General features: G+C 71.7%; 42 protein-coding genes (1 of these 42 only partly in view). 14 read left to right on the forward strand and 28 right to left on the reverse strand.

Translation table 11 applies throughout. From position 1 onward, the window contains the following. The 6 genes from ACIREI_RS40955 to ACIREI_RS40980 all read right to left on the reverse strand — a co-directional run. A protein-coding gene (locus tag ACIREI_RS40955; protein ID WP_403344629.1) for a threonine/serine dehydratase crosses the window boundary here: on the reverse strand, window positions 1-569 show its 5' portion. It extends 391 nt beyond the left edge of the window; the window shows 569 of its 960 coding nt (coding positions 1-569); its start codon is at window positions 567-569; its stop codon lies beyond the left edge, outside the window. Window positions 570-709: 140 nt separating this feature from the next. After that, window positions 710-1,741: a polyprenyl synthetase family protein gene (locus ACIREI_RS40960; protein WP_403344631.1), complete on the reverse strand. Its 1,032-nt coding sequence runs from the start codon at window positions 1,739-1,741 to the stop codon at window positions 710-712. Next, entirely contained in the window at window positions 1,738-2,802 is a 1,065-nt protein-coding gene (locus tag ACIREI_RS40965; RefSeq protein WP_403344632.1) for a tetratricopeptide repeat protein, read from the reverse strand. Before ACIREI_RS40965 ends, ACIREI_RS40960 begins: the two co-directional genes overlap by 4 nt. A gap of 218 nt (window positions 2,803-3,020) precedes the next feature. Further along, a complete protein-coding gene (locus ACIREI_RS40970; protein WP_403344635.1) occupies window positions 3,021-3,698 on the reverse strand; it encodes an AIM24 family protein in 678 nt (225 codons plus the stop codon). A gap of 66 nt (window positions 3,699-3,764) precedes the next feature. Further along, on the reverse strand, window positions 3,765-5,180 hold the full coding sequence (locus ACIREI_RS40975; protein ID WP_403344637.1) for a CAP domain-containing protein: 1,416 nt from the start codon (window positions 5,178-5,180) through the stop codon (window positions 3,765-3,767). A 111-nt stretch (window positions 5,181-5,291) separates the two neighbouring features. Then, a complete protein-coding gene (locus ACIREI_RS40980) occupies window positions 5,292-6,542 on the reverse strand; it encodes a serine hydrolase domain-containing protein (RefSeq protein WP_403344640.1) in 1,251 nt (416 codons plus the stop codon). A gap of 163 nt (window positions 6,543-6,705) precedes the next feature. Between ACIREI_RS40980 and ACIREI_RS40985 the strand changes: the two genes are divergently transcribed. Further along, complete coding sequence (locus tag ACIREI_RS40985; RefSeq protein WP_403344641.1) at window positions 6,706-7,944, forward strand: SGNH/GDSL hydrolase family protein; 1,239 nt, start codon at window positions 6,706-6,708, stop codon at window positions 7,942-7,944. A gap of 16 nt (window positions 7,945-7,960) precedes the next feature. Here the strand turns inward: ACIREI_RS40985 and ACIREI_RS40990 are convergent, their stop codons facing one another. From ACIREI_RS40990 to ACIREI_RS41005, 4 genes are read right to left on the reverse strand one after another with little or no spacing between them, the layout of a single operon-like run. Continuing rightward, on the reverse strand, window positions 7,961-10,903 hold the full coding sequence (locus ACIREI_RS40990; RefSeq protein ID WP_403344643.1) for an AAA family ATPase: 2,943 nt from the start codon (window positions 10,901-10,903) through the stop codon (window positions 7,961-7,963). 56 nt (window positions 10,904-10,959) lie between these two features. Then, on the reverse strand, window positions 10,960-11,313 hold the full coding sequence (locus ACIREI_RS40995; RefSeq protein ID WP_403344645.1) for a UBP-type zinc finger domain-containing protein: 354 nt from the start codon (window positions 11,311-11,313) through the stop codon (window positions 10,960-10,962). Then, the gene (locus ACIREI_RS41000; RefSeq protein WP_403344648.1) at window positions 11,310-12,755 is read right to left on the reverse strand and encodes an ATP-binding protein; all 1,446 of its coding nucleotides are present in this window, start codon (window positions 12,753-12,755) and stop codon (window positions 11,310-11,312) included. Before ACIREI_RS41000 ends, ACIREI_RS40995 begins: the two co-directional genes overlap by 4 nt. Continuing rightward, window positions 12,752-14,428, reverse strand: coding sequence for an FAD-dependent oxidoreductase (locus ACIREI_RS41005; protein ID WP_403344649.1), 1,677 nt, complete (start codon window positions 14,426-14,428; stop codon window positions 12,752-12,754). Before ACIREI_RS41005 ends, ACIREI_RS41000 begins: the two co-directional genes overlap by 4 nt. Window positions 14,429-14,559: 131 nt before the next feature. Between ACIREI_RS41005 and ACIREI_RS41010 the strand changes: the two genes are divergently transcribed. Further along, window positions 14,560-14,916, forward strand: a complete 357-nt coding sequence (locus tag ACIREI_RS41010) for a hypothetical protein (RefSeq protein WP_403344652.1) — start codon at window positions 14,560-14,562, stop codon at window positions 14,914-14,916. A gap of 10 nt (window positions 14,917-14,926) precedes the next feature. On the opposite strand, the gene ACIREI_RS41015 is transcribed toward ACIREI_RS41010, so the two are convergent. Next, window positions 14,927-15,283, reverse strand: coding sequence for a VOC family protein (locus ACIREI_RS41015; protein WP_403344655.1), 357 nt, complete (start codon window positions 15,281-15,283; stop codon window positions 14,927-14,929). A gap of 62 nt (window positions 15,284-15,345) precedes the next feature. Here ACIREI_RS41015 and ACIREI_RS41020 point away from each other — a divergent pair, with 62 nt between their 5' ends. Continuing rightward, a complete protein-coding gene (locus ACIREI_RS41020; RefSeq protein ID WP_403344658.1) occupies window positions 15,346-16,218 on the forward strand; it encodes a universal stress protein in 873 nt (290 codons plus the stop codon). Between the two features lies 1 nt (window position 16,219). Here the strand turns inward: ACIREI_RS41020 and ACIREI_RS41025 are convergent, their stop codons facing one another. From ACIREI_RS41025 to ACIREI_RS41040, 4 genes are all read right to left on the reverse strand, one after another. Continuing rightward, window positions 16,220-17,458 (reverse strand): DUF4032 domain-containing protein, encoded by a 1,239-nt coding sequence (locus ACIREI_RS41025; RefSeq protein WP_403344661.1) that lies wholly within the window; start codon window positions 17,456-17,458, stop codon window positions 16,220-16,222. Between the two features lie 41 nt (window positions 17,459-17,499). Then, window positions 17,500-18,261, reverse strand: a complete 762-nt coding sequence (locus ACIREI_RS41030; RefSeq protein ID WP_403344664.1) for an MBL fold metallo-hydrolase — start codon at window positions 18,259-18,261, stop codon at window positions 17,500-17,502. Window positions 18,262-18,310: 49 nt separating this feature from the next. Beyond that, window positions 18,311-19,507, reverse strand: a complete 1,197-nt coding sequence (locus tag ACIREI_RS41035; protein ID WP_403344666.1) for an acyltransferase family protein — start codon at window positions 19,505-19,507, stop codon at window positions 18,311-18,313. 111 nt (window positions 19,508-19,618) lie between these two features. Then, on the reverse strand, window positions 19,619-20,248 hold the full coding sequence (locus ACIREI_RS41040; protein WP_403344669.1) for an alpha-ketoglutarate-dependent dioxygenase AlkB: 630 nt from the start codon (window positions 20,246-20,248) through the stop codon (window positions 19,619-19,621). Between the two features lie 115 nt (window positions 20,249-20,363). On the opposite strand from ACIREI_RS41040, the gene ACIREI_RS41045 reads away from it, so the two are divergent. Together ACIREI_RS41045 and ACIREI_RS41050 are read left to right on the forward strand one after the other, a co-directional pair. Continuing rightward, on the forward strand, window positions 20,364-20,990 hold the full coding sequence (locus tag ACIREI_RS41045) for a TetR/AcrR family transcriptional regulator (protein WP_403344672.1): 627 nt from the start codon (window positions 20,364-20,366) through the stop codon (window positions 20,988-20,990). Between the two features lie 17 nt (window positions 20,991-21,007). Next, window positions 21,008-22,681, forward strand: coding sequence for an FAD-binding dehydrogenase (locus ACIREI_RS41050; protein WP_403344675.1), 1,674 nt, complete (start codon window positions 21,008-21,010; stop codon window positions 22,679-22,681). Between the two features lie 40 nt (window positions 22,682-22,721). Here ACIREI_RS41050 and ACIREI_RS41055 read toward each other — a convergent pair whose 3' ends face one another. Further along, complete coding sequence (locus ACIREI_RS41055; protein WP_403344678.1) at window positions 22,722-23,072, reverse strand: DUF488 domain-containing protein; 351 nt, start codon at window positions 23,070-23,072, stop codon at window positions 22,722-22,724. A gap of 157 nt (window positions 23,073-23,229) precedes the next feature. Between ACIREI_RS41055 and ACIREI_RS41060 the strand changes: the two genes are divergently transcribed. The 4 genes from ACIREI_RS41060 to ACIREI_RS41075 are packed head-to-tail and all read left to right on the forward strand — an operon-like array spanning window position 23,230 to window position 28,011. After that, window positions 23,230-24,657, forward strand: a complete 1,428-nt coding sequence (locus ACIREI_RS41060; protein ID WP_403344681.1) for a M1 family metallopeptidase — start codon at window positions 23,230-23,232, stop codon at window positions 24,655-24,657. Window positions 24,658-24,698: 41 nt separating this feature from the next. Then, window positions 24,699-25,466 carry a L,D-transpeptidase family protein gene (locus ACIREI_RS41065; protein ID WP_403344684.1) on the forward strand — a complete coding sequence of 256 codons (768 nt, stop codon included), beginning with the start codon at window positions 24,699-24,701 and terminating at the stop codon, window positions 25,464-25,466. A gap of 29 nt (window positions 25,467-25,495) precedes the next feature. Continuing rightward, complete coding sequence (locus ACIREI_RS41070) at window positions 25,496-26,188, forward strand: response regulator (protein ID WP_403344685.1); 693 nt, start codon at window positions 25,496-25,498, stop codon at window positions 26,186-26,188. Further along, window positions 26,188-28,011 (forward strand): ATP-binding protein, encoded by a 1,824-nt coding sequence (locus ACIREI_RS41075; protein WP_403344688.1) that lies wholly within the window; start codon window positions 26,188-26,190, stop codon window positions 28,009-28,011. Before ACIREI_RS41070 ends, ACIREI_RS41075 begins: the two co-directional genes overlap by 1 nt. A gap of 38 nt (window positions 28,012-28,049) precedes the next feature. Here ACIREI_RS41075 and ACIREI_RS41080 read toward each other — a convergent pair whose 3' ends face one another. Both ACIREI_RS41080 and ACIREI_RS41085 read right to left on the reverse strand, forming a co-directional pair. Then, window positions 28,050-28,292, reverse strand: coding sequence for a WhiB family transcriptional regulator (locus ACIREI_RS41080; RefSeq protein WP_403344690.1), 243 nt, complete (start codon window positions 28,290-28,292; stop codon window positions 28,050-28,052). Between the two features lie 106 nt (window positions 28,293-28,398). After that, window positions 28,399-29,616, reverse strand: a complete 1,218-nt coding sequence (locus ACIREI_RS41085) for a saccharopine dehydrogenase family protein (protein ID WP_403344693.1) — start codon at window positions 29,614-29,616, stop codon at window positions 28,399-28,401. Window positions 29,617-29,751: 135 nt separating this feature from the next. Between ACIREI_RS41085 and ACIREI_RS41090 the strand changes: the two genes are divergently transcribed. Beyond that, the gene (locus ACIREI_RS41090; RefSeq protein ID WP_403344696.1) at window positions 29,752-30,468 is read left to right on the forward strand and encodes a TetR/AcrR family transcriptional regulator; all 717 of its coding nucleotides are present in this window, start codon (window positions 29,752-29,754) and stop codon (window positions 30,466-30,468) included. A gap of 93 nt (window positions 30,469-30,561) precedes the next feature. Here the strand turns inward: ACIREI_RS41090 and ACIREI_RS41095 are convergent, their stop codons facing one another. Continuing rightward, the gene (locus tag ACIREI_RS41095; protein ID WP_403344697.1) at window positions 30,562-31,470 is read right to left on the reverse strand and encodes a LysR family transcriptional regulator ArgP; all 909 of its coding nucleotides are present in this window, start codon (window positions 31,468-31,470) and stop codon (window positions 30,562-30,564) included. A gap of 78 nt (window positions 31,471-31,548) precedes the next feature. Here ACIREI_RS41095 and ACIREI_RS41100 point away from each other — a divergent pair, with 78 nt between their 5' ends. Both ACIREI_RS41100 and ACIREI_RS41105 read left to right on the forward strand, forming a co-directional pair. After that, complete coding sequence (locus ACIREI_RS41100) at window positions 31,549-32,163, forward strand: LysE/ArgO family amino acid transporter (RefSeq protein ID WP_403344700.1); 615 nt, start codon at window positions 31,549-31,551, stop codon at window positions 32,161-32,163. A gap of 79 nt (window positions 32,164-32,242) precedes the next feature. Next, on the forward strand, window positions 32,243-33,550 hold the full coding sequence (locus tag ACIREI_RS41105) for an MFS transporter (RefSeq protein WP_403344703.1): 1,308 nt from the start codon (window positions 32,243-32,245) through the stop codon (window positions 33,548-33,550). A gap of 3 nt (window positions 33,551-33,553) precedes the next feature. On the opposite strand, the gene ACIREI_RS41110 is transcribed toward ACIREI_RS41105, so the two are convergent. The 4 genes from ACIREI_RS41110 to ACIREI_RS41125 form a co-directional block, all read right to left on the reverse strand. Further along, window positions 33,554-34,009: a cyclic nucleotide-binding domain-containing protein gene (locus ACIREI_RS41110; protein ID WP_403344706.1), complete on the reverse strand. Its 456-nt coding sequence runs from the start codon at window positions 34,007-34,009 to the stop codon at window positions 33,554-33,556. A gap of 305 nt (window positions 34,010-34,314) precedes the next feature. After that, window positions 34,315-34,536 carry a hypothetical protein gene (locus tag ACIREI_RS41115; protein ID WP_403344708.1) on the reverse strand — a complete coding sequence of 74 codons (222 nt, stop codon included), beginning with the start codon at window positions 34,534-34,536 and terminating at the stop codon, window positions 34,315-34,317. 36 nt (window positions 34,537-34,572) lie between these two features. Then, window positions 34,573-36,816, reverse strand: a complete 2,244-nt coding sequence (locus ACIREI_RS41120; RefSeq protein ID WP_403344711.1) for an FUSC family protein — start codon at window positions 36,814-36,816, stop codon at window positions 34,573-34,575. A 68-nt stretch (window positions 36,817-36,884) separates the two neighbouring features. Beyond that, window positions 36,885-38,267, reverse strand: coding sequence for an NAD(P)/FAD-dependent oxidoreductase (locus ACIREI_RS41125; RefSeq protein WP_403344747.1), 1,383 nt, complete (start codon window positions 38,265-38,267; stop codon window positions 36,885-36,887). Window positions 38,268-38,591: 324 nt separating this feature from the next. Between ACIREI_RS41125 and ACIREI_RS41130 the strand changes: the two genes are divergently transcribed. Together ACIREI_RS41130 and ACIREI_RS41135 are read left to right on the forward strand one after the other, a co-directional pair. After that, complete coding sequence (locus ACIREI_RS41130; RefSeq protein WP_403344714.1) at window positions 38,592-39,194, forward strand: hypothetical protein; 603 nt, start codon at window positions 38,592-38,594, stop codon at window positions 39,192-39,194. A 10-nt stretch (window positions 39,195-39,204) separates the two neighbouring features. Then, window positions 39,205-39,765, forward strand: a complete 561-nt coding sequence (locus ACIREI_RS41135; protein ID WP_403344717.1) for a hypothetical protein — start codon at window positions 39,205-39,207, stop codon at window positions 39,763-39,765. A 13-nt stretch (window positions 39,766-39,778) separates the two neighbouring features. Here ACIREI_RS41135 and ACIREI_RS41140 read toward each other — a convergent pair whose 3' ends face one another. The 5 genes from ACIREI_RS41140 to ACIREI_RS41160 form a co-directional block, all read right to left on the reverse strand. Next, entirely contained in the window at window positions 39,779-41,683 is a 1,905-nt protein-coding gene (locus ACIREI_RS41140; RefSeq protein ID WP_403344719.1) for an AMP-dependent synthetase/ligase, read from the reverse strand. 133 nt (window positions 41,684-41,816) lie between these two features. After that, the gene (glgB, locus tag ACIREI_RS41145) at window positions 41,817-44,024 is read right to left on the reverse strand and encodes a 1,4-alpha-glucan branching enzyme (RefSeq protein ID WP_403344722.1); all 2,208 of its coding nucleotides are present in this window, start codon (window positions 44,022-44,024) and stop codon (window positions 41,817-41,819) included. 4 nt (window positions 44,025-44,028) lie between these two features. Continuing rightward, a complete protein-coding gene (locus ACIREI_RS41150) occupies window positions 44,029-45,390 on the reverse strand; it encodes a maltokinase (protein WP_403344725.1) in 1,362 nt (453 codons plus the stop codon). Between the two features lie 41 nt (window positions 45,391-45,431). Continuing rightward, window positions 45,432-47,150, reverse strand: a complete 1,719-nt coding sequence (gene treS / locus ACIREI_RS41155) for a maltose alpha-D-glucosyltransferase (protein WP_403344728.1) — start codon at window positions 47,148-47,150, stop codon at window positions 45,432-45,434. Beyond that, on the reverse strand, window positions 47,147-47,716 hold a 570-nt coding region (locus tag ACIREI_RS41160; protein WP_403344730.1), incomplete at its 5' end, for a DUF3459 domain-containing protein. The genes ACIREI_RS41160 and treS, both read right to left, overlap by 4 nt.

Consider the following 47,716-nt stretch of genomic DNA (forward strand, 5'->3'; position numbering starts at 1 on the left):
CGGGCCCGCAGGGCCACCGCGACGCCGGCGATCAGCCCGCCGCCCCCGACGCTGACGAGCACGTCCGTGAGGTCACCGGCGTCGTCGGCGAACTCCAGCCCGACGGTGCCCTGGCCGGCGATCACCAACGGGTCGTCGAAGGGATGGACGAGCGTCAGCCCCTCGTCGCGCAGCCTCGTGACGAGGGAGAACGCGCCGTCCATGTCGTCCGTCAGCCGCACCGTCGCGCCGGCGTCCTCGACGAGCCCGATGGAGCGGGCCGGCGCCGTACGCGGCATCACCACGGTCGCCTTCACGTCGTGGACGGCGGCCGTCATCGCCAGGGCGATTCCGTGGTTGCCCCCGCTGACCGCCACGACCCCGGCGGCCCGCTGGGTGTCGCTCAGCGACAGCAGCTTCGCCGTCGCCCCGCGGGCCTTGAACGAGCCGGTCCGCTGGAGGAGTTCGAGTTTGGCCGTGACCGGAACGCCGAGGAGGGCCGACAGGCCGGGGCTGGGTACGGTCGGGGTGTGTACGACGTGTCCGGCGATGAGGCCGGCCGCGGCTTCGACGTCCGAGATCCCGATCAAGGCAGTCACCTTTCCGGCGCGGGGGCGGTGAACCACGCCGCTTCGCACCCTGACGCGACTGGTGACGCCGGTCAACTCGGTTTCGCCGAGGGCGCCGTGGTGACGCGAAGTTCATCGCCGTACGGCCGTGAACTGTGCTTTCACAGATCGCGCCGGACGAGGAAGTCGAGCAGCGCCCGCAGTTCCCCGGCGGCGCTCGCCTCCAGCGGTGCCTGCGCGAGAGCGGCCTCCACGGCGGTCACATGGCGCCGCGCCTGGGCGAGCGTGGCCGAGCGGCCGCCCGCCTCCTCGATCAGTGCGGCGGCCTCGCCGGGGTCGGCGGCCGACTCCAGGAGCGGGCGGAGACGACCGCCGGCGGGGGAGTCGAGGGCGGCCAGCACGGGGAACGTCTTCTTGCGTTCCCGCAGATCGCCGTGGACCGGTTTGCCGGTGACGGCGGGGTCGCCCCAGATGCCCAGCAGATCGTCGACCATCTGGAAGGCGATGCCCAGATGACGGCCTGCTCGGTCGAGGGCGGCGACCGTCGTGGGCGGCGCACCGCCGAGCAGCGCGCCCAGGGCGGCCGCACAGCCCAGCAGGGCGCCCGTCTTGTGCTCGGCCATCGTCCGGTACTCGTCCGGCCGCACCCGCTCCGGCCCTGTCCAGGGACGCGTCGCGAACAGCAGGTCGTCCGCCTGCCCGCGCACCAGGTCCTGCAACGCCACCGACAGCAGCCGTACGGACTGCGGGCCCGCCGGTTGACCGGCGAGCGTCTCGACCGCGAGCGCGAACAGCGCGTCCCCGGCGAGAACGGCGGGCCCGGTGCCGTACGCCTTCCACACGGTGGGGCGGCGCCGTCGGGCCGTGTCGCCGTCCATGATGTCGTCGTGCAGCAGGGAGAAGGCGTGCACCAGCTCCACCGCGACCGCCCCGGGCACCGCGAGATGCCCGGGCGCACCGGCCGCCTCGGCCCCGAGCACCGCCAGCGCCTGCCGTACGCCCTTCCCGCCGGACGCCGCGGCCGGCGCGCCGCCCACCTCGCACCAGCCGAAGGAGTACGCGGCCATCTCACCGACCCACGGATGCGTCCGCCCGACCGCCTCCCGCAGCGCGGGCCGTACCAGGGCGCGGCAGCGGTCGAGCACCTGGCGGGCGTCCGTCGGCGCCTGAACCGCAGAGGGGAGCGCGGTCACCGTCCGGCCACCGCCCCCGCGCCCGCCGCAGCACCCTCCAGGGCACAGAACTCCTCCTGCGCCCGCGCCACCATCTCCCGCGCGTGCCGCAGCCCGATCCGCTCCAACACCCCCGCCAGCTCGGCCAGTTCAGCGGCGGTCTCGGCGCGGTCGCGCCCCAGCCGGGCCCGCGACTTGGCCAGCCCCAGCCGGGACAGCGCCTCCCCGCGCGGCTCGCTCATGGCGCGGAACTCCGCGAGCGCCTGCTCGTACAGGTCCCGGGCCTCGGCGTAACGCCCGGCTCGGTAGAGGACGTTGCCACGCATCTTGTGGTTGTAGGCCAGCGCGCTGGACAGCTTCATCGCGCGGCATGTCGTCTCCGCCTCGGACAGCAGGGCCAGCGCCCGCTCGGCGTCGCCGTCGCGCACGGAGACGATGTCCGCGAGCCCGCGCAGCGCCCAGGCGTGGCCGCGCCGGTCGTCGGCGCGCGCGGCGATCTCGGCCGCCTCCTCGAACAGGGCGTACGCGGTGTCGTACGAGCCGGTGTTGCGGTGGATCTGCGCTATGCCTTCCAGCGCCCACACCGTGTGCCGTGCCTCACCGCGCCGCCGGGCCTCCGCCAGCAGCTGCTCGTGCAGCCGGTGGACGGCCTCGTAGTCGCCCTGGATCCGGCCGGTCTCCGCCAGACCGGCCAGCGAGTAGCCGCGTACGACGATGTCGCCGCCGCGCTCGCCGAGGTCGGCGGCGAGCTGAAGCAGCCGCCGGGCCAGGGGGAACGCACCGCGCTGCCGGGCCAGCGTGCCGCCGCTCCACAGCGCCCACGCCATCGCCGCGGTGTCGCGGGCCTCCCGGGCGGCGCGGTAGCTCGCCTTCCACGCCCGCTCCGCGTCCCCGACCTGTCCCAGCCGGCGATACGCCTCGGCGACCGCGAGCCCCGAGCGCGCGGCTTCGCCGTGCTGCCCGGCCCGCTCGGCCGCCTCCAACTGCTCGGTGCCGGCGGCCAGTACGTCGGTCAGTGAGGAGTTGACGGACAGCGTGGTCAGGGCGCCCTGATACTCCGGGGCGAATGCCTTGCCGTACATACGTGCCTCTCGATCCGGTATACACGGCATCTATACGCGCTATGTATACATGGAGGGTATAGTGCGTCGGAAACCAGCCCTGGCCCAAAGGGCCAGGGCGTCGTCCCAGGTCGGTCACCTGGTGGTGTTCATCTGTTGTCGATCAAGACGTCGGCGGGGCTGGCAGGGTTGCTCGTGAGGCGCAGATCACGCCCCGGGACCTGATGCCTTCGGTGGGCTCAGTGCTGCTGGGCCTTCGGCGGAGTCGCCTCACTCGGCCGTACGACGACATGTCCCTGACCTTGCAGCATCAGCTGGACGGCCTCCCCGGACCCGCCGCGCAGCATCGAGCCGAGGGACTGGGAGCGGTGCAGCGAGGTCTGCAGCCCGGCGGTCCAGCCGACCACCGCGTCCGTGTCGACGTACACCGGGTACTGCGGCGAGACGGGGATGACCAGGGGGTTGCCCTCACACACCAGCCCCAGCCTGCCCTGCCCCGTGAAGACGCTGTTGAACAGGCCGCCGCCGGTGATGCCCGCGCCCTTCACCGTCGCTATCCGGTACGACAACGAGGCGTCGAAACACAGGACGTTGCGGCCGTTGACGGTGAACTCGTCGCCGGGGTCGACCTCGACGATGAAGCAGTTCTGCGCCTCGTGCGCGAACCAGGCCTCGCCCTGCCCGCGCACCGCCATCAGCGGCAGCCCCTCACCGGTCATGGCCCGCTTGAGCATGCCGCCCACGCCCTGGCCCTTGCGCTCGAACTGCAGATTGCCGCGGTAGGCGATCATCGCGCCCTGGCGGGCGTGCATCTCCCCGTTCACCGCGTACTTGACGCATTTGGCGTTCTCGATCGTCATGCCCGGCGCCGAGGCGGGCTGGACCATGTGCTCACTGGAAAACAGGTCACCCTTCATGGGGGCATCCTGTCCCGGACGGTCCCGTTCCGACCAGATCGCGGCGTGTCGCCGTCCTTGGGCCCGTCAGGCGCCGAAGAGCTGCGTCCAGTACGTCCCCGCCGGTCCGCCGCCCGCGAAACCGATCCCTATGTGGGTGAAGTCGCGCTTGAGGATGTTGGCGCGGTGGCCCGGGCTGTTCATCCAGCCCTCCACGACCTCCGCGGGGGAACGCTGGCCGCACGCGATGTTCTCGCCGATCGAACGCCGTGTGGAGCCCGCGGCGGCGGCCCGGTCCCAGGGCTGACCCCCCTCGGGCGAGGTGTGGGAGTAGAAGGCCCGGGCCACCATGTCGGCGCTGTGCGCCTGCGCGGCGGTGGTGAGCACGAGGTCGACGGCCAGGGCGCGCAGTCCGGCCCCCGCCCGCTCCCGGTTGGTGAGCTCGACGACCTCGGCCGCGGTACGGGACAGGTCGCCCGGCGTGAGCGGTCTGGCCCACAGCGCCGTCCAGAACGTGTCGCCCGAGCGGCCGCCGGTGACGTACGCCAGGGCGGCGTTGGTGAAGGCCGGGTCGTGCAGGGTGCGGCGGGCCTGTTCGGTGCGCAGGCAGTACGCGACGAACTCCGCGGGGGTGCGGGGGCCGGAGACCAGGTGCTCGCCCACCGTGAGATACGCGTACCCGGCGGCGGTGATGCGCTGGTACACGGAGACGCCGTCACGGCCCTCGACGCCGAGCCGACCTGCCGCGGCCATGGCGGAGGCGTGGGCCTGGGCGGCGGAGGCCAGGCGGGCGTCGAGGGCGACCGGCGGTGAACCTCTCTCGGCGCGGGCGGAGTTGACCAGGCTCAGGAAGCCGTCGCGATCGGCGAACGGGGCGTGCGGGGTGGCGACGGCGGAGAGGGTCCGCATCGTGGGCCGTGCGGTCGGCGCGGTCGGAGTGGCGGGCAGGGGAGGAGCGGTGAGCGCGGGTGGGGTGCGGGGCGACCTCTGGGCGGGGGGCGACGGGACCGGGGACGGCGTCGCGTCCTCGACGACGTCGACCCCGAAATCGCGCGCGAGCCCCGCCAGCCCGTCCGCGTACCCCTGCCCCAGGGCCCGCAGCTTCCAGCCGCCGCCACGGCGGTAGATCTCCGCGAGCAGCAGCACGGTCTCCTGCCGTGGACGCGGCGGGGCGAACCGGGCGATCGGGTGGCCGCCCGGGCCGGTGACCTGGAGCGTGGGGGAGGGCAGGCGGCCCAGGGGAGTGCCCGGGTCGGCGGGGCTGACGACCACCGTGACCCGCGTGGCCCCCGGGCGCAGTCGCGGTGGGTCGACGGTCAGGGTGTCGCCCTGGAGCCGGGCGCCCGGAGCGGACGGCTGGTTGTAGAACACGAAGTCGGCGTCGCCCCGGACCTTTCCGCTGTCGTCGGTGACGAGCGCGGACACGTCGAAAGGACCGGGCACCCGGACGCTCACGCTGCCGCCCGGGAGGGGCAGATTGCCTCCGGGAACCAACTCGCTCATCGTGCCGTCCTGGTGGGTGCTTCGAGATCCGGTGGGGACGTCCGGAAAACGTCCACCGGAACTCGTGGGTTCCCGTCCGCCGGGACGACGGTCTGGGGTCGGGGGCCGTCCTCAGCTCCGGTTCACGCTGAGGGGGACCCCCGGCGCGACGTCCTCGTGCCGCTCGACGGGCGCCGAACGACGCTGCGTCTTCGTCTTCGCCGGCTTGCCGCAGAACGCGGACTCCAGCGTGCCCAGCATGGAGTTCAGAACCGTTCCGTTGTTGGAGGTGTTGGCGACCGCGGCGAGGCTGCGCCGGCCGTCCTTGGAGGCGAACGCGTACGTGTAGTAGCCCTGGACGGCGCCCGTGTGGCCGTAGACGGAGATCCCGCACGACAGATCGCGGCGCCGCAGTCCGAGCCCGTACGCCTGCGAGGTGCCCGCCGGCACCCACCGCTGCATCTGGGCCAGCTGCGCCCGGGAGGTCAGCCGGCCGCCGAGCAGCGCCGACAGGAACGTGTTGAGGTCCCGCGTGCTGGAGATCATCGCTCCCGCGCTCTGCGCCCAGGACACCGTCTGCTCGGTGGAGTCGACGAGTGCCGCTCCTGCGGCGTCCGGGGTGAGATAGCCGCGGGTGTGCCGGCCGGGGATCTTGGTGCCGGGGTGGACGTAGAAGGTGTCGCGCAGCCTCAGCGGGTCGATGAGCCGGTTCTTGTACTCGGTCCGCACGGAGTGACCGGTGAGCTTCTCGATGAGCATGCCGGCGACCACGAAGTTGGTGTTCGAGTAGGAGTACGCGCCGCCGGGCGCGGTGGTGCGCGGCTTGCTCAGGGACCGGTTCACCAGCTGCCGGTAGCTGAACACCTTGGTGCGGACCGCCTCGAAACCGGGAACCGTCCGCGCGAACATCTCGTTGGTGTAGTCGTGCAGGCCGCTGCGGTGGCTCAGCACATGCCGCACCGTGATGCGGTCGTCCGGCAGCAGCCCCGGCAGATAGCGGTTGACCGGGGCGTCCAGCTTCAGCTTCTGCTCGTCGACCAGTTGCAGCAGGACGACGGCCGAGAAGACCTTGGTGACGCTGCCGATGCGGAACCGGTCGGCGTTGCTGATGGCCCGCCCGGACTTCCGGTCGGCGACACCGACGGCCGCCCAGCGGATCGTGTCGCCGTCGTCGAGGCGCGCCATCGCGCCGGGTGCGCCCTGCCGGCGCACCGTGGTCAGGACGTTCCACACGCCCGCGACATCCGGTTCGGCCAGTGCGCGCGCCGAGGTGCCGGCCGTGGTGGCGCCGGGTTCCCGCGCGGCTGCGTGGGCGGGAACCGCCAGGAGTGACACGAGGGCCGCCGCTGCCGCCGTACCTCGGACCACCGTTGCTGAGACCATCCGGCTTCTCCCATTTCTGTCGATGTGCTGCTGCTACGAGAACGATCACCTCGGCGCGGGGCAACTTTCCGGCGCCCAGGAACCGGCCGATACGATCGCCTCACCGCGCAGCAAGCTGTACCTGCCACAAGTCGGCCCGAGCAGCGGCCGGCCGGAGGAGTGGATGGCCCCCGACAACCTCGGTCACCCCGAAGGACTTCGCCCGGTGAGGGCCGGACTCCTGCTCGCCGCCCTCCTGTTGACGGTCGCCGGCTGCCAGTCCGCTCCCGCGCCCGCCGAGACGACCGGCCACACCAGTGGCGTCGTCACCTGGGCGGCGAGCGCCGACCGCATGGGCAACGGCGTGGCCGGGCGCAGCTACCGGCTCGTCGTGCATACCAGCGTCGGCGGGACCGACCTGCGGATCCGGCTCTCCAACGCCTTCGGGGACCGGCCGCTGACCTTCGACAGCGTCTACGCGGGCATCCGGAGGCAGGGCGCCGAACTGCGGCCGGGCAGCAACCGGCGCCTGACCTTCGACGGTGCGCACACCGTCACCGTGCCCGCGGGCAGCACCGTGTGGAGCGATCCGCTGCCCCGCCGGCTGCCCGCCGCGACCGACCTCGTCGTCAGTCTGCACAGCCCGGACGCGGGAGGCCCGGCCAGCGGGCACTGGATGGCGCTGCAGTCGTCGTACGCGACCCAGGGCGACCACACCGCCGAGGAGAGCGGCGCCTCCTGGACCATCCCGACCGGCTCCTGGTTCTACCTCGACGCCGTCTCCGTACGGGCCCCCGCCGGCACCGGGGCGGTGGTCGCCCTCGGCGACTCCGTCACCGACGGCTGGCAGTCCACCGCCGACCTGAACCGCCGCTGGCCCGACCACCTGGCCCGCCGTCTGCGACACGCGGACACGGCGGTGAAAGGCGTGGCCAACGAGGGAATCGCCGGGAACAAGGTCCTCGCGGACATCCCCGGCCAAAGCGCGCTGAACCGGCTGGAGCGGGACGTGCTGTCCCAGCCCGGCGTGCGGACCGTGTTCCTCTTCCAGGGCGTGAACGACATCAAGGCCCATCCGGGCGCCACGGCCGAGGACCTGATCGAGGGCTACCGCGAGATCGTCGAGCGGGCGCACGCGGCCGGCAAGTGCGTCGTCGCCGCGACCGTGGGGCCGTTCAAGGGCTGGCACGAATGGGACCCGGCCGCCGAGGCCGTACGCCAGGAGGTCAACGCGTTCATCCGCACCAGCGGCGAGTTCGACGCCGTCACCGACTTCGACCGCGTCCTGCGCAGCCCCCACGACCCCGCACGCATGCTGCCCGCCCTCGACGGCGGCGACCACATCCACCCCAACGACAAGGGGATGCAGGCGATGGCGGACGCCGTCGACCTGACCGCCCTCGACTGCGACACCACCGGCTGACGTGCACGACGGGGAGTCAGCCGACCGTCTCCTCGCGGGTGATCAGGCCCTCCCGGTAGGCGATCGCCACCGCCTCCGTACGGCTCGCCGCGCCCAGCTTGGCGAGGATGTTGGAGACGTGCACGCTCGCCGTCTTGCCGGAGATGTACAGCTCCTCGCCGATCTGCCGGTTGCTGCGGCCGAGCGCGAGGAGGAGCAGGACCTCCTGCTCGCGGGCCGTGAGCGGTGAGGAGCGGTCGGTGGGGGCTTCCGCGAGACGGCCCCGGCGGATCAGGGCGTCCACCCGCTCCAGCAGGAGCGTCGCGCCGAGCCGTGCCGCCGTCTCTCGCGCCGCCCGGGCCTCGGTGCCCGCCGCCTCGCGGTCGTCCGCGGCCACCAGGGCCTCGGCGTACCGCAGTCGGCACCGCGCCCGCTCGTACTCGTCGCCGTAGTCGGCAGCGGCCACCGCCTTCGCCCACGCCCGCACGTCAGGCCCGGACACCGCCCGCACCCACTCCGCCTCCGCGCGGGCCAGCCAGGCCATCCCCTCCGGGCCCTGCGACGTGCCCTGCTCGCCGTGCACGGCACTCGCCCGGGCCAGTTCGACCAGCTCGGCCGCCGTGGCCGTCCAGCGGCGCACTCCCGCCTCGTCGCCGGTCAGGCGCGACTCGGCGGCACGGTCGGCGACCGCGGCCAGCGCGAGGGCGGCGAGCCGGACCGTGGCGTCGGGCAGCGTCCCCGCATCGTCGGTCAGGGCCGCGACCGTGGACCGCACCTGCTCCACCGCGGCCTCCGCGTCACCGCGCAGCGCGGCGGCGTCGGTGAGCGCGATGCCCGCGACGAGCGTGCCCATCCAGTCGAAGGGCCCCTCCAGCAGGGCGCGGGCCTGCTCGGCGGCCGAGAGGTCGCCGCGTGCGAGAGCGACGTACAGCACCGGACCGGCCGCGTATCCGCCCGTCGCGGGCAGCACCTCGCTGTCGGCCGCGGCCGCGCTCAGGCACTCGTCCCAGCGGCCCAGCGTGTACAGCACCAGCAGCCGCAGATACCGCATCGCCAGCGGATACAAGGAGGAGAGCAATCCGGCACGCCGGGCCCGGTCCAGCCCCTCCGTCAGCCAGTCCAGACACTCCTGGAGATCACCGGACTCGTAGCAGCCGATGGCGAGGTTGAACAGTGCGCGCATCTCCACCGGCGCGTTGCCGGCGTGCCGCGCCAAGTCCCGGGCCCGGCGCATCCGTTCCCGGCCCTCCGGCGTGCTGCGGCTGCCCCCTTCGAGTCCGGTCAGAGACATGAGCAGGTCGGCCTGGGCATCCGTCACCTGCAATGTCTCGGCTGTGCGCAGGGCCTCGCGGCCGACCCGCAACGCCGTCTCGTTCTCCCCGACCTGGCGTGCCGCCAGGACATGCGTGGCCGCCGCCCACGTCCACGTCCGCGACGGAGGCTCGGCGGGGATCAGGGCGAGCGCCTCGCTGCTGTAGGTGAAGGCCGCCGTCAGGCTGTCCACGCTGATCAGATTGCCCGCAAGGGTGTAGCGGACCCGGGCGGCGAGCTCGGTGTCCGTGTCCTGGCCGACGCCCGCGAGCGCGGAGCGGGTGAGGGAGACCGCGCGGTGCGCCTCCCCGGCGTGCGCGGCCGCCGCCGACGCCCGCAGCGTGAGCATCACCCGGTCGTGGCACTCGCCCGAGGGCCGTGCCGACGGCTCCACCGACGACCACAGGTCCAGGGCGGTCTCCAGATGCCGGAGTTCCTCGGCGGGAGCACCGACGCCGTGCGCGTGCTCGGCGGCCTCCAGCGAGGCGGCCAGCGCCTCGGCCAGGTCGTGGCTCTCACGGTAGTGGTGAGCGCGCTCCGCGGCCGTCTCGGCGGGACGGCCGCGTCCGGTGAGCAGCCGGGCGAACGCGCCGTGCAGGCGGGCCCGTTCACCGGGCAGCAGATCGGCGTACACCGCCTCACGCGCGAGCGCGTGCCGGAACGTGTACGTGTCGCCGTCCCCGGCCACGAGCAACTGCCGCCCGATCGCCTCCCGCAGCGCCGCCTCCAGCTCCTCCTCCGGGATGCCCACGGCGCCCCGCAGCAGCGCGTGCTCGACGCGGCGCCCCGCGACGGCGGCCGTACGCAGCACCTGCTGGGCGGTGTCGGACAGCTGCTCGAACCGTATGAGGAGTACGTCGGCCAGCCCGCTGGGCACGCCGTCGACCTCCGTGTCCGTGGCCGCGACCAGTTCCTCGGCGTAGAAGGCGTTGCCCTCGGCCCGCTCGACGATCCGCCGGACCGTGCCGTCCGGCAGCGGCCGCTCCTGCACGGCCCGCACCAGACGGGCCACCTCGGCGTCGGCCATCGGCCGCAGTTCGAGCCGCTCGACGGCGGGCAGCCGCACCAACTCGGCCAGCAGCGGCCGCAGCGGATGGCGTCGATGCAGATCGTCCGCGCGGTACGACGCGAGCACCGCCAGCCGGTGCCGGGGCGCCCCACCCGCGGGCCGCTGCAGAATCCCGCGGCTGAGCAGGAACCGCAGCAGATCCCGGGACGACTGGTCGGCCCAGTGGAGGTCCTCCAGTACGAGCAGCACCGGCGCGACGTCCGCGAGGTCGGCCAGCAACCCCGCGATGCCCTCGAACAACCGCAGCCGGTCCCTTACGGCGTCCGTGCCGCCACCCAGCAGCCCCTCGACCACGGGATGCGCGGCGAGCACCTCCGCGAACCGCTCCTCACCGGCGACCACGCCCAGCACCTCGGTGAACGGCAGATACGGCAGCCCGACATCCCCGAGATCGACACAGTGGCCGGTCAGGACGATCATCCCGTCCGCGGCAGCCCGCCCCGCCACCTCGTCCAGGACCCGAGTCTTGCCCACCCCGGCATCCCCGGCGACCAACACGGCCCGGCTCTCACCACCCCGGGCACGCTCCAGCACACCGGACAGCCGGTCAAGCTCGTCTTCCCGCCCGATGATCGCCGTACTGAATGAGGTCTGCGACACGAACACATCCTGTCACTCACCACTGACAGCGCGTCTGCCGACCTACCCCCGAGCGATCAGGCACGCAACGTCTTCGCCCAATCATCCGGCACCCGCCCCGCAGGCCCCGGCGCAGGCTGATCCGCAGGACGACTCACCGGCGGCGCCAACTCCGGCCCGGACTCGTACAACTCGTCCGTGGCGTAGTTCCAGAACCACTCCTCACCCGGCTCGAAGCTCTGCACGAACGGGTGCCCGGTGTCCCGAAAATGCCCCGTCGCATGCTTCGCGGGCGAACTGTCACAACACCCCACATGCCCGCACTGCGCACACCGCCGCAGATGGAACCACCACCCCCCGACCGCATCGCACTCGACACACCCGCTCCCGCTCGGCGGAACGCTCGGGTCGATTCCTTGGTCGCCGGTCATACAGACTCCTCCTCGACCGATGTGAGTGGCAGCAGTACCTGAAAGCGCGTGTCACCCGGCTGCGACTCCACCTGGATGCTGCCGTGGTGCTTGTTGACCACGATCCGCCAGGAGATGTCGAGGCCGAGCCCGGTGCCCTCACCCACCGGCTTCGTCGTGAAGAAGGGATCGAAGATCCGCCCCCGGTGCTCCGGCGGAATCCCGGTCCCCGTGTCCCGGAACTCCACCAGCAGCCGGTCGTGATCCGGCGCCGTCCGCACGGTCAACGTGCCTTCGCCGCCCGCGCCGTTGATGGCGGAGACCGCGTTGTCGATCAGGTTCGTCCACACCTGGTTGAGCTCCGCCGGGTACGCCGGGATCTTCGGCAGCGTACGGTCGTACTCCTTGACGACCTTGATCCGCCGGCCGATCTTGCCCGACAGCATCAGCAGGGTGCTGTCGAGGAGTTCGTGCACGTCGGCGTTCCGGAAGGGGGCGCGGTCGAGCTGGGAGTACTGCTTGGCGGCGTCGACGAGGTGGGAGATGCGGTTGGTGGAGTCGTTGATCTCGTCCATCAACAGCTCGGTCTCGACGGTGTAGTTGAGCCATCCGATCGCGCTCGGCAGGATCTCCTCGTCCACGGCCGCCGCGATCCGGTCCAGCCAGTCCGCGTCCAGACCGGCCTGCACGAAGGTGGGTGCGATCCGCCAGCCCTCCTGGATGCCGTGGTCGTCCAGCCAGTCGGTGAGTTCGTCCTCCCGGTCGGACGCCTCCAAGGGGCTCAACGTCGGTGCCTTGGCGACGCGTTCGGCGGTGCGCTCCTGGATGTCGACGAGGTTGGCGATGACCTCGGGGGAGTAGGACCCCTGTGTGATGAGGGCGAGCTTGTGCCGCATCTTCGCCACCCGCTCCCGCAGCGTCGCGGTCGCCCGTACGGCCGCCGCCGCGGGGTTGTTGAGCTCGTGGGTGAGTCCGGCGGACAACGAGCCGAGCGCCAGCAGCCGTTCGCGTTGGTTGATGGCCGACTGGGTGCTCTTCTGGCCGAAGAAGAGGCCTTCCAGCAGATGCAGGGCCATCGGGAACCAGTCCTGGATCACGGCCGCGAAGGTCTCGGCGGGCAGCACGAAGAACCGCGTCGGCTCGGTGACCCGCATCGAGCTGTTGTAGACCTGCGGCACCCGGTCCCCGAGATAGGCCTGCCAGGCCCCGGAGTACACCCCGCGCTGGGAGGTCCGGGTGACCTCCACATCGTCCCCGCCGACCCGTCGGGACAGCACGACGGTGCCCTCGACCATCACGTAGAAGCAGGTCGCGGGATCGCCCTCGGCGTACACGGGACCGGGCTGGAACAGCTCCACCCGGCCCTCGCTGCACAGTCGGCCGAGCTGCTCGGGGGTGAGCTTCTCGAACAGGAACAGCGACCCGATCTCCGCCGGGCTGCACGGCATCGACTGCCCGTTCATGACTGCTCCAGATACCGGTGGACGAGCATCACGGCCATGGCTCCCTCTCCGACCGCGGACGCGACGCGCTTGGCCGACTCGGCGCGCGCGTCGCCCGCCACGAACACGCCGGGGATGTTGGTCTCCAGGTGGTACGGCGGCCGGTCCAGCTCCCAGCCGGCCGGCGGCCGCCCGTCGGACGTCAGGTCGGGCCCGGCCAGGATGAACCCGCGCTCGTCCCGCAGCACCGTCTCGCCCAGCCAGTCGGTCAGCGGGGCCGCGCCGATGAACACGAACATCCACTGGGCGTCGACGAGTTCGGTCTTCCCGGTCTCCACGTCGCGCAGGGTCAGCTGCTCCAGGTGGTCGGAGCCGTGCGCGGCCTCGACCTCCGTGCCGGTGCGTACCGAGATGTTCGGCGCCTCGTCGATCTGCTGGATCAGGTAGTGCGACATGGACGCCGACAGCGACGACCCGCGCACCAGCAGCGTCACCGACTTGGCGCCCCGCGACAGATACATCGCCGCCTGCCCCGCGGAGTTGGCGCCGCCGACGATGTACACGTCCTGGCCCTGGCAGGACGGCGCCTCCGTCAGCGCCGACCCGTAGAACACCCCGCAGCCGGTCAGGTCCGCGCAGCCGGGCGCCGCCAGCTGCCGGTAGGTCACGCCGGTCGCCAGGATCACGCTGTGCGCGGCGACCGCCGAGCCGTCGGAGAACCGTACGATCCGGGCGGCGCCGCCGGCCTCCAGTGCCGTCACCTCGCGCGCGGTGAGGATCTCGGCGCCGAACTTCGCCGCCTGCCGCCGGGCCCGGTCGGTGAGCTGCGCCCCCGACACGCCGTCCGGGAAGCCGAGGTAGTTCTCGATCCGGGAGCTCTGCCCGGCCTGCCCGCCGGTCGCCGACCGCTCCACCAGCACGGTCCGCAGGCCCTCCGACGCCCCGTACACGGCCGCGCCCAGCCCGGCCGGGCCGCCGCCGATGACGACGAGGTCGTAGAAGTCGGCCGTCGGTGTCGTGGCCAGCCCGACCTGCGCGGCCAGCTCCGGTGCCTCGGGCGCCACGAGCGGCGTCCCCTCCGGCGTGATCACCAACGGCAGCCGCTGCCCGTCCTCCCCGGCCGCGGCCAGCAGCCGCTGCCCCTCCGGCTCGTCGGCGGAGTACCAGCGGTACGGCACCTGGTTGCGGGCCAGGAACTCCCGCACCGCCGAGGAGCGCGCCGACCAGCGGTGTCCGACCACCTTGGTGCTGGGCACCGGCCGGTAGTCGCTGCGCCGCCACGCCTCCAGCAGGTCGTCCACGACCGGATAGAGCTTCTCCTCGGGCGGATCCCACGGCTTGAGCAGGTAGTGGTCAAGATCTACGACGTTGATCGCGTCGATCGCCGCGTTCGTGTCGGCGTAGGCGGTCAGCAGCACCCGGCGCGCCCCCGGATACACGTCCAGCGCCTGTTCGAGGAACTCGATGCCGTTCATCTGCGGCATGCGGTAGTCGGCCAGGATCACGGCCACGAGATCACCGCGCAGCTTCAGTTCCCGCAGCGCCTCGAGCGCGGACTCGCCGGACTCCGCCCGCACGATCCGGTGCGACGCACCGTAGCGCCGCCGCAGATCGCGGGCGACCGCACGGGACACCCCCGGGTCGTCGTCCACGGTCAGAATGACGGCCCGCACTGCGTCGGCGGCCTGTGCCATACGTCTCCCACCCCGAGGGTCGCTCTCGGCACGGCGATCGCGCCCGGGGGCGCGTCCGTCGCGTCGACTTTGAGCCATCGTATGTTCGACCGTCGGGCTTCGCTCAGGTATGCGGTCGGCATACTGTCGTCATGCATGGTGCCGACGGCTGGATCGATCAGCTTCTCAACCTCCCGCGTGACTACAAGGCCGGTTCCAAGAGCATCCGGCAGCTGATCACAGAGATCGATCCGCCTCACCTGGACTCGGCGGACTTGGCTCGGCAGGTGGCCGAGCGCCTCCGTCGCTCTCCCGAGCTGATCGACGCTTGGCAGGTCTACTCGTACGACAGACGGACGAGGCCGACGCCGTACCTGGACGGGTTGGAGGTCGGCTTCTTCGACGGCGAGAGCCGCGACGTGGCTGAACACGACAACACGGTGGACGCCTGCGCCGACTTCGTGGTCCGAGAGACTCAGTGGCTGCTGAGTCTGCGTGACACGCCGTGATCTGAGGGGTTCAGCCGCCTCGCGGCCCCAGTACACAGAACTCGTTGCCCTCGGGATCCGCCAGTGTCACCCACGGTTCCTCGCCGGTCTGGCCGACGTTCGCGTGGCGGGCGCCGAGGGTGAGGAGGCGGGTGACCTCCGTGGCCTGGTCGTCGGGGCGGAAGTCGAGGTGGAGGCGGTTCTTGATGGTCTTGCCCTCCGGGACCCGGCCGAAGAGCAGGCCCGGCAGCCGGTCCTGCTCGGGCCGGATCTCGTACTCGTCGGCCGAATCGTTCACCACGACCCAGCCGAGTGCCTCGGCCCACCAGCGTCCCAACGCCGCCGGGTCGGCTGCGTCCACGTTCACTTGCTCCCAGTCCAAGGCCATGGGCGCAGCGTAGTGAAGACTGGGCCCGAAGGACGTGACCACGACACAAGGAGGCAGCCGGAATGACGCGCCCGATCACGGCAGGGGTGGACGGATCGGAGGAGGGCCTCGCCGCACTGGCTTGGGCGGCGAGGGAGGCGGTCCGGCGGGGACTCGCGCTGCGGGTGGTGCACGCCTGGCGGTACCAGCTGCAGGACGCGATCGACGCGGGGGACCCGGACACCCAGGCCCAGTGGGTGCGGGAGGGACTGGCGGAAGCCGCCCGAACCGTCACCGAACGGCATCCGGGCCTCGAGGTGACCACGGACGTCCTCGACGGCGGGCCCGTCGAGACGCTGGTCGCCGCGGCGGCCGACGCCGAGATGCTGGTGCTGGGATCGCGCGGCCACGGCGCGGTCGTCGGGTTCCTGCTGGGCTCCGTCGGACAGCAGGTCATCGCCGAGGCCAAGACTCCGGTCGTCCTCGTACGAGCCGGGGACCAGGCGTCCGCCGAGGCCGCGGGGCGCGAGATCGTCGTGGGGCAGCACGGCGACGCGGAGGACAGCGCCGCCGCGCTGCGGTTCGCGTTCGAGACGGCCGCGGCGCGCGGCGCGACCGTGCGCGCCGTACGGGCCTGGACCCTGCCGCCGCTGTTCGCCTACAGCCCGGCCTCCCTCAAGCTCCTCGACGAGGCCGGAGGGCTGGAGCCGTTCGAGAAGAAGGCGTTGGGCGAGGCGCTGCGGCCGTGGCGGGAGCGCTTCCCGGACGTCCCCGTGGTCGAGCACGTGGAGATGGGCAGCGCCGGGCAGGTCCTGCTGTCGGTCGCCGGACGGACCCAGCTGATGGTCGTCGGCCGCCGCGCCCACCGTACGGCTGTCGGCGCCCGGATCGGGTCGGTGGCGCACGGCGTGCTGCACCACGCGGACTGCCCGGTCGCGGTCGTACCGCCCGCCTGAGTCAGTCGCTCGAGTCGGTCGGCTGCAGCGTCTCCCGGGCCGTGGGCAGGATGTTCCTGATGTAGTCCTCGACCACCGTGTCCCAGCCGATGTCGTGCTGCGCCCGCTCGGACAGGTACCAGCGGTGTTCGAGCAACTCGTGGTAGATCTCGGCCGGGTCCATGGAACCGCGCAGTTCCAGCGGCACGGCCCGCACGGTGGGGCGGAACACGTCCCGCACCCAGCGATGGGCGAGGACCTCCGGGCGGGCGCCGAGCGGGTCGCCCGGGGCGTAGTCGTCCTGGGTGGCCATCCAGCTCTCCAGGTCGTTCAGGAGCCGGCGGGCCTGGTTCTCCTCGGTGTCCAGGCCCGTCAGGCGCAGCAGCTGACGCTGGTGGTGGCCGGCGTCGACGACCTTCGGCACGAAGGTGACCGTGTCGCCGTTCGTGGCGTGCTCGATCTGCATCTCGGCCACGTCGAAACCGAGGTCGTTCAGGCGGCGTATGCGGCGCTCTATGTAGTGGTACTTGCCCGCCGGGTAGACCGAGGTGCGGGTCAGCTCCTGCCACAGGCTCTGGTAGCGGGCGCAGATCTCCGTGCCGAATTCGATCGGGTCGACCGACGGGTGCAGTGCCCCGGACGCCTCCAGGTCCAGCAGCTCGCCGCTGATGTTGACCCGGGCGAGGTCCAGGTCGTATTCGCGCTGGCCGGTGCTCAGCTGCGGGTGCAGATCCCCCGTCTCCGCGTCCACCAGGTACGCGGCGTAGGCGCCCGCGTCCCGCCGGAACAGCGTGTTGGACAGCGAGCAGTCGCCCCACGCGAACCCGGCGAGGTGGAGGCGGACCAGCAGTACGGCCAGCGCGTCCATCAGCCGGTGCATGGTCGCCGGACGCATCGTCGTCTCGAACATCGAGCGGTACGGCTGCGAGCCGCCCAGATGCCGGGTGACCAGCACCGACTCCAGCGGGCCGCCGGCGCTGTCGGTGCGGCCGGTGACCACGGCCAGCGGATCCACCGACGGGATGCCGATCCGGTCCAGGTCGCGCAGCAGCTCGTACTCGCGCAGCGCCGGACGCTCGGCGAGCTCCTTGACCGCGATCACCTCGTCGCCGGCCCGGGCGTACCGCACGACGTGGCGAGAGATACCGCGCGGCAGCGGGACCAGGACCTCCTCCGGCCACTGCTCCAGGGGCAGATGCCAGGGCAGCTCCAGCAGGAGCGCGGGGTGCTCCGGATTCGTCGCGCTGATCTGCAGTGCCATGGGCCGTTCGTCCTCGCCTCGCCGGTGATCGTCACCTCACCCTAAAGTGCCCGCTCCCGCGCCTGAAGAGCGGCTTCTCGCACCGGCCCACGGTGCACGGGCCCGTGCCCGGGCAGCAGTACGTCGCCCTTGAGGCCTTCGAACACGTCCAGCGAGGCCACGGCCCGAGCACGCTCGTGGTGGAACATGTCGGGCAGCAGCTGCGGTCCCTTGATCCGCGAGGTGGGGTGCCCGCTGACCAGGGCGTCGCCGGCGATCACCACACCGGCATCGGGCAGGTGGTAGGCGCAGTGGCCGCCGGTGTGGCCGGGCGTGTGCACCGGTACGGGACGGCCCGGCAGGTCGAGCGTGCCGTCCGGCGCGACGCCGTCCGACGGGAACGGCTCGGGGGCGGTGACCGGGACGTGCGCGGTGCCGCCGGAGCGGATCGCGTGGATGGCCCAGGGCAGGACACCGGGCCGCCAGCCGTTCTTCAGGACGGTGCCGACGTCGACCTGGTGCAGGAACTCCCGGCGGGCGTGCGGCAGTTCGGCCTCGTGGAGGTATATGGGCGTGCCGTGGGTGGTGCGCAGGTACTCGGCGTTGCCCAGGTGGTCCGTGTGCGCGTGCGTGATCAGTACGGCCGTGACGGCCTCCGGCGCACTCCCCACCTCAGCGAGCGAGGCGAGGAGCAGGGCCCGGTCCCCGGGGTAGCCGGTGTCGATCAGCGTGACCGCGTCCCCCTCCGTCAGGATCACCCAGTTGGTGTTGCTGCCGTGCACCAGATAGGTGCCGTCCGCGACTTGCTGCACATCTGCCCGCATGATCGTCCCGCGTGGTGAGGTCCGTGCCCGACGGAGACAGCAAAGCAGATCACGAGGGCGGTGTGACCGGCGGGTCGGTGCGCATCCCGAACAGGAATCTCGTCACGCGGGTCCTGCGCACCAGGCACTCGTACACCGCGAGGATCACCGCCAGCGAACCGGTCACGATCACGGCGTACTCGACCACGATCGGCGCCGGCCATCCCACCACGCCGTACGCGAAGGCGACCACGACAGGCTGGTGCAGGACGTACAGCGGCAGGGCGGCGACCCCGAGATACACCATCGCGCGCGACGGCGGCCGCCGTTCACCCGGCCGATCCTCGCGCGGCCGGTCCAGCAGCCCCAGGATCGCCACGACCCAGCACCAGCCCGCAGCCCCGAACACCGCCCTGGTCACCAGCGCGAGCGGGCCGCGCTCGGTGAACGGGTCGTCCAGGGCAAGGAACCCGGGCGCGGTCCCCGCGAACAGGACGACCCCGAACACGCCCACCGGTACGGCGAGCCGACGCAGCGCGGCACGCACGCGTGCGTCGTCGGCGAGGACGTGACCGAAGAGGAAGAACACCAGGTAGGCCCAGCGGTTCCAGCCCGCGAAGCCTTCCTCCATGCCCAGGAGCGAGTTGATCGCGGCGAGCGGCAGGGCGGGCAGGAGGAGCAGGGCCGGGCGCCGCGCCACCGCCTGTCCGACGGGCTCCCTCCAGGCCGCGAGCCGCGTCGCCACCGGGGCGAGGAGCAGGCTGAAGGTGAGAAGCAGGACGACGAACCACAGATGGCCGGTCTCGAAGTGCTCCCCTTCGAGGACGAAGGGGAAGTCGGCCGCGTCCGGGCGGACGGTGAGGAAGCGCGGCCAGAAACGCCAGTACGACTCGTCATGGCCGGGGTCGGCGGCCCGCAGCCGCAGCCACTGGGGGAGCGGGCACAGGACGAGCGTCGCGAAGACCAGCGGAACGCCCAGGCGCATGAGGCGCTCCCGGGCGAAACGGGACGGGCCACGGCGGCGGACCGAGTACCGGGAGCCCAGCCCGGCGACGAGGAACAGCATGGGCATCGCCCACACGACGCCGAACCCGGCGAGCACGGTGATCGCGCCGGTCGTCTCCGCGTTCTTCACGTAGAAGTCGTCGTCCGGCGAGAAGACGAGGGCGGAGTGGAAGAAGACCAGCCCGAGGACGACGAAGATCCGCAGCGCGTCCAGCTCGCCGCGCCGGGGAGCCGTGGCCGGTGCCTGCGTCTCGGCGCTCACCCGGACCAGTGTGGGGGCGCGGCGGGACTTCGCCCAGAGGAAGGGCTGCCTCCGGCACCGTCCGCCGGAGGCAGCCCCCGCGTGCACCCGAAGCGGCCGCCCCCTGACGCCTCAGTGCACGCCGTGCGGACGGAACTGGACGCTGATGCGCGGTCCCGTGGCGCGCGTGCTCTTCGGTACCGAGTGCTCCCAGGTCCGCTGGCAGGAGCCGCCCATCACGATCAGGTCGCCGTGCCCCAGCGGACGGCGCACCGTCTCGCCGCCGCCCCGCATCGGCCGCAGCAGCAGATCGCGCGGCGCGCCCACGGAGAGGATGGCGACCATCGTGTCCTCGCGGGCGCCCCGCCCGATCCGGTCGCCGTGCCAGGCCACGCTGTCCCGGCCGTCGCGGTAGTAGCACAGCCCGGCCGTGGCGAACGGCTCGCCCAGCTCGTCGGCGTAGTGCGCGGTGAGCGCCTCGCGCGCCTCCTCCAGCACGGGATGGGGCAGCTCGTCGTCCGCGCCGTAGAAGGCGAGCAGGCGCGGTACGTCGACGACGTGGTCGTACATCTTGCGTCGCTCCGCACGCCACGGCACCTCGGCGGCCAGCTCTTCGAACAGGGCGTCGGAGCCGCCGAGCCATCCGGGCAGTACGTCGATCCAGGCGCCGAAGCCGAGCTCGGTACGGCGGACACCGTCGAGGGAGCCGAGCCGGAGCCGGTCGGTCTGGTCGAAGAGGGAGCCCTGGAGGTGCGGGGTCATGGATCCAGCGTACTCCGGAATCGAAAATGCGTTCCCATTGAAGTCGTGGTCGAGGTCGGCTCTTTCGATACATCGATGTATCGGATACATTCCTGTATCGAACGGAGGATCGGACATGGCGGTGGAGGGCACGACCGGGCGCGTCACCAAGCGCCGCGTCCGCACGCGCGCCAATCTCCTCGACGCCGCGTTCGCGGTGTTCGCCGCCAAGGGATTCGGGAGGGTGTCGATCGAGGAGGTCTGCGAGGCCGCCGGTTACAGCCGGGGCGCCTTCTACTCCAACTTCGACAGCCTGGACGAGCTGTTCTTCGCCCTCTACCAGCAGCGCGCCGACCTGATCGCGGACCAGGTCTCCGGCGCCCTCGCCCTCGACGGACCTGCTCTCGACGTACCGGAGGCGGTCGACCGCGTCACCGAAGTGCTGCTCCTCGACCGGGACTGGCTCCTGGTCAAGACCGACTTCCTGGTGTACGCCGCCCGCGCGCCCGAGGTCGCCCGGACGCTGCTCGAACACCGGGCGCGACTCAGGCGCGCGATCGCCGAACGGCTGTCACGCGCGCGTGGGCACACCGAACTGCCCGCCGTGCTCGGTGACGTCGAGGGGGCCGCCCACGCCGTGGTCGCCGCCTACGACGGAGTCACCGTCCAACTCCTGCTGGACCGGGACGTCGAGCGCGCCCGGGTCTGGCTGAAGCAACTGCTCACCGCGCTGCTCACGGACGGCAGCGACACCACCGTATGAGGGAAGGGACGGTCGCCATGGATGCCGACGTCATCGTCGTCGGAGCGGGGCTCGCGGGCCTGGTCGCCGCGCACGAGCTCACCAGCCGCGGCAGGAGGGTCGCGCTGGTCGACCAGGAGAACGCCGCCAACCTGGGCGGCCAGGCCTTCTGGTCCTTCGGCGGGCTCTTCCTCGTCGACTCCCCGGAGCAGCGGCGCCTGGGCATCAAGGACTCCCTCGATCTGGCGTGGAACGACTGGCGGGGCAGCGCCCAGTTCGACCGGACGGACGACGAGGACTCCTGGGCGGTGCGCTGGGCACGCGCGTACGTCGAGTTCGCGGCCGGCGAGAAGCGGGCCTGGCTGGACGGACACGGCATCAAGTTCCTGCCCACCGTGGGCTGGGCGGAGCGCGGCGACCTGCGCGCCGACGGCCACGGCAACTCCGTGCCCCGGTTCCACATCGCCTGGGGCACCGGCACGGGCGTGGTGGAGCCGTTCGTCCGGTACGCCAAGCAGGCCGCGCGCGACGGCCTCCTCACCTTCTACCACCGGCACCAGGTCGACGAGCTGGTCATCGAGGACGGCTCCGCGCGCGGTGTGCGCGGCACGGTCCTGGCCGAGGACCGCTCGCCCCGGGGCGTCGCCTCCAACCGCGACCGCGCCGGCGAGTTCGAACTGACCGCCCAGGCCGTCGTCGTCACCACCGGCGGCATCGGCGCCAACCACGACATCGTCCGCCGCTACTGGCCCGAGCGGCTCGGCACCCCGCCCACCGAGATGGTCACCGGCGTCCCCGCCTACGTCGACGGGCGGATGCTCGACATCAGCGCGGAGGCGGGCGTACGGCTGGTCAACCGCGACCGTATGTGGCACTACACCGAGGGCCTGCAGAACTGGGACCCGATCTGGCCCGGCCACGGCATCCGCATCCTGCCCGGACCGTCCTCGATGTGGTTCGACGCCCTCGGCCGCCGCCTGCCCGACCCGTGTCTGCCCGGCTACGACACCCTGAGCACTCTCAAGCACCTGCGCACCGACGCGGACATCGCCGGCCACGACCACTCCTGGTTCATCCTCAGCCAGAAGATCATCGAGAAGGAGTTCGCGCTGTCGGGCTCCGAGCAGAACCCCGACATCACCGCCAAGGACCGCGCCGGGTTCCTGAAGGAGCGGGTGCTCGGCAAGGGCGCTCCGGGGCCGGTGGCGGCGTTCCTGCGCAACGGCGCGGACTTCGTGACCGCCCCGAACCTGGAGCAACTGGTCGAGAAGATGAACCAGTTGACGGACAAGCCGCTTCTCGACGCCGAGACCATCCGGCGTCAGATCGAGGCCCGCGACCTCCAGATCGCCAACCCCTACAGCAAGGACGCCCAGGTCCAGGGCATCCGCAACGCCCGCCGCTACATCGGCGACCGCCTCGGCCGGGTCGCCACCCCGCACCGCATCCTCGACCCGGCGGCCGGTCCCCTCATCGGCGTCAAGCTGCACATCCTGACCCGCAAGACCCTCGGTGGCATCCAGACCGACCTCGACTCCCGCGCGCTCGCAGCCGACGGGACCCCCATCGACGGCCTGTACGCGGCCGGCGAGGTCGCCGGCTTCGGCGGTGGCGGCGTCCACGGGTACAACGCCCTGGAGGGCACGTTCCTCGGCGGCTGCCTCTTCTCGGGCCGCGCGGCGGGCCGGGCCGCGGCACGGCAGACGGCCTGACATCGGCGAACGGCCCGTCTCCTCACGCCCGAAGCAGGCGTCACGCCCGGAGGAGACGGGCCAGCACGGCGGCGTGACTCCGCTCGGGGGACTTCGACGAGGTCAGCAGGGTCACCTCGCCCTTGCTCGCCAACTCCCGCACGTGATCGACGAGTTCGGCCGCCTCGGGTTCGGCGAGCTCCGCCTCGTACCGCTCGGCGAACTCCTCGTACGACCTCTCGTCCGCGTGATACCAGCGGCGCAGCTCCGTCGACGGGGTGAGCCCCTTGGGCCACTCGTCCACGCGGGCGGCGTCCTTCGACAGACCGCGCGGCCACAGACGGTCGACCAGCACCCGCACGCCGTCCTCCGGCTCGGGCGGTTCGTACACGCGGCGGACCCGAATGCTCACAAGCGTGCCTTTCTCGGTCGAAGTCGTGCACGGAGCTTACTGCCGCGCACTCATACGGCCGTCAAAGCGACACAACCTGGCCAGGGTGAGGGGGTCGCGGGCGATCTGACGCCTAGGGTGAGGCCGTTGCCCACCCCCCCACGCCGGAGGCGCACACGTGAAGCAGGTCATCGGGAAGCGGGCCACCGGACGCACGGCCGTCCTGCGCCGTGAAGCCGTCCTCGCGACCGTCCCCCTCGCCCTGGCCGCCCTCCTCGCGACCGCCGGGCCCGCGTCGGCCGGGCCCCTCGGTGAGTCCGGCGCGGGTGACCCGTACTTCCCGCTGGCCGGCAACGGCGGCTACCACGTCAAGCACTACGACCTGACCCTCCGTCACGACCCGGCGAGCCGTCACCTCGACGGCAAAGCGGTGCTGACGGCTCGTGCCACCCGGTCCCTGACCCGCTTCGACCTCGACCTCAACGGCCTGAAGGTCACCGCACTCACCGTCGACCACCACAAGGCCGGCTTCCGGCGCGACGGACAGGAACTCGTCGTCACCCCGCGCCATGCCCTGCGCCAGGGCCAGGTGTTCCGCGTCGCGGTCACCTACAACGGCACCCCCGGCCCGGTGACCGACCCGGACGGCACCCTCGACGGCTGGATCCCCACCGACGACGGCGCCTTCGTCGCCGGGGAGCCGCAGGGCGCCATGACCTGGTTCCCGGCCAACAACCACCCCAAGGACAAGGCGTCGTACGACTTCACGATCACCGTCCCCAAGGGCCGCACCGCCGTCGCCAACGGCGTCCTGCTCGGGAAGTGGACGAGGAACGGCCTGACCACCTTCCGCTGGCACCAGCCCGAACCCATGGCCGCCTACCTCGCCACGGCGACCGTGGGGAGGTTCCGGGTCGAGCAGTACACCACCCGCGACGGCATCCGGGTCTACAACGCCGTCGACCCGCGCGAGGCCGCCGAGGCGGCACCCGTACTGAAGAAGCTGCCCTCCGTCCTGGAGTGGGCGAGCAAGCTCTTCGGGCCCTACCCGTACCGGGCCGCCGGTGCGATCGTGGACCGGGCACCGGACGTCGGGTACGCGCTGGAGACCCAGACGCGTCCCGTGTACGACCGGGCGCCGGACGTCGGCACCCTCGTCCACGAGAGCGCCCATCAATGGTTCGGCAACTCCGTGTCCCTGACCAGCTGGAAGGACATCTGGCTCAACGAGGGCTTCGCGACCTACGCCGAGTGGCTCCACGGCGAGCAGCACGGCGGCGACAGCGCGCAGGATGCCTTCGACGAGCTGTACGCACGCCCCGCCGACGACGATCTGTGGGCGTTCCCGCCCGGCGCCCCGGGCAGCGGCGCGAACATCTTCGGCACCCCCGTCTACGCCCGCGGCGCCATGGCCCTGCACCGACTCCGTACGACGGTCGGGGAACGGGCGTTCTTCCGGATCCTGCGGACCTGGGCGGCCGAGCGCCGCGACGGCCACGGCACGACGGCGCAGTTCGTCCGGCTCGCGGAGCGCGTGTCGGGCAGAGAGCTGACCGCCCTGTTCCACACGTGGGTGTACACCGAGGGCAAGCCGAACAAGCCGTAGCTCCTGACGAGTTCCTCACACCTGTAGGCCAAGGTCGAGTCATGATCACCGATCGGCCTCGTGCCGCACTGCTGGCCGCCTCCCTGCTGCTGACCGGATGCGGCGGCGGAGCCGTGGCGACACCGGCTCACGAGCCCGCCGCCACGGCCACGGCGGGCACGGCTGTGCCGGGTACGTCCGCGACGGCTGCGCCCACGCCCCAGACCACCCGGCGGGCCGCCCCGCGGCACCTGCCCGGCCTGGGCCCGGAGACCTGGGCCGAGGTGCCCTCGGAGACCCGGCAGGCCGTCGTCGTCACCGGACGCGGCAGGAACTCCCCGCAGTCCACCGTCGTCCTGTACGAGCGCACCGACTCCGGCTGGGAAGCGGGCGACAGCTGGCCCGCCCACAACGCCCTGCGCGGCTGGACCGACCACCACCGCGCCGGCGACCTGCGCTCACCCATCGGGGTCTTCACGCTCACGGACGCCGGCGGCCTGCTCCGCGACCCCGGAACCAGGCTGCCGTACGACCACGGCGTCGGATTCACCGCCACCGGCACCGGCTTCGAGGGCGAGCCCCTCGCCGGCTCCTTCGACTACGTGATCGCCATCAACTACAACCGCGAGCCCGGAACTTCGCCCCTCGACTGGACCCGCCCGCTCGGCGCGGGGCGGGGCGGCGGCATATGGCTGCACGTCGACCACGACGGGCCGACCCAGGGCTGTGTCAGCATCACGCGCGAGCACATGAGGGAGCTGCTGCGGGCGCTCGACCCCGACCGGCATCCCGTCGTCGTCATGGGCGACGCCAAGTCCCTGGCCCGCTGAAATCCCCCCGACCGCTTAGGATCCGCCGCGTGTGCGCACATGTGCTGGTCGCCGAGGACGACGAGATGCAGGCCGAACTCATACGCCGCTCCCTGCTGGCGGAGGGCCACACCGCCACCGTGGTCCACGACGGGTCGGCCGCCCTCGACGCCGCCCGCAGGCTCAGGCCCGACCTCGTCGTCCTCGACCTGATGCTGCCCGTGATCGACGGGTTCGGGGTGTGCCGGGTGCTGCGCCGCGACGACGACGTCCCCGTGCTGATGCTGACGGCGCGCTCGACCGAGGACGACGTACTGCTCGGCCTCGAACTCGGGGCCGATGACTACATGACCAAGCCGTACAGCCCCCGCGAGCTGATGGCCCGTATCCGCACCGTGCTGCGGCGCAGCGGGCGCGGCGCCGACCGGCGGGAGGAGCCGGTCGTACGGGCGGCGGGCATCGCCGTCGACCCCGTACGGCACGAGGTGCTCTGCGACGGTGCCGGCGTCGAGTGCACGCCCGCCGAGTTCGAGATCCTGCTCGCCATGGCCGCCGAGCCCGAACGGGTCTTCACCCGGCGGCAGTTGCTGGAGTGCACCCGGGGCACCGACCGGGCCTCCACCGAACGGGCCGTGGACGTCCACATCATGAACCTCCGCAAGAAGATCGAGGCCGATCCACGCAGGCCGGTGCGGCTGCTGACCGTGTTCGGCGTCGGCTACAAGCTCAGCGGCGGCCGGTGATGAACCGGCGCGTACCGCTGCGCAAGCGCCTCCTGGTCCGGCTGCTGATCGCCACGGTGCTGATCGCCGTGTGCTCGGTGGCGGCGACGGCCTGGCTGGCGGTGGAGACCACCACCCGGGCGCTGCGGGAGGAGCAGGGACAGGTTCTCGCGGAGGACATGGACGTCCTGGCCCGGCTCAGCGGCTACGCGGCGACGCACCCCGAATGGCGGGGAGTGCAGGACGCCGTACGGGAACTGTCGGCACGGACGGGTCGCCGTATCGCCCTGACGACCACAGACCGCAGGACGATCGCCGACTCGGCCCCGCCCGGCACCTCCCTGCCGCCGCGCGCCGCCGCCACCGTCGACCCCCTGCACCTCGACACGTACACGGAGCGCGGGGCACAGCGCGGCGGCATCGATCCGCGGGTGGTGGGCCCGTACCGGGTGACGGATGCGGAGCGGGCCAGGCTGGACAAGCTCGCCCTGGTCCGGCAGAACTGCTTCGCCCGCAACGGCTATGACGCCGAGGTCGTCCAGACGCCGAGCGGCCGCCCCGTCGTCACGGACCACGACGGTCCCGTCGCGGGCGGCCATGTGCCCGAGGCGTGCGCCGACGGGCTGCTCAACACCCCCACACCGACCGAGGAGAAGGCCCTGGCCGATCTGGCCGAGCGCTCCCGGGCATGCCTGGACAAGCACGGAATGGGGCCGAGCATGAACAAGTTCGTCGCCGTCGACGTGACCGAGCAACGCCTGGGCACCCGCTACCTCCTGGGCAAGGACGTCAGGCCCGGCGACCGCGAGGTCCTGCGCGAGGCGGAACGCTGCGTCGACGCGGCACGCCGCGCCCAGCTCGACCCGTACGTCGCCCCCGTCGCCGAACTCTTCCTGGGCGGTGGGGACACCACCGCCGTGCGGTTCGACATGTCCCCGGCCAACAAGGCCAAGGTCGTCGGTGCCGCCGGGCTGGTGCTGGCCGTCACCGTGGCCGTGACCGCCGTCGTCGCCACCCGGCTCGTCCGGCCGCTGCGCGCGCTGACGGAGGCGGCCCAGCAGCCGCCCGAGCTGCATGTGCGCGTCCCCGTCACCACCCGCGACGAGACCGGCATCCTCGCCACTGCGTTCAACGACCTCACCGAGCGGCGCGAGCGGTTGGAGGCCCAGCGCAAGGCGATGGTCAGCGACATCGCCCATGAACTGCGCAGCCCGCTCACCAACATCCGCGGCTGGCTGGAAGTCACCCGCGACGGCGTCGTCGACCCCGACCCCGCCCTGCTCGCCTCGCTGCACGACGAGTCCCTCGTCCTCCAACGCGTCATCGACGACCTCCAGGACCTCGCCGCCGCCGACGCCGGAACCCTGCGCCTGCACCGCGAGCCCGTCCGCGCCGACGAACTCCTCGACCAGGTGGCCGCCGCCCACCGCGTCGCCGCAGACACGGCGGGCGTCAGCCTGCGTACCGCGGCGGACGGCACCCCTTGGCTGGACGCCGACCCCGTGCGCATGCGCCAGGCCCTGGGCAACCTCGTCTCCAACGCCCTGCGCCACACGCCGGCCGACGGCACCGTCACGCTCACCGCCCGGCGCGAGGGCGACGACGTCGTCCTCGAAGTCGCCGACACGGGGGCCGGAATCGACCCCGAGGACCTGCCGTACGTCTTCGACCGGTTCTGGCGCGCGGAGAAGTCCCGCAGCCGGCGTACCGGAGGCAGCGGGCTGGGCCTGCCGATCGTCCGGCACCTGGTCGCCGCGCACGGGGGAACCGTCGACGCGGTGAGCGAGCCCGGTACCGGTTCCGTGTTCGCGCTGCGGTTGCCGGCAGCCGCGGCGCCCGGCTGACCCGTGCGGACGCGACGCGTCTCCCGCTGATCCGCCGGCTATCCGCTCCGTCGGGCCCGCCGCCGCAGCGCACGTCGCTCGTTCTCGCTCGTGCCGCCCCAGATCCCGATGAACTGCTCCGTGTCGAGCGCCCAGCGCAGACACTGCTCCTGGACCGAGCAGCGCCGGCAGACCGCCTTGGCCTGCTCCGTCTGCAGCAGCGTCGGCCCGGATGTGCCGATCGGGTAGAAGAGGTCGGGGTCCTCATGGCGGCAGGCGGCGTGGTCTCGCCAGTCGTCCATCAAAGTCACCTGCGATCGTCGTACGTGCCCTCGGTGGATGCATTACTCGGTTTCGAGTCGCCTGTCGATGCGTGAGTGAAACCCCGTGGGACACCGGCGAATCCGGTCACTGTTCGCGCATGCCCCACGGGGAGCCGTACGCCGTCAGCAGATCCAGGAAGGGGCGGGCCGGGAAGGCCTCCGGGCCCAGCACGCCCGCCCCGGACCAGGCGCCGGTGGCGAGGAGTTCGAGGGCGACGACCGGATTGACGGCGGTCTGCCACACCACGGCCTGGGAGCCGTACTCCGTCATGGACCACTGGTTGTCGACCACGTGGTACAGGTACACCTCGCGCGGCTTGCCGTCCTTGACGCCCCGCACCCAAGTGCCCGCACAGGTCTTTCCGTGCATCCGCTCGCCCAGCGTCGCCGGATCCGGCAGACACGCGGCGACCACGTCCCGCGGCGAGACCTCCACCGGCCCGGCGGCGCTCGGCACCGTCACCGGCTCGGTGCGGTCCAGGCCCAGCAGGCGCAGCGTCCTCAGCGTGCGGACGAACTCCTCGCCCAGGCCGTACTTGAAGGTCACGCGGCGCGCGTCCACCCAGCGCGGCATCAGGAGCACCTCCTCGTGCTCCACGTTCACGCACTCGACCGGGCCGATGCCCTCGGGAAAGTCGAACACCTCGGGCTCGCTGAACGGCTCGGTGGTGAACCAGCCGCGGCCGTCCTCGTAGACCACCGGTGGATTGAGGCACTCCTCGATCGTGGTCCAGATGTTGAACGACGGGGCGAAGTCGTAGCCGTCGACGGTGAGGTTCGCGCCGTCGCGGACGCCGATCTCCTCGATCTCGTCGAAGAGTTCGTCGGCCGCATGCCGGGCGAAGACGTCCGACAGGCCCGGCTCCACGCCCATGCCGACGAGCGCCAGGACGCCCGCCTTCTCCCACTCGGCGGCCTGCTCGAACTGGGCGTCGCCCAGCTTGACCCCGCACTCCTCGTACGGCCGCTGCGGATGCGGCCGCGACAGCGACATCGCCATGTCGACATACGTGGCCCCGGCCGTGCGCGCCGCCCGGAACAGCGGCATCACGAACCGCGGGTCGGTGGCGTTGAGGAGCACGTCGCACGCGTGCCGCTCCAGCAGCGCGGCCACCGCCGCCTCGTCGCTCGCGTCGACGCGCTCGGCCCGGAACCGGCCGTCACCGCCGAGCGCCGCCACGGCTGCCTCGGCACGCGCGAGGTCGTAGTCGGCGACGACCATCGCCTCGAAGAACGGACGCCGGGCCGCGATCCGGGTGACGGCGCCGCCCACTCCGCCGGCTCCCACGAGCAGTACACGCATGACAAGACTCCCTCGACTGACGACTGAAGGTCTACGCCGGGTGACGGCGTGGTGGGGCCCCGCCGCAGATACAACGCCGCCCGCTCGCGTAAGGTCAATGGCGTTGGCATAAGGAGAGGGCAGGAGGGAGGCGGGGTGCCGAAACCGGTCGTTCCGGAGGAGAAGCGGCGGCGGCGACGTCCCACGAAGAGCGGCACCGTGCTCTCGGAGCGGCTGATCGTCGACACGGCGCTGCGCCTGCTGCGCGAACACGGCAGCGCCGGCCTCACCGCCCGCCGCCTGGGCCTCGCGCTCGACGCCGACCCGAGCACGCTGTACCGGTACTTCCGCGGCATGGACGACCTCACCCTCGCCATCGGCGACGCCCTCATCGGCCAGGCGCTGTACGGCTGGGAGCCGACGGGACAGTGGCGGGCCGACCTGCGTGCCGTGGGGCTGCGCATCCACGCCGCGTACGTGGCCCATCCGCAGGCCGCCGTGCTGACGGCCGGCCGGGTCACCGGCCGCGCAAACGAACTCGCCGCCGACGAGGCCGTGTTGGACGTGCTGCGCACCGCCGGGTTCTCACTGCCGGACACGGTGCGCGTCTACCACGCCTTCATCGACCAGACGCTGGCCTTCGCGGCGCTGGACGCGGCGTCGTTGGCGTTGCCGAGGGAGGCGCTCCGCGCGGACGAGGGGATGTGGCGGTCGACGTATGCCCGGCTGCCCCGGGCCAGTCATCCGCGGATCGCCGAGGCGGCGCCGCTGCTGGCCACCCGGATGGTGAACAGCGCTTATCCGACGGCGCTGGAGATGCTGTTGGACAGTGCCGCCGCCCAGCTCTCGGTGAGCGGTCCCGCAGCGCCCTGAAGGAGCGCGGGGCCCTGTCGGTGTGCGGCTCCGCCGCGTGCGCGCGACCAGCCACGACGCCTCCCGCAGACGAAGAACGGCCGAGCACGGCACTCAGCGCAGCGCCTCCGCCGCCATGGCCAGCACCGCTTCCGTCACCGTGGCCAGCGCCGGCGAATCCAGCTTCCACTGCTGCCAGTACAGCGGAACGTCGACCGGCCGCTTCGGGGCCAGCTGCACGAGGCGGCCGCTTTCGAGGAGCGGCTCGGCCTGGGCCTCGGGGATCATGCCCCAGCCCATTCCGGCGGTCACGGCCGACAGGAAGCCCTCCGAGGTGGGGACGTAGTGCCGTACGGCACTCGCGCCGGTGCGGCTGCGCCGGAGCCTGCGGACGAAGGCGTCCTGGAGATCGTCACTGCGGTCGAAGGTCATCACCGGCGCCTCCGCCAGGGCCTCCCGCAGTGGTCCGCCGAGATGCCGCTCGGCGAACTGCGGGCTTGCCGCGGCCAGATAGCGCATCCGGCCCAGCGCACGCACGGAACACCCCGCCACCGCCTCCGGTGACGAGGTCACCGCGGCCATCACCAGGCCCTCCCGCAGCATCGACGCCGTACGGCTCTCGTCCTCCCGTCGCAGCTCGAAGCTGAGCCGTGGCTCCTGCGGCACGCGCGTGAGGGCCGGCAGGAACCAGGTCGCCAGCGAGTCGGCGTTGACCGCGATCGACACCCGGGTCGCCTCCCCGGGACCGCTCATCCCGAGCTCGGCCCGCGCATCGCGCTCCAGCCGCGCCAGCTGGCGGGCGAACCGGACGACGACCTCGCCCGACTCGGTCGGCCGCACCGGCTTGGTCCGCACGAGCAGCACCCGCCCCGTGCGCTGCTCCAGCGCCTTCACGCGCTGGCTCACGGCCGACGGCGTCACATGGAGCGCGGCGGCTGCCGCGTCGAAAGTGCCCTCGTCCACCACCGCGAGCAGCGTCCCCACCTGGTCGAGAGGAAGCTCCGTCAGCTCTGTCCGTGCCATCCCTGTCTTCACGAGAGCTAAGAATACGTAAGAATCTTTAGCTGTACTTGGCGTGATCGTTTCCCTAGCGTCGAGGTCATGACCAACGCCCTCACCACCGCGGCCGCCGGGTTCGGCACCGGCCTCTCCCTGATCGTCGCCATCGGCGCCCAGAACGCCTTCGTCCTGCGCCAGGGGATCCGCCGCGACGCGGTCCTCGCCGTCGTCGGCATCTGCGCCCTGTCCGACGCGCTCCTCATCACCCTGGGCGTGGCCGGTGTCGGCGCGGTCGTCGTGGCGTGGCCGGGGGTGCTGACGGCGGTCGCGTGGATCGGCGGGGTGTTCCTGCTCTGCTACGGCGCGCTCGCCGCCCGGCGGGTGTTCCGGCCGAGCGGCGTCCTGCTGACCGACGGCGACGCGGCCGGGTCGCGTCGCCGGGCGGTGCTGACCTGCCTCGCCATGACCTGGCTCAATCCGCACGTCTACCTCGACACCGTCTTCCTGCTCGGCACCATCGCCGCCGACCGCGGCCCGATGCGCTGGACGTTCGGCGTCGGCGCCGCACTCGCCAGCCTGTGCTGGTTCGCGGCGCTCGGCTTCGGGGCGCGGCTGCTGAGCCGACACCTCGCGAAGCCCGGGGCCTGGCGGGTGCTGGACGGACTGGTCGCCGCGACGATGATCGCTCTGGGTATCGGCCTCATCGCCGGAAGCTGAGACGCGGATCCCGACCCGCGGCCGCTGCTGCGATAGTGATCCCCGGACGAGAAAGATGTAACGAGCATCCAGGAAGCCCGTGGACACCAGCGAGAGCAGCACCGCACCACAGGAGAAGGACCCCTCTTCGGCGACATCCCAGCGGCGCGGCTGGCGCCGCTGGGCCATGGACACCCGGCCGCTGCGCCGCCCCGCCTACCGCCGCCTGTGGTCCTCGACCATCGTCACGGCCGTCGGCAGCCAGCTCACCGCGGTCGCCGTGCCCAAGCAGATCTACGACATCACCGGCTCCTCGGCATGGGTCGGCGCCGCGAGCCTCGCCGGACTGCTGCCGCTCATCGTGTTCGCCCTGTGGGGCGGAGCGATCGCCGACAGCATGGACCGGCGCAGACTGCTGCTGATCACCAACAGCGGCATCGCCGTCACCTCGGTGCTCTTCTGGCTCCAGGCCGTCACCGGCCTCGCGTCGGTGGCCGTGCTGATGGTGCTGCTCGCCGTGCAGCAGGCGTTCTGGGGGCTCAACGCCCCGGCCCGCAACGCCTCCATCGCCCGCCTGGTGCCCGCCGACGAGCTGGCCGCCGCGAACGCCCTCGGCTCGACCGTCATGCAGACCGGCCAGGTGGTCGGGCCGCTGCTGGCCGGCGTGCTCATACCCGTCATCGGCCTGGCCGAGCTGTACCTCATCGACGCGCTGGCCCTGTGCGTCACGGTCTGGGCGGTCGTACGGCTGCCCGCCCTGCCGCCCCTGACGAGCGCGGCGAGCACGACGAAGCGGCGCGCGGGTGTGCGCGAGATCGTGGCGGGGTTCCGCTACATCGCCCTGCACAAGGTGCTGTTGCTGTCCTTCCTGGCCGACGTGATCGCGATGGTCTTCGGCATGCCCCGCGCCCTGTTCCCGCAACTGGCGAGCCAGACCTACGCGTCGTACGGCGAAGGGCTCGCCCTCGGCCTGCTGTTCGCGGCGATCCCGATCGGCGCGGTGGCCGGCGGGCTGTTCTCCGGCACGTTCTCGCGGGCCCGCCGGCACGGCTGGATGGTGATCGGGGCGGTCGTCGCCTGGGGCGCGGCCATCACCGGCTTCGGACTGAGCGGCAGCCTGTGGCTCGCGGTGATGTTCCTCGCCCTCGCCGGCGTCGCCGACATGGTCTCGATGGTCTTCCGCGGGGCGATCCTGCTGTCCGCCGCCAGCGACGAGATGCGCGGGCGGATGCAGGGCGTCTTCACGGTCGTCGTCGCGGGCGGCCCGCGGCTCGCCGACGTCCTGCACGGCACGGCGGGCTCGGCCTTCGGCGCACGCACGGCGACCGTGGGCGGTGGGCTGCTGGTCGTCGTCGTCATGCTGGGCCTGGCCGCGGCGGTCCCCGCCCTGCGCCGCTACCGGGTCTGAGGCTCAGAGCGCACTGCGGCGGTGCGGTCCGTACTGTTCCATCAGCCTGCCCCGGGTCATCTCGAGGCGGTGCGCGAGGATTTCGGCGACATGCCGCACCAGCGACATCCCGAGCTGCGGATCCTGCTCGCACAGCCGGAGCACCGCCGGCGCCTCGAACTCGTAGGCGCGCACGGGGCTGAAGGCCTCCGCGCCGAAGTCCCACTGGTACGGCGGGAACAGCCAGGACCAGCCGAGCAGATCGCCCGCTCCGAGGCTGGCGACGGTCACCCGCTGGATCGATGTCACACGCTGGTCGAGGGAGACGGCTCCCGAGCGTATGACCCAGAAGCGGTCGGCCGTGCCGCCCGCCTCGAAGATCCGGGCGTCCTCCTGGAAGGAGACCTCCCGGGCGAGCGACATCAGGCGCTCACGCTGAGGCGGCGGCAGGGCGGTCAGCAGTTTGATCGCTTTGGTCATGACACGGGGCTCCTCGCCGGCGACTGAGGTTCCGGGGCTTTCCCTGGGTCCATTTCAGCCGCTGCCGCCGCCCTGAGCACCTCGGCGGAGGACGGTTTCGGCCGGGAGCCGGCGCGCGGCGGGCCGCTGCGCGCATTAAAAAGCCCTGGCCGGACGGGGGAGGCCAGCCAGGGCCGTAGGTGGTGGTGCGCGGGGGACGATTGCGGTCTACCCCCTGACCACGTATGGATGAACCGTAAACCATCTGAGGGGATTCTGCGTACCCGGGACCGGGGTCAGTGACCGGTTTCACTCCGATCCAGGTTTCACTTCGCCTCCGAGTGTTTGCCCGGCGTCAGGATCTCCTCCAGCACCGTCACCACGGCCTCGTAGGCCAGCGTCCGTACGGCGGCGTCACGGGCCCCGTCGGGGTCCGCCGACCGCAGCTGCTCGCTTTTCGCCCGCCACGTCCGCTCCTCCTGCCGGGCACAGGCCCTGGCGCGCTGCATGCGCCGCAACAGTTCGTCTGAGTCCACGACATCGGTCATGTCATCCGCGTACCCCGGTATCGGCCCGATGAGCAGTCATCCGTCCGAAGTCTTCACCGGCACCCCCAGAGGACGGGCCAGACCGGCCACACCCTCGTCGAGGCGCTGCAGATGCCGCAGGACACGATCGGTGACCCGGCCGTAGCGCGGTGCGCCGGAGGCGGTCCGGCCGAGGAGCGAGGCGATGCTCGGGCCCGTCTCGATCCCGTCCGTGGCGTGTGCGTCGGTGACATGAGCGGCGATCGCCTCGATGTTGTGGGCGATGCGCCCCGCGGCCCGGCGCAGCCGGGGGTCCGCCGCGATCGAGGGGTGGGTGGGCAGCAGTTCGGCGGTCGCGGCCAGCGCACGCGCGTGGTACGCGCACGTCTCCAGCAGTGCGACGACATAGCGCGCGGTCTCCCGCCGGGCCCGCAGGGGCGTCACCGGATGCGTGAGGGGCCGGGTGGCCGCACGCAGATCGGCCAGCGCCTGGTCCAGGTCGCGCGCCTGGTCGAGCAGGTCCACGGGCGGCCCGCCGCTGAGCTGCTCGACGGCGCTGCGGGTGACGGCGCCGAGCCGTTCGAGGACGGTGGCGAGGAGGTCGTTCGTACGGCGGTCCGTCCGCACCGGCAGGACCAGTGCGGCCGCGATCACCCCGCACGCCGCGCCGAGCGCGGTCTCCTCGATGCGCAGCACGAGCACCGAGAGGCTGTAGGTGTGCAGCAGCGTGTAGAGCAGCCCGAGCGCCGCGGTGACGAAGAACGACACCAGCGTGTAGGACAGCGGTGCCGAGTAGAACATCGCGAACACGCACAGCAGCACCAGCGCGAACGCCGTCCAGGTGTGCCGCCCGACGGCGCCCGCCAGCACGATGCCGGCCAGGACGCCGAGCACGGTGCCCAGCAGCCGGCGGTAGCCCTTGACCAGGATCTCGCCCGTGGACGCGGTGTTGAGGAACACGATCCAGCAGGTCAGCACCGCCCAGTACCAGCGGTCGCGGGACAGCAGCTCGCCGCCGACCATGGCCAGCGTCGACCCGACGGCCACCTGCACGGCGGCGCGTGTGGTGGGCCGCCGCAGCCCGGTGGCCTGCTCCGGGGCGTCCTCCGCGTCGGCGTCGAGCACGGCGTCCTCCGCGTCCAGTTCCTCGCGGGAACGGGCCGTGGCCGGGGTGTCGTCGGACTCGTCCTGCGGCCCGCCGAGCGCGATCCGCAGCCCGAGGACCGCGCGTGCGGCCTCGCCGACGGCCCGGAAGGCGTCCTGCACGGCGGGGGAGGCGTCGGGCAGATTCTCCTCGTCGCGGTAGCCGAGGAGCCGGTTGCGGACGCGGGACAGCCCGGTGCCGGTGGCCTGGCCGACCGGACGCAGGACGAGCAGGCGCAGCGCCTGGAGGTCCCGGCGCAGCGCGGCGGTCCCCTCGCCCCGTACGGGCATTCGGCCGCCCGAGGGGAAGGGCGCTCCCGGCAGATGCAGGGCCAGCGTGTCCGCCCGGTCGGCGCCGCGTGCGGCCAGCAGTGCCAGCCCCAGCCGCTCGGCGGCGATCTCGGCGTCCGCGACACGCCGTTGGACCAGCCGCGCCACGGCCTCGTCGGCGGTCCCCTCCGCCAGCCGGCCCTGGATCAGCAACGCCGTCTCATGCAGGCGTGCCGTGCCCTCGCGCACGCGCTCCAGCGCCCGGTCCGCCTCGTCCGGACCGGCGTCCAGCAGGTCGAGCTGCGCGGACAGCAGCTGCGCCAGCCGGGCCCGGAAGGCCTTGCGCAGCCGCGCGAGCACCCCGGTCGGCGTCTCGGGGACGAGGGCGAACCGCAGCAGCGCGCTGCAGGTGAAGGCCACGGCGACCGCCCCGTACAGCTGGGGCAGAGCGGAGACGGTGGCGCCGACGAACAGGGACACGAAGTAGATCTGGAAGCCGATCAGGCCGAGCGCGGTACCCCGGTCGCCGAACCTGCGGCCGTAGACGGCACAGAAGATGAGCGCGACGAAGACGAGGTCGCCGGCCACGACATGGCTGTGCAGAGCCGCCGCCAGAGTCATGGACGTCAGCGCCACCGGCAGGCCCAGGGCGAGTGTGACGGCCTGCTGCCCGCGCTGCTTCTCCCGGATGGCGAAGGTGGCGACCATCGCCGCCAGCGCCCCCGCCACCAGGTGGGTCACATCGGTGTCCAGCAGGGCGAGCACGGCGACCGCGAGGGCGATCGCGCCCGCCGTGCGCAGCCCGGCACTCAGCCGCAGCAGTCCGGGGTCCGACGCCGCGACACGGTCGCGCAGTCGCGCCCGCACCGGCCGTCCCACTGCCCTCACGCCGCCGTACTCTCTCCCGCTCTCTCCCCGTTCACGCCTCCGGCCACGGCCTCGCCGCGGCCGTCACCTCACCCGTCCGCCCCCTCGGCGCCGTCCTTCCCGGACACCTGCGCCCGCAGCTGCTCCGGCGTCAGATACGCGTGCACGAACTCGAAGTCCTTGAGCTTGGCCGGACTGCGGGACTGGAAGCCGGTGCGCACGAAGTCGTCCCCGGCGATGGCGTTGAGCAGCCAGTTCGTCATGACGCGGGTCTTGGCGACGTTGGTGCGCAGCGCCGACCAGTGGTAGCCGCGGGCGACCGCGAGGGCGGGCAGCCCCTTCAACTCGACGCCGAGGGGCTTGGAGACGGCGTCGCGGCCGCCGAGGTCGACGACCAGACCGAGGTCCTTGTGCTCGTACGGCCGCAGCGGCTGGTTGCGCAGGGCCGCGATGACATTGTCGGCGACGACCTTGCCCTGGCGCATGGCGTGCTGGGCGGTGGGCGGGCAGACGGCGCCCTCCTCGCCCTTGGCCACGTCGGGCACCGCGGCGGCGTCGCCGAGGGCGAACACCCCGTCGTGGCCCGGCAGGTTCATCTCGGCCGTGACCGCGAGCCGCCCCCGGACCGTCTCCGCGCCGAGCGTGCCGATGAGCGGACTGGCCACGACACCGGCGGTCCAGATCAGGGTCCGGGTGGGGACGACGCGGCCGTCGGTGAAGGTGACCTCGTCGGGACCCGCCTTCGCGATGGACACGCCGAGGGAGATCTCGATACCCCGCTTGCGCAGGATCTCCTGGGCGGCGCTGCCCAGCTTCTCGCCGAGCTCGGGCATCAGCCTCGGCGCGATGTCGATCAGATGCCACCTGATCAGCTTCGGGTCGAGCCGCGGATAGCGCTTGACCGCGTTGTGGGTGAGCTGCTGCAGACAGGCGGCGGTCTCGGTGCCCGCGTAGCCGCCGCCGACCACCACGAACTGCAGCCGTGCGGCGCGCTCGGCCGGATCGTGGCTGGCGTCGGCGAGGTCCAGCTGGGAGATGACGTGGTCGCGCAGGTAGGCGGCCTCCGCGAGCGTCTTCATGCCGTACGCGTGGTCGGTGAGCCCCGGGATGTCGAACGTGCGGGTGATGCTCCCGGGGGCCAGCACGATGTAGTCGTACGGCTCGTTGACGACCTCGTCGGTGATGGTGCGGATGACGCAGACCTTGGCCGCGAGGTCCACGCCGATGGCGCCGCCCGGGATGATCCGGGTCCGGTACTTGCGGCTGCGACGCAGGGACAGGGCGATCGACTGGGGTGTCAGGACGCCGGAGGCGACCTGGGGCAGAAGTGGCAGGTAGAGCTGGTAGGAGGACGGCGTCACCAAGGTGATCTCGGCCTCGTCGGGGGAGAGTTTGCGTTCCAGCCTGCGAACGCAGCCGACTCCGGCGAAGCCTGCGCCAACCACCAGGATCCTGGGTCGTGTCACGGTGATGTTCCCTTCTGCGGCTCCAGGCGGGCTGCCTGACGTCGTTCGCCTGCCCCTGGATCGCTGCTTCGCACGCATTGATCCCACCGCGCCACCGACCGCTCCGCCAGCCGGGTGCGGCAGGCAGATGAACCCGTCGACAGCCACCTTGCCCCAACCTGCGCGGGGGCACACCGGTTCGGAAGCGAAAGACATGTACGCGTGATCTCTTGACGGTTGATTGGTCTGGACCTAGTGTCCCGGTCGCTCGTCCAAATCGGGGGCCGATGTTCACATACATGATCCACGTGTGTGATGTGCGGCCCACCCCCCACTCGGACAGGAGGCAGGATGCTCACACGCCTGCGCACCTTCACCGTCACCTCGGCGCTGTGCGCCACGTCGCTGCTCGTCGCCCCGCAGGCCTTCGCCGAAGTCGAGCCCGGCGGCTGGCAGTCGGTGTCACCCGGATACTCCGTACAGGAGCGCGGCTGCGGCCAGGTCGACGGCCTGACGTTCCGGCTCACCTGCTCCACGGCGAGCGGCGACCAACGGGCTGAACGGCGCTACGCCACCTACACCGGCGGAACCCGCCAGTTCGAGGGCTACTTCCGCATCACCGGCCTCAACGGCACCCGGATCAGCCTCAAGCAGACCTTCAACGAGTCGGCCTCCGGCCCCTACTTCATGCTCGCCGTCGAGCGCGGCGGCAGGCTGTACGCGGTGCACGGCGGCGCCACGCTCTCGGGCGCCGGGACCGTCGGCGCGACCGTCCGCGTCAACACAGTCCACCAGGTCGGCGTCGAACACCGCACCTACATCAACGGCTCGCTCAAGCACACCTACGCCAGCCCCGGCGGCAGCTTCTACGACAAGTTCGGCGCCTACCGCACCAACAGCGGCAGCGGGCCGGCCACCGTGGAGTGGCGCGACATCCGCTTCTGGCGCAAGTAGCGGCCGCCGAATGCGAGGAAAGGCGCGCATCGCAGCGCCGGCGGCGCTGATCCTGGCGCTGTCGGCCTGCACGGCCGGCCCCGGCGACACCGAACAGCCCCTGCGAGGTGTCCTCACGACACCCACCGACATCGACCTCGACTGGACGCAAGCCCGGCCGGGAGTCGACGGCTATGTGCTGGAGTTCGCGACCGAGGAGGCGGGACCCTACACCGTTCTGGACCATCTGCCCCCGCAGGTGTCGGCCTACCACCACCCCGACCTGCTGCCGCACACCACGTTCCGCTACCGCCTGCGGGCCTACCGGGGCCCCGTCTCCCGGCCGGTTCGCGCCGAACTCCCGGACGGCATCCGCTTCACCTGGACCGACGACTCCACGAACGAGGACGGATTCCTCCTGGAGATGCGCAAGCAGGACAGCGACCGGTACGACCCCGTCGCCGTCGTCGAACCGGACGTCGTCCACACGACACTGGTCACCCTGCCCGGCGAGAAACAGGCCACCTTCCGGATCCGCGCCATCGTCCTCGGCGAGCAGTCCAACGTCGTACGGCTCACCACCGGCGAGTAGGGCCGCTCCACGCTCAGCGGAAGACGTTGTCCGCGTCGTCCCAGTGCGCCTGCTCGTCCACCACCTGCTCCCGGGGCGCGCGCGAGCGGGCCTGGTACATCGCGTCGATCTGCAGCGCGTAGTGCCGCACGATCGCGTCGCGGCGCAGCTTCATCGACGGTGTCAGCAAGCCGCTGGCCACGTCGAACGGCTCCGGCAGCACCCGGAACACGCGGATGGACTCGGGGCGCGACACCGCACTGTTGGCCGCGGCCACGGCCCGGGCGATCTCCTCCCGCAGCGCGTTCTCCTCCCGCGCCTCCCGCACCCGCGCGTCGCTGCGCACCGCGAGGCCCTCGCGCCAGTAGGCCAGGAAGTCGGGGTCCAGGGTGATCAGCGCCCCGACGCACGGCCGGTTGTCGCCTACGACCACCGCCTGGTGCACCAGCGGATGCATCCTGAGCCGCTGCTCCAGGAGCGCCGGGGAGACGTTCTTGCCGCTGCTCGTGACGATGACGTCCTTCTTGCGCCCCGTGATCGTCAGATAGCCGTCGGAGTCCAGCCGGCCGAGGTCCCCGGTGGCCAGCCAGCCGCCGCGCAGCGCCGCCCGCGTCGCGGCCTCGTCGTTGATGTAGCCCTGGAACACCGACGGCCCCCGCACCAGGATCTCCCCGTCGTCGGCCAACCGGATGTCCATGCCGGGCAGCGCCTGCCCGACCGTCCCCGACATCTCCCGGCCCACCGGCGGCGCCGTGACCCCGCCGCTGGCCTCCGTGAGCCCGTACGCGTCGTTCACGTAGATGCCGATGCCCTCGTAGAAGAGGGACAGCTCACGGTTCAGGGGCGAGCCGCCGGACGTCGCGAGCATCACCCGGCCGCCCAGTGCGGCGCGGAACTTGCGGTACACCGTCCGCTCGTACAGGGCATGTTGCAGCCGCAGATCGAAGCCGGGGCCCGGCCCCCCGCCCAGCCGCTGACGTTCCAGGGCCGCCGCGAAGTCCCGGGCCGTGTCGGCGGCCCGCTCGAACAGCGCACCCCGGCCCGCCTGTTGGGCCGTGCGCAGGGCGTTCTTGTACATCTTCTCGAAGATCGACGGCACGGCGCAGAAGTAGGTGGGCCTGAAGGAGCGCACGGCTGCCGACAGAGCTGCCTCGCTCAGGTCGGGTTCGTGGCCCATCAGCATGCCGCCGCGGACGCACAGGGTCTGCACCAGGAGGCCGTACACGTGAGAGAAGGGCAGGAAGGCGAGAACGGACGCCTGTTCTCCCGGCGGCACCACCTTGTGGCCCCAGCCCGCGAGGAGCGTGTCGCACGTGCTGGCCAGGTTCCGGTGGCTCAGCGCGCAGCCCAAGGGCCGGCCGGTCGTGCCGGAGGTGTAGGCGATGACCGCGGTGGAGTCCGGCAGCACGATCCGGCGCAGTGACTCGACCGTCGTCAGCGGAATGAACTCGCCCCGCTCCACCAGCTGCTGCAGCCCTCCCACGTCCAGCTGCCAGACATGGCGCAGCCGCGGCAGCGATCCGCACACGGAACCGACCGTCATGAGCGCCTGCTCGTCCTCGACGACGACGGCCACGCACTCGGCGTCCCGCAGCATCCACTCGACCTGGTCGCGCGACGACGTCGGATAGATCGGGACCGCCTCGGCGCCCACCGCCCACAGGGCGTAACTGAACACCGTCCACTCGTAACGCGTGCGCGCCATGATGGCCACGCGCCGGCCCGGCGAGATCCCGGACGCGATCAACCCCTTGGCCAGATCGGTCACTTCGTCGCGCACTTCCGCGGCGGCCACCTCCTCCCAGGTGGTGGAGGAGGGGTCGGGGCGGCGCGCGAGCAACGGCAGTGTGGGATCGAGGGCCGCCGTCGCGAAGAGGCTGTCGGCGAGCCCACCGGTCAGAGGTGCGACGGTCGGGGGAGCGAGGCCGGGATCGCGCATGCGCTGCTCCTGATGCGTACCGGGTGTGACGTCACCGATGAGTACTGTTATCGGCGCTGCCCGAATCTAGCCCAGCTGAGAGCGCGCGGTGTCGAGAACTGACAATTGACCCCGTTCGGTGATCCCGGCCGGATCAGGGCGACAGCCACACCGTGGCGAGCGGAGGCAACGTCAGCCGGATGTGCCCGTCCTCCGGTTTGAGGGGTTCGGGATTGGTGACATCGCTGCCGCCGTAATGCGCGGCGTCGGTGTTGAGGGTCTCGTGCCAGACATCGATGTGGTCCGGCACCCACAGGCGGTAGTCGTGCCGGACGACGGGGGAGAAGTTGGAGACGGCGAGCAGGACGTCTCCGTCGGCGCCGTACCGGAGGAAGGCGAAGACGTTGTCGTCGGCGGCGTCGCCGAGCACCCACTGGAAGCCGGACGGGTCGGTGTCCCGCTCCCACAGAGCAGGCGTCGCCCGGTAGAACGTGTTCAGGTCACGGACCAGATCCCGCACGCCCCGATGGTCACCCGCGGACGCGTACCCGGGATCCAGCAGCCACCACTCGGGACCGTGCGCCTCCGACCACTCCGCGCCCTGGGCGAACTCCTGGCCCATGAAGAGGAGTTGCTTGCCGGGATGGGCCCACATGAAACCGAGGTACGCGCGGTGGTTGGCGCGTCTCTGCCACCAGTCGCCGGGCATCTTGGACACCAGCGCCTGCTTGCCGTGCACGACCTCGTCGTGGGAGATCGGCAGGACGTAGTTCTCGCTGTACGCGTACACCATCGAGAACGTCATCTCGTTGTGGTGGTACTTGCGGTGGACGGGCTCCTTGGTCATGTACTGCAGCGAGTCGTGCATCCAGCCCATGTTCCACTTCAGGCCGAACCCCAGCCCGCCGCTGTCGGTCGGCCGGGTCACCCCGCCCCAGGCGGTCGACTCCTCCGCGATCGTGACGACCCCGGGATTGCGCCGGTACACGGTCGCGTTCATCTCCTGCAGGAACGCCATCGCGTCCAGGTCCTCCCGGCCGCCGAAGACGTTCGGCGCCCACTGCCCGGAGTCCCGCGAGTAGTCGAGGTAGAGCATGGAGGCGACGGCGTCCACCCGGAGCCCGTCGATGTGGAACTCCTCGCACCAGTAGGTCGCGTTGGCGACGAGGAAGTTGCGCACCTCGGTACGCCCGTAGTCGAACTCGAACGTCCCCCAGTCCGGGTGCTCGGCCCGCCGCGAGTCCCCGGGCTCGTACAGCGGGTCCCCGTCGAACCGGGCCAGCGCCCAGTCGTCCTTGGGGAAGTGGGCCGGCACCCAGTCCACGATCACCCCGATGCCGGCCTGGTGCAGGGCGTCCACCAGGTACTTGAAGTCGTCGGGCGTACCGAGCCGCGCGGTCGGCGCGTAGAACCCGGTGACCTGGTAGCCCCAGGAACCGGCGAAGGGGTGCTGCGCGACCGGCATGAACTCGACGTGGGTGAAACCGAGGTCGCGGACGTACGCGGGCAGCTCCTCGGCGAGCTCGCGGTAGGTCAGACCCGGCCGCCACGACGGGAGGTGAACCTCGTAGACCGAGAACGGAGCCTGGTGCACCGGCACGTCGCCCCGGTGCGTCATCCACCTCTCGTCGCTCCACTCGTAGTGCGAGGCGTGCACGATCGACGCCGTGTCCGGCGGCACCTCCGCACGGCGCGCCATCGGGTCGGCCTTGAGAAAGCGGTGCCCGTAGCGGGAGGTGATCTCGAACTTGTACCGGGCGCCCTCGCCGATGCCCGGCAGGAACAGTTCCCACACCCCGGACGCCCCGAGGGAGCGCATCGGGAACGCGGTTCCGTCCCAGCAGGTGAAGTCCCCGGCGACCCGCACACCCTGGGCGTTCGGCGCCCACACCGTGAAGCGGGTGCCGGGCACGCCCTGGTGGGTCATCGGCTCGGCGCCGAGCGCCTTCCACAGCTCCTCGTGCCGTCCCTCGCGGATGAGATGGAGGTCCAGCTCGCCGAGGGCGGGCAGGAAGCGGTACGGGTCGTGGACCTCGCGCTCGTCGGACCCGTCCTCGGCGTACGACACCGTGAGCGTGTAGGCCGGGATCGCGTCCAGCGGCAGTACGCCGGAGAAGAGGCCGCCTCCCTCGGAGACGAGCCCGGTGCGCTCGCCGTCGACCACCACGTTCACCGCACGCGCGAACGGGCGCAGCGCCCGGAAGGCGATCCCGCCCGGCACCGGATGCGCGCCGAGCAGCGCGTGCGGATCGTGGTGGGCGCCCGACAGCAGGCGCTCCCGCTCGGCCGGGTCCAGGTCGGGCGCGGCGGCGCGCCGGCCCGGTCCGGCCGACTCGGGGGGCGAGGTCTCGTGCAGGGCCATGGGGTCAGGCTCCTCTCACGGCGAGGCGTTCGATCGCCGCCATCGGTACGGGCAACCAGTCGGGTCGGTGCCGGGCCTCGTACAGGACCTCGTACACGGCGCGGTCGGTCTCGTAAGCACGCAGCAAGCCGTGCTTCTTGCGCGGGTCCCACCCGGCGAGGGCGGCATAGCCCGCGCAGTAGGCCTCCCGGCAGCGGCGCGCCCACTCCGGACGCCACGGTCGGCGCTGCCGGGCGGCGTAGTCGAAGGAGCGCAGCATGCCGGCGATGTCCCGCACCGGCGAGTGGACGCCCCGCCGTTCGGCGAGCGGGCGGGACGGTTCACCCTCGAAGTCGATGACGAACCACTCCCGGCCGGCCCGCAGCACCTGACCGAGGTGCAGGTCGCCGTGGATGCGCTGGGCGGGCGGCCCGGGATCGCAGCTGGCGAGGGCGCCGAAGGCGGTGCGCAGGCCGGGGACGTAGGGCTGGAGCGCGGGGACGAAGTGCGCGGCGATCTCCAGGCGCTCCGTCATCGCCGCCGCCGTACGTCCGTTCTCGCCGTGGGTCCGGGAGGGGAAGGCCGAGGCCAGCGCCAGGTGCACCTCCGCCGTCGCCCGCCCCAGCTGGTGGGCCTCCGCGGTGAAGTCGCCGCCCGAGGCCAGCGCGTCCAGCGCCAGCGTCCAGCCGTCGGAGGCGTCCCGCAGGAACGGCTGCAGCACGCCGAGCGTCGCCTCCCAGGGATGCGTCGTGCGGAACCAGGCCACGGGGGCCGGTACCCGACGGCAGCCCTGCTCGGCGAGCGCGCCGGACAGCTCCAGGTCGGGGTTGACGCCCGGCTGGATGCGCCGGAAGAGCTTCAGGATGTACGTGTCGCCGTACACCAGCGAGGAGTTGGACTGCTCGGCGTCCAGCACCCGCGGCACGAGACCCGCCGACAGCGCGACGGACGGGTCCGCCTCGAAGCGCAGCGGACCGGCCGCGCCCGGATGCCGCAGCCGCTCCAGAAGCAGCTGGGCCGAGCGGGGGTCCTGCAACGCGTCGAAGACCGTCAGACCGGCCAGCGGCCCCTCCTCCGCACGGCCGATGAGCGCCCGGCCGAGCCGCGGCGACAGATGCTGCCGTACGCCGAGCAGCAGCTGGTAGCAGTCACCGGCCGGAGGAGCGCCTCCGGGTGCGGGGACCCCCGAGTGGCCGGCGTGCACCAGCAGATGCAGACAGCCCGGAAACAGCTCCGTCATCGACAGCAGCGCGAGATCCGTGACGGGCCGGTCCTTGCCCGCGAACCAGCGCTGCCGTGGCAGCCACTCGCGCAGCAGCCCGGCGAGCGAGGCCATGGGGCTCGCGTCGACCGTACGGCTCGGTCGGGGAGATGCGGTCTTCTGCATGGTGACCCGTCCTTTCCTCGGCACACGCTCGAAGCTCACGCTCAAAGTCGTCTGCCGATGCGGGATGCGACTCGGGAGAGCCGGAACCAGTAGAAGCCGTGGCCCCCGAGGGTCAGCAGATACGGCAGCTCACCGATGGCCGGGAAGCGGACCCCGCCGAACAGCTCCACCGGATGCCGCCCGCTGAACTCGCGCAGGTCGAGCTCGGTGGGCTGCGCGAAGCGCGCGAAGTTGTTCACGCACAGCACGAGGTCGTCCTCGTACTCGCGCAGGAAGGCGAGCACCGCCGGGTTGGAGGACTGCAGTTCCGTGTAGGAGCCGAGTCCGAAGGCCGGGTTCTGCTTGCGGATCTCGATCATGCGGCGGGTCCAGTGCAGGAGCGAGGACGGGGAGGCCATGGAGGCCTCGACGTTCGTCACCTGATAGCCGTAGACCGGGTCCATGATCGTGGGGAGGCAGAGGCGGCCCGGGTCACAGGAAGAGAAGCCGGCGTTGCGGTCCGGGGTCCACTGCATCGGTGTGCGGACGGCGTCGCGGTCGCCGAGCCAGATGTTGTCGCCCATGCCGATCTCGTCGCCGTAATAGAGGATCGGGCTGCCCGGCAGGGCGAGCAGCAGGGCGGTGAAGAGCTCGATCGAATGACGGTCGTTGTCGAGGAGCGGGGCGAGGCGCCTGCGGATGCCGATGTTGGCGCGCATCCGCGGGTCCTTGGCGTATTCCGCCCACATGTAGTCGCGCTCTTCGTCGGTGACCATTTCGAGGGTCAGCTCGTCGTGGTTGCGCAGGAAGATGCCCCATTGGCAGCCGGAGGGGATGGCGGGGGTCTTGGCGAGGATTTCCGAGACCGGGTAGCGGGATTCCCGCCGTACGGCCATGAAGATCCGTGGCATGACGGGGAAGTGGAAGGCCATGTGGCATTCGTCGCCACCGCTCGGGAAGTCGCCGAAATAGTCGACGACGTCCTCGGGCCACTGGTTCGCTTCCGCCAGCAGCACCGTGTCCGGATACATCGCGTCGATCTCGCGACGGACCCGCCTCAGGAACTCATGGGTGGCGGGAAGGTTCTCGCAGTTCGTGCCGTCCTCCGCGTACAGATACGGCACCGCGTCCAGCCGGAATCCGTCGATTCCGAGGTCCAGCCAGAAACGGAGGGCGGCCAGAATCTCCTCCTGCACGGCCGGGTTCTCGTAGTTGAGGTCCGGCTGGTGGGAGAAGAAGCGGTGGAAGAAGTACTGACCCCGCACCGGATCGTACGTCCAGTTGGAGGGTTCGGTGTCGACGAAGATGATGCGGGCGTCGGCGTAGGCCTTGTCGTCGTCGGCCCACATGTAGTAGTCGCCGTAGGGGCCGTCGGGGTCCTTCCTCGATTCCTGGAACCACGGGTGCTGGTCGCTGGTGTGGTTCATGACGAAGTCGATGATGACCCGCATGCCCCGCTGGTGGGCGGAGTCCACGAATTCGACGAAGTCAGCGAGGTCGCCGAATTCGGGCAGGACGGAGGTGTAGTCGGAGACGTCGTAGCCGCCGTCGCGCAGGGGTGATTTGAAGAAGGGCGGCAGCCACAGGCAGTCGACGCCGAGCCATTGCAGGTAGTCGAGTTTCGCGGTGAGGCCTTTGAGGTCGCCGACGCCGTCGCCGTTGCTGTCGTGGAAGGAGCGGACCAGGACCTCGTAGAAGACGGCGCGCTTGAACCAGTCCGGGTCACGATCCTTGGCAGGGGTGTCCTCGAAGGTGTCCAGCACGGGCTCGTTGACGGTCATGACGCGGGGGACCCTCCGATCTGGGGTGGTGATGCCTGGACGTGGAACACGTGCGCGGGGGCCCTGCCGGGCTCCAGGCGTACGTAGTTGGTCCTGCCCCAGCGGTAGGTCTCACCCGTCAGTTCGTCGAGCACGGACAGGGAGGCATCCCAGTCCAGGCCGAGTTGCGGCATGTCCAACGAGACCGTGGCCTCCTGGGTGTGGTGGGGATCGAGGTTGGCGATCACCAGAACGGTGTCCGGGCCCGTGCGTTTGCTGTACGCGATGAGCGCGTCGTTGTCGGTCCGGTGGAAGCGGAGGTTCCTGAGCCGGTGGAGTGCGGGGTGGCTCCTTCGGATGGCGTTGAGCCGGGTGATCAGGGGGGTGATGGTGCGGCCTGCGCGTTCGGCTGTCTCCCAGTCGCGGGGGCGCAGCTGGTACTTCTCCGAGTGGAGGTATTCCTCGCTGCCGGTGCGCAGCGGGGTGTTCTCACACAGTTCGTAGCCGCTGTAGATGCCCCAGGTGGGCGAGAGGGTGGCGGCGAGGACGGCGCGGACCTCGAAGGCGGGGCGGCCGCCGTGCTGGAG

Origin of the sequence: Streptomyces sp. NPDC093591, from assembly GCF_044764885.1 — a bacterium.
GTDB lineage: Bacteria > Actinomycetota > Actinomycetes > Streptomycetales > Streptomycetaceae > Streptomyces.

Bases quoted from the DNA above. Each gene is read 5' to 3' on its own strand.
- ACIREI_RS40965 (WP_403344632.1), bottom strand. From the start codon at position 2,802: ATGTACGGCAAGGCATTCGCCCCGGAGTATCAGGGCGCCCTGACCACG.
- ACIREI_RS40970 (WP_403344635.1), bottom strand. From the start codon at position 3,698: ATGAAGGGTGACCTGTTTTCCAGTGAGCACATGGTCCAGCCCGCCTCG.
- ACIREI_RS40975 (WP_403344637.1), bottom strand. From the start codon at position 5,180: ATGAGCGAGTTGGTTCCCGGAGGCAATCTGCCCCTCCCGGGCGGCAGC.
- ACIREI_RS40980 (WP_403344640.1), bottom strand. From the start codon at position 6,542: ATGGTCTCAGCAACGGTGGTCCGAGGTACGGCGGCAGCGGCGGCCCTC.
- ACIREI_RS40985 (WP_403344641.1), top strand. From the start codon at position 6,706: ATGGCCCCCGACAACCTCGGTCACCCCGAAGGACTTCGCCCGGTGAGG.
- ACIREI_RS40995 (WP_403344645.1), bottom strand. From the start codon at position 11,313: ATGACCGGCGACCAAGGAATCGACCCGAGCGTTCCGCCGAGCGGGAGC.
- ACIREI_RS41000 (WP_403344648.1), bottom strand. From the start codon at position 12,755: ATGAACGGGCAGTCGATGCCGTGCAGCCCGGCGGAGATCGGGTCGCTG.
- ACIREI_RS41005 (WP_403344649.1), bottom strand. From the start codon at position 14,428: ATGGCACAGGCCGCCGACGCAGTGCGGGCCGTCATTCTGACCGTGGAC.
- ACIREI_RS41010 (WP_403344652.1), top strand. From the start codon at position 14,560: ATGCATGGTGCCGACGGCTGGATCGATCAGCTTCTCAACCTCCCGCGT.
- ACIREI_RS41015 (WP_403344655.1), bottom strand. From the start codon at position 15,283: ATGGCCTTGGACTGGGAGCAAGTGAACGTGGACGCAGCCGACCCGGCG.
- ACIREI_RS41020 (WP_403344658.1), top strand. From the start codon at position 15,346: ATGACGCGCCCGATCACGGCAGGGGTGGACGGATCGGAGGAGGGCCTC.
- ACIREI_RS41025 (WP_403344661.1), bottom strand. From the start codon at position 17,458: ATGGCACTGCAGATCAGCGCGACGAATCCGGAGCACCCCGCGCTCCTG.
- ACIREI_RS41030 (WP_403344664.1), bottom strand. From the start codon at position 18,261: ATGCGGGCAGATGTGCAGCAAGTCGCGGACGGCACCTATCTGGTGCAC.
- ACIREI_RS41040 (WP_403344669.1), bottom strand. From the start codon at position 20,248: ATGACCCCGCACCTCCAGGGCTCCCTCTTCGACCAGACCGACCGGCTC.
- ACIREI_RS41045 (WP_403344672.1), top strand. From the start codon at position 20,364: ATGGCGGTGGAGGGCACGACCGGGCGCGTCACCAAGCGCCGCGTCCGC.
- ACIREI_RS41050 (WP_403344675.1), top strand. From the start codon at position 21,008: ATGGATGCCGACGTCATCGTCGTCGGAGCGGGGCTCGCGGGCCTGGTC.
- ACIREI_RS41065 (WP_403344684.1), top strand. From the start codon at position 24,699: ATGATCACCGATCGGCCTCGTGCCGCACTGCTGGCCGCCTCCCTGCTG.
- ACIREI_RS41075 (WP_403344688.1), top strand. From the start codon at position 26,188: ATGAACCGGCGCGTACCGCTGCGCAAGCGCCTCCTGGTCCGGCTGCTG.
- ACIREI_RS41080 (WP_403344690.1), bottom strand. From the start codon at position 28,292: ATGGACGACTGGCGAGACCACGCCGCCTGCCGCCATGAGGACCCCGAC.
- ACIREI_RS41085 (WP_403344693.1), bottom strand. From the start codon at position 29,616: ATGCGTGTACTGCTCGTGGGAGCCGGCGGAGTGGGCGGCGCCGTCACC.
- ACIREI_RS41095 (WP_403344697.1), bottom strand. From the start codon at position 31,470: ATGGCACGGACAGAGCTGACGGAGCTTCCTCTCGACCAGGTGGGGACG.
- ACIREI_RS41100 (WP_403344700.1), top strand. From the start codon at position 31,549: ATGACCAACGCCCTCACCACCGCGGCCGCCGGGTTCGGCACCGGCCTC.
- ACIREI_RS41110 (WP_403344706.1), bottom strand. From the start codon at position 34,009: ATGACCAAAGCGATCAAACTGCTGACCGCCCTGCCGCCGCCTCAGCGT.
- ACIREI_RS41115 (WP_403344708.1), bottom strand. From the start codon at position 34,536: ATGACCGATGTCGTGGACTCAGACGAACTGTTGCGGCGCATGCAGCGC.
- ACIREI_RS41130 (WP_403344714.1), top strand. From the start codon at position 38,592: ATGCTCACACGCCTGCGCACCTTCACCGTCACCTCGGCGCTGTGCGCC.
- ACIREI_RS41135 (WP_403344717.1), top strand. From the start codon at position 39,205: ATGCGAGGAAAGGCGCGCATCGCAGCGCCGGCGGCGCTGATCCTGGCG.
- ACIREI_RS41140 (WP_403344719.1), bottom strand. From the start codon at position 41,683: ATGCGCGATCCCGGCCTCGCTCCCCCGACCGTCGCACCTCTGACCGGT.
- glgB (WP_403344722.1), bottom strand. From the start codon at position 44,024: ATGGCCCTGCACGAGACCTCGCCCCCCGAGTCGGCCGGACCGGGCCGG.
- ACIREI_RS41150 (WP_403344725.1), bottom strand. From the start codon at position 45,390: ATGCAGAAGACCGCATCTCCCCGACCGAGCCGTACGGTCGACGCGAGC.
- treS (WP_403344728.1), bottom strand. From the start codon at position 47,150: ATGACCGTCAACGAGCCCGTGCTGGACACCTTCGAGGACACCCCTGCC.